The organism is Komagataeibacter sp. FXV3, assembly GCF_015155755.1.
Classification (GTDB): domain Bacteria; phylum Pseudomonadota; class Alphaproteobacteria; order Acetobacterales; family Acetobacteraceae; genus Komagataeibacter.
On sequence record NZ_VWPI01000026.1, the window covers coordinates 1 to 50,488 of the forward strand.

Consider the following 50,488-nt stretch of genomic DNA (forward strand, 5'->3'; position numbering starts at 1 on the left):
GTGGTGGGCGGGCTGGCCGGTGTGTCTTCGGTGCTGTCCGCAGGCACTGCCGTTGCGCCATATGTTGGCGCGGCGTCGAGAAAATCGGTGGTGGGAATGAAAAACAGCACGCCTGTCACCGCGCGGCTGACATCCAGCAGGCGATCGTAATTGCCCGGCGGGTTGCCAATGAACATGTTGTCCAGCATCTGTTCCACACGGGTGGGGGTTTTTGCGTATCCTATGAAATAGGTTCCGAATTCGCCCTTGCCCACTTCGCCAAAGGGCATGTTGTCGCGCACGATCTGCAGCTGTTCGCCATTTTCCTCGATATTGGTCAGGACATTATGGGCGTAGCTGGGCTTGGCGGCTTCGGGCAGTTCAATGTCCGACAGCTTCTTGCGGCCAATGATCTTTTCCTGCTGCTCGACGGGGATGGCGTCCCATTTTTTCAGGTCATGCAGATATTTCTGGATGATGACATAACTGCCGCCGGCAAAATCGGGATCCTCCTCACCAATGACCGTCGCATCGGTCGCGGCCTGGTTGACCGGGTTTTCCGTGCCATCGACAAAGCCCAGCAGGTCGCGGGCGTCGAAATACTTGAAGCCGTGGACCTCATCCACCACCTGCGCAACATTTTCCAGCCGGGCGGTGATGGCGGTCGCCAGTTCAAAACACAGATCCATACGCGTTGCACGGATATGGAACACCAGGTCACCGGGGGTGGCGGGGGCTTCATGCACGCCATGGATGGCGCGGAAAGGATGGAGTTCCCTGGGTTTCGGCCCCTTGAAAACACGGTCCCATGCGTCCGACCCGATACCCGTGACACAGGACAGCCGCCCGTCGGGAATGCGGAAACCCACCCCGCGCACCAGCGCCGACAGGTCGCCATACAGGTTACGCACCGTGGCGCCATCATCCCCGTCGCCGGGATCCAGCGTGAAGATCAGGAAAATCGCGGCGCTGGTCAATGTGGTGTCAACGGGCTGTGGTGTAACTGAAGGCACGCCTTACTCCCTGCATGGCGCCATGAACAACATGCGGCAGACCCGGCGCGGCTTAGGTCTGCGATTGGAAGCGGATGCTATACACTTCATGCATCATGCAAAAGGTCCGCCATGATGAATTCTTCCTATGTTCCATCGTGTCATGATCCGGATGCATCCCTGAACCCCGTTCCGGCGTTGGCATGTGGTTTCCCGCGTTCATGCGGGAATATCGCGGTCGGCAGTCCGAAAATCTGTCCTGCCGCGGCATGGAGGGAAGGGATGTTCATGCATGGTTGGCTGAAATATATTCCCCCGCCTCGGTCCAATTTCAGGGGGGAATGCATGTGGTGAAGAAGAAGACCATCTATCATTTGACCAAGAACCTGCGTGACAGGATTGATGCCTTCATCATGCGGTTTTCCCTGCTGCCCGATCAGGCCCTCTTTGATCCCCATGTCATGCAGTGGGTGCGCGACCTGGAACAGAACTGGGAAAGAATTCGTGACGAGGCGTTGCAGATGGCGGCAACCGACATTCCATCGCTGGGGGACATATCGCCCGATCATGGGCGTATTGCCGCCGACCGCCGCTGGCATTCCTTCTTTCTGGAAGGGTATGGTTACAAGCGTCAGGAAAACCGGGCGCGCGTCCCGACGACCGCGGCACTGATCGACCGGATCCCCAATTTATGCACCGCCAGCTTTTCCGTGCTGGAGGCAGGTTGCCACATTCCCCGCCACCGGGGCATGACCAAGGGCATGCTGACCTATCATCTGGCGCTGCATGTCCCGGCTGATCGCGAAAATTGCTGGATCCAGTTTGAAGAAGGCGACAGGCTGCATGTCTGTCCATGGACGGAAGGCAGATCGATACTGTTTGACGACACTTACAACCATGAAGTGTGGAACAACACGACCGACACCCGTTATGTCCTGCTGATTCAGGTCAGGCGGCCCTGCCGCTGGCCGGCGCGCCTGTTGATGGACGTTTTCTTTCGGGGTGTGCGATATTCACGATTTGTTCAGGATATTCGCAAAAATCTGGATCGACGGCAGACGTGACCCGCAATGCTTCCCGCCATCGTCGCGTAGTCCCTGCCTGCGGGGCGGAAACATGCCACATTCCGCGTGACCCTGTGCATGTACCGGTCACAGGGTAGTTGCGGGTGTCATGGGATCATGGTGTATGCGGCCTGCATGCGACATTGTGGGGCTGAACCCTGCCGCCCGCCGTGGTGGCATGGCCACCATGGGTTCCGTGATCCAGTAAACTGAATTGCCGTGGCCCATGACGGGGCGGGCCATATCATTCGTCCATGTCGGGACATCGCCGGGCATGCCGGGGGCGGCTGCGATCGGGAAGGATAACCCCGGAAGAATAAAAGGTTTCGGGTGCCACCCTTTTTCATAAAAGGCGGCATCCAGGCCATCTTCACCCCATGTCAGACAGTCCGTAAATGACAGGCACAGGGGTACCGGGCAGATTCTCAGTGAATGGCAACCTGTGCCGCATCGGATACGGGCAGCGGTATCGTAGGGATGGGGGGCTGTGCTGCAATTCGTGCCATGGGCTCACCCATCACAGGCAATAATCCGTCAAGTCGTGCCAGCAGGAAGTCGGCCCCCGCGCGCGACAGGTGCTGTGGGTCAACATAAAACGGGTTGTCCCCGTTGCGGAATTTGCATCCGGCAGGGGAACATAACCCGTCAGCCAGCGCGAAATAGCTGACGTCCTGCCTGTCTTCCACCGCATGGCGCACGACAGTCGCGACGGGTTGGGCAGGCACGTTGAGAAGGGTTGCTGGCGCGATTTCCCCGACTGCCCGGAATGACGGGTCCAGCATCTGCTCGGCATGCTGGCGCATGGGCATGAAGGCGGTCACCGCTTCCTTGGCGGGATCAAAGCGGAACTGGGGTACGTCCCCCAGCACGACGACATGCTTGTGCGCATTGACCAGTACCTGCGTTGTATTGCGTAACGCGATATCCAGCCGGACAAGGCTTGTGGCTACGCCATGGTCCACCATGTCCTGCGGGTCAGCATAGGCATCCCGCCCGGCATCCCCGGCAAAGGGTGCGGCCCAGTAACCTGCCAGCACCACGGTCTGGACATGCGGGTCATGCATCACGGCGGCAAAGGCCTGCGCATTATACTGCGCGCATTGCATGGCATGGCCGGGATGGGTGGGCATGAGTCGCGTGGTCCCCAGCAGGGGCGGGCATGAGGATTTCGTAAACTGCACGAAATCAAAACCGGCCCGGTCCGCCATATGCGACAGGGATGCGGCCAGTGCGGATGCATGACTGTCCCCCAGCAGGGCGATGCGCGGGCGTCCCGTATCATGCACGCAGCGTGACGACAGGTTCAGGCTGGTAACCCCGTAATTGGCCAGGCAGGGTTCGCCCCGCCCTTCCGCCAGAACCCGTTCGGCAAAGGTCAGGGCCGGGTCAAAACGCCGGGACAGGCCATTGGATACATAGACCACCGCCAGCATGCTGACAGCCAGCGCAAGGCTGCCCGCGTACCGTGTCACAACGACAGGGGCGCTGCCGCTTCCGCGCCGGAATGGCTGTTCGATATAGCGCCATGACAGCGCGGCTGGCGCCAGTGATACGATCCCGGCACCCGCAAGTAGCAGCGGCGATGGCGCGCGTGCCGAACACAGCCAGATGAACGCCATAAGCGGCCAGTGCCACAGATACCATGAATAGGATATGCGACCGATCCATATGAATGGCCGCGTGGACAGGATGGCGCGGTTGACAAAACTGCCATCCGAAAGCAGCAGTGCCAGCGTGCCGCCAACCGGCAGGAGGGCGGCCAGACCGGGAAAGGGGGTATGTTCATCAAAAATGAATATCGATAGCCCGACAAGAAAAAAACCCGTCCAACCAATGAAATGATTGACGGGACGGGGAAAGGTTAAAGCATAGTTCGATTTCGCTACGGCAAGGAACGTGCCTGCGCCCATTTCCCACGCTCGCGTGGGCAGCAGGTAGAATACGGCGGCGGGCCACCGACCCAGCCCGAACTGCGCCACGCACAGTGACCCAAGGCATAGCGCCCCGATCACGCACAGTACAATGACATGCCGCAAGCGGCCGATTGCAAGTAAAAGCAGGGGAAAAAACAGGTAGAACTGTTCCTCCACTCCCAGCGACCATGTCATGAGGAACGGGTTGAGATGGGCATCGGGGGAAAAATAACTGATCTGTTTCCAGAACAGTATATTGGACCACCCAAGTAATGCGCTTATCGCCCCCAGACTGGTCTGGCGTAATTCCGCCGGGCTGGAAAACAGCAGCCCCGCCAGCATGACTGCGGTGATGATGAGCATGAGGGCCGGCAGGATACGCCGGGCGCGCCGGGCGTAAAACCCGACAAAGCTGAAGGTTCCCAGCCGGATATCCCTGTAGACGATGCCACCGATCAGGAAGCCGGAAATAACAAAGAAAATATCCACGCCAACAAATCCCGACTGTACAGGATAGATGCTGGCATGAAACAGAACGACAGCCGTTACCGCGATTGCGCGCAGGCCATCAATATCGCGCCGGTAATTGGCGTGCAGATTCAGGCTCATTGGGGAGATCACCCTATAGGAAGCTGCGTGAAACAGATTGAGGGTGACCTTGCGATCCCACACAATTTGTCAACGTGAATAAAATGTAAAGAGTGGTGCCGGTTTCATTTGCTGTATCATTTCTTTACAAATAAAAGGGACTGTGCCTGATCTGCATCAAGATGCAGTGCAGCAGGCAGGCGTTGCGGCCATGCGCATGTGACCCACCGCACAGAATTATGAAAGGCGGGAATTACCCGCTCCCCCTAATATGGCCCGGATATTTCAGGAAAAGAACCGGAGCCTACGACCCCATGCTGCTCAACACCATCGAACTTGGCCCCGACAACGGTGACCTGTCCCTGCCACCCGTCGTCTTCCTGCATGGACTGTTCGGGCGGGCGCGCAATTTCGGGTTTTTTCAGCGCCGTATCGCAGCAACCCGTCGCACGCTGGCGCTGGACCTGCGCAATCATGGCGCAAGCCCGCATGGTCCGATGGACTACCCGACCCTTGCCGCTGATGTATGCGAAACACTGGCCGCCCATGACGCATTGCCCGCCACCGTGGTGGGACATTCGATGGGGGGAAAGACCGCGATGATGCTGGCGCTCAGCTTTCCTGCCGAGGTCCATTCGCTGATGGTGGTGGACATAGCTCCCAGCGAGGGTGGTTTTTCACAGTCCCATGAACTGGCCCGCAGGCTGGCTGAACTTCCGCTGCCTGATTTTCTTGATCGTGCCGGGGCGGAAGCGTGGCTGGGTCAGGTGATTGCCGAAAAGCCCGTGCGTGATCTCATGCTGATGAATCTCGACCTGGGGGAAAAGCCACGCTGGACCATCGGTCTGAAGGACATTGCGGCGTCCATGCCGGCCATCATTGACTGGCCCGACGTGCTGCCCTGCACCCGTTATGACGGCCCAACCCTGTTTGTGGCCGGTGGACATTCACATTACATCCAGCCCGACAATTATCCCGTCATGCGCAGGCTGTTCCCGCATTACCGGCTGGAAACCATACCGGATGCCGGGCACTGGGTGCATGCGCAGGCACCGCAGGCGTTTCTGGCCGCGCTGGAACGTTTCCTGCAGATCTGAATGGCGCACTGTATTCAGTGATCGGTGTGGGGGCCACGGCTCCAGTGCTGGTTGGTGTTGCGGTACTCCATTGCCGTGCCTTCATCACGATAGGGATGGGGATGTTTGTGGCCATGGCAGCCTGCGGCGGGCAGGACGATAAGGACGGTTAAAATCCTGATGATGTGAAGCATCGCAACCTCCTGCGGATGCGGCCTGAACGTCCGTATGGTCGGGAAGTTTTGTCATACGGCCTGCCGGCCTGCATCATGTGGCGTGGGTAGGGTCGTCCCGGAAGCCTGCCTCCCGGCGCGGCTTCATGATCCATACGCTTTCCGTTGCTGGACAGACCCCCTTCAGGCCGCCCGGCACGGCCCTGTGCGCCACACAGTCAAGGATAAACGTATCACCGTAATAATGCCGCAGTGCATTTTCATCGACCGAAAATGGCGGCCCCGCCTTGCGTGACTGGTCATATTCCATACTGACCAGAAGTTCAGGCGCAGCATTGGTGATGCTGACAAGGTGCCGGGCATAGGCCACGCGGATGGGGGCGGGCAGGGCGATCAGCGCCGCACGGTCATAGACGGCGTCAACATGACCCAGTGCTGCCTGCGTCAGGTTGAAAATGTCGCCTGTCCAGACGCACAGGTGTCCTGCCTCGTACCGCACCAATGGGCCGACAGGTGAAATGCGTGGCGTAAGCCCCAGTTCGGAAAAAAGCCCCGTTACGGCAATCGGGCTCAGTTCAATGCCCGCAACCTGACAGCCGTGTTCAAGCAGCCAGTGAATATCACGGCTTTTGCCGCATAACGGTACAAAGACCCGTGCGCCGTCAGGCAGGCTCAGGGCCCCGAAATGATCGGTCAGCAGGGGATTGGGCCGTGGTTCGTGAAAGCCGATTTCATTACGCTGCCATTTGCCGTGCCAGAAGGTTTTATCCATCGCGTCGTGTGCCCTCAACCCGCTTCATATCCACAATACAGCGGCCACAATACTGCTATTCCCACCGGTGCGAAAGACAAAGGCCCCGTAACCCGTGCCGGGTTGCGCCAGTGGGGTAATTATGGTTTCCACACACCGTCAACCCTGCGTTCAGAACTGATGGATCGGTGCGGATACACAACAGGAATATATGGTATCAATTCTGTCTGGTATTTCTGGCTACGATCGGGACAGTTGGCGGGTGTCTGTATCTGTTCGTGGTACTGGTTGATCCGTGGGGCGGGCTGCCCCTGTCATTGCCGCTGCACCGGTTGCCGGTGACCAGCAACGCGCGCTTTACCATGCCCATGCTGGCACAAAGGCCAGGGTTTGATTCCGTCATGCTGGGCACATCAACGGGCCGTCTGATACGGCCTGCGGTCATGGATGGTCCATTCGGGGCGCATTTCCTGAATATGGCGATGAACAATGCCCAGCCCCATGAGCAGTACCGCCTGCTGCTTGAATTCATGCATTACCATCCCGCCCCGAAGGTCGTGATGGTCGATATAGACCGTTCATGGTGCCTGTATGGTCCCAAACAGGTGCCGCTGAACCCGGAGCCGTGGCCTGACTGGATCTATCAGCAATCCCCATGGATGGGTTACCTGCACATGGCCAACCTGTATGCACTGCAGGAAGCCGGTAATGAATTCATGCTGCAGGTCGGGCTGCGCCATGAACATTACGGGGAAGACGGCTACACCAGTTTCGTGGGGCCAGATGCCAGCTATACCCGTGCGCGCGTTGACAGGATGTTTGCCCAGTGGGGGCCGGACCATATGCCGCCGCCGCCCGATCCCGTGGCGCCCGCCCCGGCCATGCAGGTGTATCTGCCGCTGATCCTGCATGCCGTGCCGGATACGACATTACGTATCATCTGGTTTCCGCCGGTGCAGGCCATCCGGCATAACCCGCAGGGGTCGATGTATGACGCCATGTTCAGTGCCTGCCACCGCCATGTGGCGTCCGTGACCGCAGGCATGCCCAATACGCTGGTGATTGATTTTGATATTCCGGGCCCGATCATCAATGATCGTGACATGTTCTGGGACCCGATCCATTACCGGCTCATGACAGCGGACCGTATCATGAAAGATATCATTACGGCGTTTCATGACCGGGCGTACCAGTCTGCGGACTATACTGTCATATCGGGCCCATAGGGACCGGCCGGGCAGGACGCTGCGCGTCACGAATGCGTGACGTTATGCCATTTTCTGGCGGAAATGCACGGATGTCAAAAAAGTATCATTTTCCGGCAAAAGATGGGCTAGACGCGTCATGGCCTGATCTTTTCATATGACTTCGCCAAAAACAAAAAGAAGGGGCGCCCGAAGGGCGTCAGGCAATAAATGGCGGAAGCTCTGGTCCTGGAACGCCAAGGCGTTCTTTCCATCCGTGATATCGACCTGCCACAGGAACTGGGGCCTGATGACGTGCGCATCAGGATCCATACAGTCGGGATCTGTGGCAGCGATGTCCATTACTATACACACGGGCGCATCGGTCCCTTTGTCGTCAATGACCCGATGGTGCTGGGGCATGAAGCGGCCGGTACGGTTATTGAAACCGGGTCGCGCGTCAAAAATCTGAAAATCGGTGATCGTGTCTGCATGGAGCCGGGCATTCCCGATCCCATATCGCGGGCGTCGCGCATGGGGATCTACAATGTCGACCCCGCCGTGACGTTCTGGGCAACGCCCCCCGTCCATGGTTGCCTGACGCCCACGGTGGTCCATCCGGCATCCTTTACCTATCGCCTGCCCGATAACGTGTCCTTTGGTGAAGGGGCAATGGTCGAACCCTTCGCCATTGGTGTGCAGGCCGCGGTCAAGGCTGCGATCAAACCCGGTGATACCTGCCTGGTCACCGGGTGCGGGCCGATCGGGCTCATGACCGCACTGGCTGCGCTGGCGTCCGGGGCGGGGGTGGTGTTCATATCCGACCTGGCCGCGCCGAAACTGGAAATAGCCGGTCGTTATGACGGAATTGAACCGATCAATGTCCGTGATGAAAAGCCGCGTGATGTCATATCCCGCCATCTCGGCACTGACTGGGGCGCGGATGTGGTGTTTGAGGCCAGCGGCTTTGCCGGTGCGTATGACGATGTCCTGTCCTGTGTGCGCCCGGGCGGGACGGTGGTGTTCGTGGGAATGCCGGTGGAAAAGGTGCCCTTTGACATGGTCGCCGCGCAGGCGAAGGAAATCCGCATGGAAACGGTTTTTCGCTATGCCAATGTGTATGAACGCGCCATTGCCCTGATCGCGTCGGGCAAGGTGGACCTCAAACCGCTTATTTCAGAAACGTTTGCATTCACACAGGGCGTTGCGGCGTTTGAACGTGCGGCGTCGGCATGTCCTGCGGATGTAAAGCTGCAGATCACGATGCCGGGGGTGGCCCCCACCTGACCGCCTGCGTGGCGTTACGCCACTTACGGCAGGTGGCATGCAGGCTGCCTGCCCAATAAAAACAAAAGGCATGAAAAAATGAATGCCACGAACAATGCCGCAAATCATGGCGGCACATCCATCAATCCCCCCGCATCCCCGATCATATGGGGCATGCCGGTGGTGCTGTTCTGGGGTTATATAGCGGTTGCGCTGTATATGACCGGCGACGGGATCGAGGTTGCGTTCCTGTCCAAATACGTGACCGGCATAGGGTTTTCCGCCCGTCAGGCCGGCCTGCTGTTTACCGTGTACGGGGCGACGGCGGCGGTGGCAAGCTGGCTGTCCGGCGTGCTGGCGGAAGTGTACGGCCCCCGGCGGATCATGGCCATCGGGACGCTGTGGTGGGTCGTGTGCCATGTCGCGTTCCTGTCCGGTGGGGTCATGCGGCATGACTTTGTGCTCATGCTGGTGTTCTACGGATTGCGCGGGTTTGCCTATCCGCTGTTTTTCTATGCATTCTTCTTCTGGATCGTGCAGCGCACGCCCGATCACCGGCTGGCTTCGGCCATTGGGTGGGTGTGGTCCATGTTCACGATCGGTTACGGCATCATCGCATCCTTCCTGCCCAGTTTCACCATTCCCGCCATTGGTTTCCTGCCAACGTTGTGGATGTCTCTGGCATGGGTCGGGTGTGGTGGCCTGCTGGCGTTTTTCGCCATACGTGATGATGCGCCTGCCGCGATTGACCGTGATGCGGGGCGCAGCGTGCGCCACCAGTTGACCGAAATCAGCCGGGGCCTGACGCTGATCGTCCATAACCGCGATATCGCGCTGGCACTGGTCACGCGGATCATATGCAACCTGTCGCTGTTCGGTTTCCCGGTGGTGATGCCGCTGTTTTATACTTCGGCCGAAGGCGGGTTCACCATGCCGCAATGGCTGCGGATATACGGCATATTCTTTGTGGTGCAGCCCTTTACCAATGTCATGTGGGGGATTGTGGGTGACCGGATCGGCTGGCTGCGGCAGATGCGCTGGGCCGGTTTCGTGGGGTGTGGCATTGCCACGCTGGCGTTCTACTACCTGCCGCACGCAGCCCCGGGCAACATGGCGGTGGCGATTTTCGCGGCCCTGCTGTTTGCGCTGACGATCACGTCCTTCGTGCCCATGGGGGCGATCTTTCCCATGCTGGCACCCGAACACAAGGGGGCGGCGGTATCGGTGCAGAACCTTGGTGGCGGCCTGGCCAATTTTGCCGGGCCGGCGCTGGCGACGGTGCTGGTGTCGGGATATGGCACGCAGGGCGTGGTGATTGCGTTTGCAGCGCTGTATTTCCTTGGCGCGGGGCTGACAGGCTTCATCCGGCTGGTGCAGCCCCGTGGCGTCCATGCCATGGATGTCGCTTCCAGCGCCAAGGCGCAGGCGGTGCGTGAGGGGATGGATACCACGCTCCCATCGCATACGCTGGCGGAGTGATGCCGCCCCGTGTGGGGGAAAGCCGCGCGGTAAGCCCCCCGGTATTCGAGGTCATACAGCCCGGCCCGCGACAGAGCTTTGTCTGGCACTGCCATGACTACCCTGCCGCCTGTGCACGATGGAACTATCACCCCGAATATGAACTGCACCTGATTACGGCCGGGACGGGTCATTTCATGGTGGGGGATTTCCTAGGCACGTTCGCTCCCGGCCATCTGGTGCTGGTGGGGCCGGACCTGCCGCATGGGTGGTTCAGTGACCTGTCGGCGGGTGAGCGGATTGAAGGGCGCGATATCGTATTGCAGGCCCACGGTGACTGGCTGCAACGGCTGGTCAGCCTGTGCCCGGAACTGGAAACGGTGTCCGCCCTGCTCGCGGATGCGCGGTACGGGGTCGTATTTACCGGGCCAACGGTGCCTGTTCTGGGCGCGGGGCTGGCGGCAATGGGGGATATGAATGATGCGGCGCGCCTTGCGGCCCTGATCGGTCTGCTGTCGGGGCTGGCGGCCTGCCCGCGGCAGCGTCTGACGGGCATCGCCCCGTTTGGCGGGGAAGGGCAGGCGCGGGTCGCGGACCGGGATCTTGAACGCATGGACCGGGTGATCCGGCACCTGCTGTCAGGTGGCGCGCATGATATCCGCCAGGCGGACATGGCCCGTCAGGTCGGGTTGGGCGGGCCTGCGTTTTCACGCCTGTTCCGCCGGGCGACGGGTACGACCTTCGTGTCCTTCATGCGCAGGCTACGGGTCAGTCACGCCTGTCGCATGCTGGCGGAAACCGATGCGTCCATTGCCGAAATCAGCAGTGCCGCAGGCTTTGCCAACCTGTCCAATTTCAACCGGCAGTTTCTGGAAATATGCGGCACCACGCCGCGGCGCTACCGTCAGGATGTCCGCAGCCTGAGCCGCGTGGATGCCCCGTTGGCCCGCGCCGGTACAGGGGCAGCATGTCCCGGATTGACCGGCTGAAAAATTTCAGGCATCGGCTGTCGGGGCTTTCCCGTCGAGCACGGCTTGTGTCCGCTGTTTTGAAAAAGGGCATGATATTGCGGCATGATTTCTGACACGGGTGGCGCGCGGGCATATCAGGTCATCTCATCCAATGTTGGCCCTGCCTTTCTTTTGCATTCATAGTGCTGTCTCCTTCGGCTACGGGCAACGCAGATGAACATGTCTTTCTTTACTTCGGGGATGATGCTGGCCTTTGCGGCATATTCCTCCTTTTCGGTCAGTGACGCGTATTCAAAGCTGCTGGCCGGTCAGCTTGATCCGTTCGAGGTCGCGTTTTCAGGTGGTGTGTTCGGTTTCCTGATCATCCCGTTCATCCGCAGGCCCAATGAATCCCTGCGCGATATCTTTTCCCCCCAGCGTCCGGGCATGTGGGTGGTGCGCGCGATCGCCATTTTTGCCTCCACCGCCGCCAGTGTCGAAGCCTTCATGCTGCTGCCCATGCCCGAAGCGCTTTCGCTCATGTTCCTCATGCCGTTTTTCGTGACGGTCCTGTCGGTCACGCTGCTGCGTGAAAAGGTATCCGGCTGGGCGTGGCTTTCGGTCATCCTGGGGTTTGTGGGGGTGCTGATCGTGCTGCGGCCCGGCGTGCGGGCGCTGCATCTGGGGCATCTGTGCGCCGTGATCGCGGCGGTGGCCAATGCCGTTGGCGTCATTGCCTACCGCCTGGCGGGCAACGATACGCCACGGCTGTCGCTGTTTGGGTCCAGCCTGTTTGGCCCGCTGGTGGGTGATGGGCTGCTTATGCTGGGGCATGCGCACTGGCCGCATGGGCTGAAGACGTGGATGTTCCTGTTCGGTTACGGATTTCTGGCAGCGCTGGGCCAGTTGCTGATGATGATGGCGACAGCCCGCGCGCCCGCCAACCGGGTGGCCCTGCCGCAATACAGCCAGATGCTGTGGGCGGTGGCGTTCAGCTATTTCCTGTTTCACCAGCCGCTGGATAACTGGACGATTGTCGGTATTATCGTTGTCACCCTGTCGGGCATGCTGAACTGGATCCGTCAGCGTATCCATTTCGAACGTCTGGCATTGGAAGAACGGCTGGAGCGGCATCGGCACAGGCATGATCCCGCCCGGGCCACGACCATTCAGGTTCCCATGAAATAACCAGACCCGTCCGGGGCCGGGTGACGGGGCGGCCCGTCAGTAACGCCATTGCCGCGTCGTGGGGCCATGTGTTCCCATGACCGGGTCGGAAGCGGGGAAGGGCAGGGACGCCAGCCGGGTACGCTGTGGTCCGTTGGGGGCCTGGCGCACGATATCGAAATCCTGCCCCGGCGGATAGGCCCCCACCACCGCGAAATCAGGGCTGGAGTCCATGTTCATATGACCCGTGCCCGCAGGCAGCAGGGCGATGTCACCGGCCCGGATTTCCACTTCCCGCGCGCCCGCGCCACCCAGCATGAGCCGTGCATGACCGCCATAAAAGCCCAGCACCTCATGCCCCATGGTATGATAATGATGAAAGGAATAGACTCCGTTGCGCCATTGCGGCGGCCAGCCATTACGCTGGAACAGGCTTTCGAACATGGCCGCCGGGTCATTCCCGCTTATGGGCAGGGCATTGCGGTATACAATAACCGGCAGCTGCGGATTATTGGGCACCCAGTCATTGGCGCGCAGGATGAAACTTTCGATCCGGGCCGGTGTCGCGGCGGCGGCCCGGATACGGCCAGCACCAAGTGAAAGCCCCAGTCCCGTCAGGATGGAATTGAAGGAACGCCGTTCCATCATGTTACCCCCTTGTGTCAGCGGCCATTTGAAAACAATTTATCCATAAAAGACAATAAAGGTTTCCGGCTAATGTTCTTGTGTCAAAAAGGCGACGTTGTCGGAAACAGCCTGTCATCATAAGAGACTGTTTGAAAACAACCAATTGATAAAAAACAATAAAAGTTTTTGGATGCTGCCTTTTTTCAAAAAGGCGGCGTTCTTTTGAAGCTTTTTTCAAAAATCGTTGGAAAACGCCACCTTTTTGAAGAGAAGAAAGGTGGCACCCGGAAACTTTTATTGTTTTCAAACAGTCTTGAATGCAGAACGCACGAAATGCCCGGCCGGACGCATCGTGCCGCTTGGCATTATTGCGCCCATCACCCGACAGTATGCATATTACTGCCGCCAGACAGGGCAAGCCCGCACGGTTTACCGGTCAGATGATCGCCCTGATCCTGTCGCGATCTATCTTTATGCGTTGGGCGGACAGGCGCTGTATCAGGCCCATATCCTCAAGTTCCTTGAGTGTCCTGCTGGTGGTCTCGATGGCAAAGCCCAGGTAATCGGCAATATCCTTGCGGTCCATGGCCAGTGTCAGGATATTGGACTTGCGGTCAAAAAAATCCGTCTGCCTGCTGCATTCCAGCAGGAAACCGGCCAGCCTTTTGACCACAAGGGGATAGGTCGCCAGCAGCAGGTGACGTTCCGCCGTTTTCGCATAATCCAGCGCCTGTTGTAAAAACAGCGTCTGGATGCGGGGATAGATCTCTACCAGATCCTTCAGCGCGGGATAGGAAATCTGGAACAGGTATGTATCCACCAGGGTAATGGCGGATGTATGGTACATCCCGTTTTCCAGGCTGCCGAACATGTCATCAGCCCACAGAAAGGCGAAAATTTGGTTGCGCCCGTCCTTCAGGTGGTGTTCCAGGCGTACGGCACCCGAACGGATACGATAAACGTAATTCCCCGGATCCCCTTGGGTGTAGATACGGCGCTTGGCGGGCCGGTGTATTCTGGTCGAGATCGCATTCAGCGCCTCCCGTTCCGCACTGGTCAGTTTAAAGCTACTGAACATTATGATTATCTATTTCTCTATCGTAATAATTCATGGCGCAAATGCCATGAAACGCCGTATCGACCGAAATCCGTAACCGGCCCGTTTCCCGACCATGTGGAAGGGAAGGCGGGATCGGTCATTCTGAATTATATATACGATACCGTTCCGTCTCGCAACATGGCATGATCACGCATCATAAAAAACGGCCTGCGTGCACAGGGTTTCAGTCAGGGGAAAACCGCCCGGGTCAGGCGGTCTTTCATGCCCTGTGGCGGTGTCAGGGGGCCGTGCGCCTGATGCCTGATATGAAGATCTGCCATGCCCGTTCAAAAAAGAGGTGGCGTGTCTGGGGGTCAATCAGCCTGTTCTGGCCCAGCAGGGTATTTTGCAAGGGCCAGCCAAGGACAAGGCCCATCAGGACGCGCGTGGTTTCTTCATGATCGGTGGATTCAATGTCTCCGGCATCGGCGGCGGCTTTCAGCAGACGGCTGATTGTTGCGACAAAGGGTTCCACGCTGGTCGCCATCATGTCGTCAACCACGGACGGGATGCGGTGCCCGTCCGCAATGACGATCCGGTAGGCTTCCACCGTTTCGGGACGGAGCATGAAGTCCAGGAAGAACTGGGCGATTTCCTTCGTCGCGAGCAACGGATTTTTTGAAGAGGCCTCGACCGCGCGGGCTTCTTCCAGCAGGTGCCTGCCACGTGCGCCCACCACCGCCTTGAACAGCACCGCCTTGGAGGAATAACGCCGGTACAGGCTGGCCTTGCTGCATTCCGCGACACGGGCAATCTGTTCAAGGGATGTCGCGGCATAGCCCTGTTTTACGAACAGTGCGGTCGCGACCTCAAGAACATGCCGGTCCAGTTGCGCCGATCCTTCTGGTGTCGGGCGTCCCCCTGTATGAAGTGGTCTTGGTGGTACAGGCATGCTTCCGTCCTTAACTACGGTCGATCAGTCAGGATATGCCCGCGCCCCACGTCATTTACAGGTCCGGAGTACTGCATATCCGCATCGGGATGCCAGAACTGCCGTCTTCATTCAAATGGTCATTGCGAATGGGTGGTCTCCGGCAGATGGAAGGAAAGGCGGCCAATCTGACCTGATATCTGCGCGCCACGGGTCCTTGCCTTCAGGTTGATATCCACGCCATGGGCGTTTTCCATGACAATGCCTGCCGTGCCGTGATGGATTGTCGCATTTCCCCCCACGGTCCAGTAAGTGCCATTGAAATCACGCACCCGCGCAAGATTCCGCACGCAGCCCTGACCCGACAGGGCGATGCCCCCCAGGCTCAATGCCCCGCCGCCGCGCACGGTAAAGGGATAGGCGTGGATGCCGTCATATAGCGTGCCCTTTCCCCACAGGTAGCCGATACCTGCACCCACCTGGTGGGCGGATATGTCAATCCGCGCGTCCGTGTCCGCGCATCCCGTCTGCGCATGGGCCATGCCATGGCCGGCAAGAAAGCCCATGAGGACCAGAAGGCCCGGATGCCTGAAGCAGTTCATGATGTGTCCAACGTGAAAGGGGATATGACATATTCGCGTTCCTTAACGGAACGGACCCGTTTCGTTTAATTTAGAAAAAAAGACCCGTCAATTCCAAAAACGGCACCAGTCCGTAGATGGATCAAGACCCGTGCCCGACAGGCGGAACAGACATCCGTTATCCAGATATTGAACGAAGGGGGCAGGGCGTATCACCAGCACCATCATCTGTCATGACAGCAAACCACACTGGCGTTGCATGTTACGGCGGGCAGAAACGAAACCCGGTCGCAGCCAGCACCGCGACCGGGAAGATATGTCATGGTGAAAGGTCAGGATTCACGCTGACCATAAGACGTGCATGCGTGGATGCCTGCGTTGACACAGCTTTCCTGTCCGGTTGTGACAGCTTTTCGTACAACCGGATTACGCATGGATTATCCGTATCCTTCAGCGCGCGTCAGGCGGGGCGGAGGACAGATCCCGATGGGGGGCATTGCCATCATGTCCCGGCAGGGAAAAATTTCCATACGCGCGCCGCGCCATCGCAATCACCACGACAAAAACCATCATGCCCACGCTGGTTTCCAGTTCATGCCGTGTATGTTCGACCTGGGCCATGGCGACAAGCGCGCAGAGCAGGAGAAGGATGGTCAGGAGAGAAAGCAGGTTGAAGCCGCATGCCCGGATGCGACACAGCGCGATAAGGAAGTACAGGAAAATGACAAATGCACCCGTTGCATTCAGCAGAAAGGCGAAAACAACGTCGGGTGAAAAGATTGCCGTAATCGCAATAAGTAGCGCCGCAGACGCACTGAACATGACCGTAATCCATGGTGCCTGCGTAACGGGATGAAGGCGCATGAAACAGCCCGGTGCATCCCGGACGGCAGCCAGTTCAAACATGACCCGCGACGTTGCGTACAGACCGGAATTCACGGTTGAAAGCATTGCGCAGACAATAACGATTTCCATCGCCGTGCCAGCAAAGGGAACATGCATTGCCCTGAGTGTATAAAGAAACGGCGACTGTCCCGCGACAAGGGAATTCCATGGAACAAGACACAGGATAAGCGCGATGGAAGTAAGGTAGAAGGCAACAATGCGAAAGGCGACGGTTCGCGCTGTACTGGCGACGTTGCGCGCCGGGTCGTCGGACTCTCCGGCGGCGATTGTCACGACTTCCGTGCCGGCCATTGAAAAAATGACGGAAGGCACGGCCGCCAGGATCGCCATTGTGCCATGTGGCAACAGGCCCTGACTGGCGATATTGTTCCATACCGGTACGTGTCCCTGTACCAGTATTGTGACACCGATCATTATGAACACCAGAATGGCGATGATTTTCAGCATTGAAAACCAGTATTCACACTCGCCATAAACATGGACGGCCAGAAGATTGGCGCCCGTCATGAAACCAAGGATCAGGAATTCGATCAGTCCATAAGGAATATGCACGACTGGCGCCAGTAATGATGCCAGCGCCATGCTTTCCATGCCCAGCGTCGTAACCCAGACCAGCCAGTAAATCCATCCGGTCATGAAACCGATCGGCGCGCCAAGGGTGTGGCGGATATGATTGACGAACGATCCCCTGTCCGGCGCGTGCAGCGCGATGTCACGCAACATGCAGTTGATAAGGAACGTCAGCAGGCCCGCCATGCCATACGACAGCAGGCTGGCGGGACCGGCGATGGAGATGGGAGTCGAGGCCCCAATGAAAAAACCCGCACCGATTATGCCGCCAATCGAGATCATGGCAATGTGGCGGGATCTCAGACTTTTGGCGAGCGGTGTCGAATTCATGCATAACCCTATGAATTTATTTTTATGATTATTTCATAATAGTAACGTTATGATCAATCCTTTATTCATGTGTCCTGAATATAATTAATATATTTTTTACGGATTAATATGAATCCGCATATGCCGGATCATTTCCCGGCCCATCCTTTCGTTTTCGGACGCAACAGATACAGCGTGCATCAGGTCGCACCCAGACCTGCCTGCTGTCTGGCTGGCCTATGCATGGCGCATCCATGGGGCGAGACGGGAACCACACCGCGCATGCGGTATCTATTGACGGACGGTGGGCAGGCGGGACCGTCAGTATTGCTGCGGGGCGGTAATGTAACAGGGCAGGCCGCATGCGTCAGTGGCGCTGCCCTGATGGAAGCGTTCAGGTTTCATCCGGCATCCAGGGCGCGCATCCAACCCACAGGAAGCGGGTCACGCCGTCATAGGCATTTACAAAACGGTGGGGCCGCGTGCTGGAAAAGCGAAAACTGTCCCCCTCGCTCAGCAGGAATTCCTGATCGTCTATGGAAACGATAAGCCGACCCTGCTGCACCAGTCCCGTTTCCAGTCCGGTATAGGAATATGGTGTCGCACCCGTATGGCCACCGGGTTCCAGCGTCAGGATGAACATCTGCAACGGGCAGTCACCCAGTGGCGTCAGGCGCTGCTTGGTGACGCCATCCGCCAGTACTGTCAGGCCGCGGCGGGAATTCCTGACAATAAAGGAATCATGTTGCGTATTGCAGTGATCTTCCAGGAATTCGGTCGCCGGTGTATGCAGGGCGGTGGCGATTACCACAAGTTCAGCTATGGATGGCGATGACAGTTCACGCTCAATCTGGCTGAGATACCCTACCGACAGGTCAACACGGTCCGCCACGGCCTGTAATGATAGTCCCATCTGTTTGCGGCGTTCACGTATGCGGCTTCCGACAGTTGTCCGATCGTCCTGTAATATCACCGCCTTGTCCTTTCCCATCAAATGGCACCACCTATTTTCATATATATGAAAAACCTGTTGCAACCCAAACGTTGCGGATGTTATACGAAAATCATACAAAACGTTCTGGTTCCTATACAATCGTCAGAACCTTTTGAAAATAGGCTTTATCTACGATGAACTAAAGAGATGTAGAGTTTTTATGCTGGCCATTTCGGCTCCGTGCGTGGGATTGAGTAAAACAGCCATATCCTGCCGTCTGCGCTACCATGATATGATTTCATGTTCATGAACAGTCTTTTGATGGCCCCCGCGACGTGCCATCTGGCGGTCATATGCCTGGTCACGGGGATGAAATATGGTCGCATGACAATGGTACAAGTCATTCAGAAATAATGGAATAGATGTAAGGTAGATGGGTATGGACAAGAACCTGTTGCTTGCGTGCGCGACCATCGCGTCACTATCGACCGCCACCATTGGCCTGGTATCCGGCGCCCGCGCGGATGACCAGTTGCCTGAAACCGTTCCCAAGGCAACGGCCCTCGAAGCCGCCGACCTCCTGCCCATCACGCCATTCTATACAACGCCGGGCAAGGGAGAAGTTTATCCGGGTGCATTGATCCGTTTTGAAAAAGCGACGGATTATACGCTGCCGCCGCATGTTTCCGCGTACCGGATCCTGTATCATTCACTCAGCGCGACACGGCAGGACGTGGTCAGTTCCGCATTTGTCCTGATCCCTGATGGCCCTGTGCCTACCTCCGGCTGGCCTGTCGTGGCCTGGGCGCATGGCACCAGCGGCGTTGCACAGGCCTGTGCGCCCTCGCGCATGAAGGATCTGTATTATGGCAGCGAGGGCCTGTTCAAATTTCCACAGGCGGGGCTTGCAGTCGTCGCCACCGATTATCATGGACTGGGAACGGTTGGCCCGCACCAGTACATGAACAAGGTTGCGCAGGCTTATGACGTCATCTATTCAGTCATGGCGGCGAAAGCGGCACTGCCCCAACTGGGTGCGGACTGGGTTGTGGACGGCCATTCACAGGGTGGCATGGCCAGCTGGAGTGTCGCGGAAATGGAGCAGCAGATCAATGATCCGCATTTCCTGGGCACGGTATCCGTTTCGGGCACGATCAATATGCTCGACTTCATTCACCCCCGCCGTGAAGAAGGCGGTGCGCCATTCTATCTGCCCATGGTGGCAGTTGGCCTGACGGCCCGTTATCCCGATTACAAGCCCCAGTCCATGCTGACCCCCGTGGGGATGGAACATTATGATGTCGTCGCCAGCAAGGGGTGCTGGTTTGTCGATTACGCGTCCTATTTCGGCAAGAGCGGTGATCAGATTACCCGGGACGGGTGGGTCCGTAACCCTGATGTCCAGGCCATGCTGAAGGAAGACGAGATCGGCAAGCTGAAAGTAAAGGGGCCGTTATTTGTCATTACCGGGGGCGGGGACGTGTCCGTGCCGCCGGGTGGTGTAAGGGATGTGGCGCGTGCTGCCTGCCATAATGGTATCAGCCTGGCGTTCCGGCTGTATCCCGGCCTGGATCATGACCCGACCATGGCCAATTCAACAGATGATCAGATCACATGGATCAAGGATCGTTTCAATGGAAAACCGCTTTCGTCTGATTGCGGCAAGTTCTGAATAATCAAGGCCGTCATGGGATGACGGACCCCGGTCATGCACAGTCTGGACCGTGATCCCATGGCAATATGACAGGCTGCCCGTGGCTGGCGTGTTATCTATACTTGTTAATTACGATACATAAATAAAATACGCGTTGGGATGTAATTGATGAATATCAATCGCAATCGGGGGGCCGTATGCCTGGGTATATAAGAAAATTCACATTTTTTATTCTGTCATCGACCATCATATTTGACGGTTTTCCGGCAATGGCCGCCACCGCGCGGGATGTTGCGCATAAACCCGCCAGCAAGACGGATACGGCCCATAAAACGGCTGAAACGGGCATTACCGCGCGCGGGGCGGGGGAAACGCTGCACGTTACCGGGGCGCGGTCTTATGGTGGCGGGCTGATCCGTAATGAAACGGCGGCCAAGTCTGTCAGCACGGTATCGCGTGAATATATTGCCAAGCAGGCCCCGGCATCAAACGCGCTTGCGCTCGTCAGCATGTCACCGGGTGCCAATGTATCCATGGGCGATCCGTTTGGTGTCTCCAATGAATCGACCATCAATGTCCGCGGCCTGAACCAGCAGGAAATCGGTTTTACCTTCGAAGGGGCGCCGATGAATGATTCGGATGATTACACCCCGGAAACCGCCAACTGGGTCGATAGCGAGAACATGGACAATGTCCAGTTACAGCAGGGCGCGCCCAGTATTGATACCCCCACGACAGCATCCTCGGGCGGGACGCTGGCGGTGCGGATGCGTGATCCCAAGCATACCCGTGGTGGGGAAATCGATGTAAGCTATGGCACACATCAGATGAACCGCCAGTTCATCCGTTACGACAGCGGCGATATCGCCAATACGGGATTGCGTGCCTTTGCGTCCTTTTCCGACCTGACCAGTCGGGCCTGGCGCGGACCGGGCCGCAATGACCGCAAGCATGTGGACTACAAGCTGATCAAGGAGTGGGGGGATGGCAACTACATTTCCCTGTCGGGTTCCTACAACAACGAACATACGGCATGGTACAGCACGCCAACCCTGAGTGACTGGAACAAATACGGGCTGAAGAACAATCCGAATGACCTGCAGGGCACCTATAAGTTTGGCGAGGGAAATTATTACAAGGCATGGACGGTCAGCTGGTCCGATTATATCCTCAGCGCACCCTCGCATTTCAAGCTGGCGCGCAACCTGACGCTGGATGTCACGCCCTATTTCTATCATGGCAGTGGCGATTATCCGTTCGGGGTTACGACCATTGGGACGACGGGGCCGTATTTTAACGGGACGCAGCAGGTTGATTCGCCTCTGGCCGGAAACCACTATTCAGAGGACGGCCAGACCGCCGTTACCGAAAACTGGCTGGGTGTGGAAAGTTTTACCGGTTTCAATTCGGCCCTGCATTACAAGGTCGCCAATCATGATCTCGTATTCGGGTACTGGTACGGTTATACCGACATGCATGTCGAGGAACCCCTGTCCGGACTTGATGCGGCCGGTAATTCAACCGGATACCTGCACCTGACGGATGGCACGCCACTTAGTGAATGGGCCTATCATACCATTACGCAGATCAATGCATTGTATGTCGGTGACACCATGCATTTCCTTAACAAGAAACTGACGCTGAACCTGGGTTTCAAGGAAGTCATGGCCGCCCGTAATGGCACGCTGAACCAGCCGGGACCACAGTACAACGCCAATTATTACTCGGCCAAGCCGCTGCCGCGCATGTCCATAAGTTACCGGGTCAACCCGCATGTCATGGTTTTCGGTAACGTGACGACCAGCTACCGCCTGCCACTGGGAACCGCGTTCTATAATCAGTATGACAGCCCGTGGGATGGTGGCACGTACCAGACCGCCAATACCCATCTGCATGATGAATACAGCGTATCGGAAGAAGTCGGCGCGCGGTACCATGACAAATGGATTACGGCGTCACTGACCCTGTTCAATTACAATTTCTCGCATCACCAGATTAACGAATATATTGCCAACATTCCCTACTATCAGGATGCAGGCAGCATGACGACGCGGGGATTTGATGGTGAACTGGCCATTCATCCCTGGCATCATATCTCGCCCTATGGGTCGGTTGAATATCTTTATGCGCGGCAGGATACGGATATCACAATGCACGGCGTCACCTATCATAATGCAGGCAAGATGGCGACTTCCGCCCCACGCTGGATGGCGTCGGCGGGACTGCAGTATGATGATGGCCGTTTCTTTGGCAGTGTGTCCCTGAAATATGTGGACAAGGAATACGGCACGTTCATGAATGATGAACAGATTGCCGGTCACAAGCAGGTGGACATGATGATTGGTGCCCGTGTGCCGGATATCGGCTTTCTCAAGGCCCCGTCGCTGCGCCTGAACGTCATTAACCTTGCAGATCATCACTATCTGTCCGGGGTCTATAATACCGGGGCCGTGGCGGGACAGGCAACGTATTACACGGCGCCGAATTTCGCGTGCCTGGGCACATTCAGCACCGGGTTCTGACGGGGGTTGGCGTTTCCATGATGATCAACCGTGGAACGCGGTCCTGACCAGCAGCAAGCTGATGCCCATAAGCCCGCACAGGGACAGCAGGACGGTCAGGACCAGCGGCCGTCCCGCCCGCACGACCGAACGTATATCCACACCCAGCCCCAGCGCCGCCATGGCCAGAACGGTCAACGCCGTTGCCGCCGTGCTGAATATTCCCACGGCTGGGGCGGGGATCAGGTGCAGCGACCGGACGGCCATCATGACCATGAACCCGGTAATGTACCATGGCACCAGACGCGTCAGGGCATGCAGCCTGTTTCCATGGTGACGCGAGCCGGTTCCGGACCGGGCGGATAGCGCGGACAGGGTGACGCAGACCGGTCCCAGCATCAGCACCCGCACCAGTTTGACCAGCATGCCCATATGAATGGCGCCAGCACCGAATGGGGCGGTCGCGGCGACAACCTGCGGCACGGCATAGACGGTCAGTCCCGCAAGAACGCCCTGCGCCATGTGGTCCGTAACCACAAACGGCGCCAGCAGCGGGATGCCGATGACAACCACCAGACCACCCGCCGCCGTGAAGGCAATGGTGGTGGCCACATCCTCCTCCCCGGCGCGGATAACGGGCGCGGCCGCCATGATGGCGGAATTGCCGCAGATGGAATTGCCACACGCGACCAGCAGGGTCTGACGGCGGTCCAACCCCACCATGCGTCCGATACAGCATGTAAAGACCAGGCTGAAGGCCACAACACCGGCAACAGCGGCCAGAACCCACGGTCCCACGGAAAAGACCACGTCAACGCTGAAAGACGCCCCCAGCAGGACAATGGCGATGTTCAGCAGCGTGCGCGAACAGTACCGGATACCCGGCGTCCATACCGGACCCGGCACATATAGGGCGCGGAAGGCGACACCGGCCAGCAGGGCCAGATTCAGTGTTTCCAGCCATGCCCTGCCCAACACCATTTCTTCAGCGCGTTCAAGCAGGCAGGCCAGACCCGTTATGGCAAGGCACAGCCCGATGCCCGGTAACGGCTGCGCCCCGATGGGCAGGGACCGCTGTGACGGACGCAGGGCGGCATGAAGCATTGTTGTCACGGCATTCTTCCTTTCGCCGCGCAGGCTAGGGGAAGATGGTTACATCATTCCAATTCATAGTTTTTGTAATTCCAATCGGAAATTATGATGGGTTGTGGTATGGAACCGGCATGACCCTGGAGCAGCTTCGCCTTTTTATCGCCGTTGCGGAACGTGAGCATGTTACGGCCGCCAGCCGCGCCCTGAACGTGACCCAGTCCGCGGTATCGGCCGCCATCGCCAACCTGGAGGAACGGCACGGGGTCAAGCTGTTTCACCGCGTGGGGCGGGGCATCCGGCTGACCGATGCAGGGCGGCTGTTCCTGCCCGAAGCCCGGGCCGTTTTGGCCCGCGCCAGTCATGCGGAAGCTGTACTGGCGGAATTCGGCGGTTTGCGGCGCGGCACGCTGCGTGTCGTCGCCAGCCAGACCATTGCGGCGTACTGGCTGCCCGTTACCCTTGTTGCATTCCGGCGCAGATATCCGCAGATCGCAATCGAACTGGCGATTACCAATACTGAAGAGGCCGCAACACGCGTCAGGGACGGGGAAGTGGATCTGGGCATTGTCGAGGCGATTGTCGATGATCCCGCCCTGGCGCAATGGCCGGTCGGGACCGATCACCTGACCATCATACAGGCCAGTCCCTGCCTGCCGGATGTGGCGGATGCGCGGTGGCTGCGTGCTGCATGCTGGGTCATGCGCGAACCGGGGTCAGGCACCCGCGCCACGCTGGAACACAACCTGCGCCAGTTGGGGATCGAACCGGCGGAACTGAATGTCAGCCTTGTCCTGCCCTCCAACGAAGGCGTGCGGACCGCGATCGAAGCCGGGGCAGGCATTGGTGCGCTGTCATCACTGGTGGTTGCCCCCGCGCTGCAGGCGGGTACGTTGCATGCCGTGCCACAGGCGCTGGGCACGCGATCATTTTACGGTCTGCGGCACAAGGAACGCTATCGCAGCCCGGCAGTCGAAGCCCTGCTGGCCCTGATTGCCGATAGTTCACCATGAAGGCACGGACGGGATGCGGGCTGGCGCGACATGCCGACCTGCGGTTTCCGGGAATGGATGGGTCAGTAATCCCATCCGGACGCAACATAAGTTGATAATATAACAAATGCGCAACATTACCTGCAGATATAAAAAGGATCTTGTGGTCCGGGCCGGTGATTACACGGACAGCACGCAGGCCCGGATGGACTGACGGCGCGTGGATGGCGGACGTCATGGTGCATGTCCGGTCCGCTGTACCAACGGATCATGACATTTCCACTAACGACAGCAAGAATGCATGGATCGTAACAGGGGATGGCCCCGTGTGCAGGGCAGGGGGCTGGCAGGAAACGGGACGGTTTTACCGTACCGGGGAACGCAAGACGCCCGTGCGCTTTTACTGTAATGGCGATCAGGTCAATCGCCACATGTCGTGTCAAAAACAATAATAGGGACCGAATATGTACACGAATTTCGGATTATCTATTGATGGTGAATGGTATCGTGGCAGTGGGCGTACGTGTCAGCGACGCCTGCTTTCCCGGCAGGGTCCGGAAGAAGGAAGCGGGGGCATTGCAGGTTATCTGGATGTAAAAATGGCATGGATGGTTTGCTGACATGATCCCCAATCGACTCAAGCAACTCTGGGCCGAGGGGAAACCCACGCTCAATGGCTGGTGTTCCATCGGTAATCCCTTCACGGCCGAAATCATGGCTGCGCAGGGTTATGATTCCGTCACCATTGATGTGCAGCATGGGGCGCTGGATTATTCCAGTGCGCTGCCCATGATGCAGGCCATGCGTGCATCCGGCGTGGTGCCCATGGTCCGCGTGCCGTGGATGGAACCGGGCGTCATCATGAAAATGCTGGACGCGGGGGCCTATGGCGTGATCTGCCCCATGGTGAACACGGCAGCACAGGCGGCCGAATTCGTAAGCTACATGCGCTATCCCCCCCATGGGCAGCGCAGCTTTGGCCCCACACGGGTTTCGTTCGCGGCGGGTAGCAATTATGCCGGGGGGGCGAATGACGAAATCCTCGCCTTCGCCATGATCGAGACACGGCAGGGCATGGACAATCTGGCAGAAATCGCCGCAACGCCGGGACTTGATGGTATTTATGTCGGCCCTGCGGATCTTACGCTCAGCCTGGCGGACGGGCGCCTGCCAGCGGGGTTTGACCGTGAGGAACCGGAGATGATCGAAAACCTGCATAAAATCCTTGCTGCCTGTCGTAACAGCGGCATTCGTGCGGCCCTGCATTGCGGTACGGCGGAATATGCCGCCCGCGCCATAGGCTGGGGGTTCAACATGACCACCGTATCGGGTGATTCCCGTCTGCTGGCCGCCGCGGCCGGCGCCAGTGTCGCGCAGTTTCGCAAGCTGGTCAGTCGTGACAGCGTAACGGTGATGCAGGGCGGGGCGTACTGATCGCCCGTGGTAACTGTTGCGGGGTGCCTGTATCCTGTGGGCCTGCGCCAACCTGATGGCACCCCGCACCTGATGACATGATGATAACGGATATCTTTGTACGGATCGTATGCGTCCGGTGCCGTGATTTCAGGCTGCTGGAAAGTGGGGCATGGCGAATAAAAAACCTGTTTCAGTATTGTGAATACGGAGCAGGGAAACACGTCATAAATGTCTGCCTGAAAGGTCAGGTCAGGAAACATCCGTGGATCATAAGAAGTTTCTGGTGAAGGTTTTTTTTAAAAAGCTTTGAAATATTCATCATTTTTGAAAAAGACAGCGCCCGGAACTTTCATGAACGCGTTACTTTCAGGCAGCGTTCAGGTATGAAATGCATCCACCCTTTCAGGCGACTGAAAGGGTGGATGTGGTTGTCAGTGCCAGACCACCTGCTGGGCATCGATGGCCTTGCGGGCCCGTCCGACATCGCTGGTCAGAACCGCGGGGGCTGCGTTGCCCATGCTGTTGCGGATATAGGTCAGGATGTTGGCGATCTGGTCATCATGCAGTTTCCAGCCAAAGGACGGCATGGCGGCCCCGGTCGGGTTTGCAGTCGTCACCGGACCATCGGTACCCCGCAGCACGATGTTGATCAGGCTGTCGGGGTTGGGCGCGTTGACTGCCGGGTTGCTTTGCAGCGTGGGGATCATGTTGGCAATGCCCGCGCCATTACTGACATGACAGGCGCTGCACTGCACGGCGAATTCCCGTGCGCCCGCCATCATCTGCCGGTTACTGGCGCGCAGGGGCGCAGGCACGGTCACCGTGCGCTGCGGCAGGGATTTGAAATAGGCGGCAATGGCCTGCAGGTCCGCTTCCGTCAGGTGCTGTGTGGAATTTTCGATCGTTTCCGTCATCGGTCCGGACGACGCCGTATGGCGGTTGGTGCCGGCGCGGAGATAGGTCACGATATCATCGGCACTCCATCCCCCCAGTCCCGTATGGGTATTGTTGCTCAGGTCCGGGGCATACCATCCCTGCAGCGACGTGCCCTGATAGGTGGCCCGTGTATCGCCGCCAAAGGCGTTCTTGGTGGTATGGCAGGTGCCGCAATGCTCCAGCCCCTCGACCAGATAGGCCCCACGATTGACCTGCGCACTTCTGGACGTATCCGGGGTAAATGCGGACCGGTCGAAAAACAGCATGTTCCACCCGATCAGGAGTGTGCGGATATTGTACGGAAACCGCAGCCTGTTCGTGACAACCCTGTTGCTGACTGCCGGGATTGTGCGGATATAGGCCCACAGATCCGCAATGTCCGCATCCGTAATCTTGACGTAGGCGGTATAGGGCATGGCGGGATAGAGGTACCGGTCCGGGCTTCTGCCATGCCGCACCGCGCGTTCAAACTGTTGCTGCGTCCATGACCCGATCCCGGTTTCCCGGTCCGATGTAATGTTGCTGGCAGTAATGATGCCAAAGGGGGTTTTCAGGTCCAGTCCACCCGCGAACGGTTTGCCGCCAGGTGCGGTATGACAGGCCAGACAGTCGCCCGCGATCGCCACGTAACGGCCGCGTTCGACCTGGGCATCCGTGCCGCCGTCCTGTGCTTTCGCGCCATGGGCCAGGAAGGTGACGGCAGACAGGAGCAGTCCACCACGCATGCAGGTGCGCAGTGCAGTGCGAAGCAGGTTTCTTGCCATGATCATAGCCTTACCAGCGGGCCGGGATTCTTGAGGTACAGGTCCCTGATCGCTTTCGCGGTCCACAGGGTCGTGGCCCCCACGACGACGGTCGGGTTGTAGCCGGCATTATTGGGAAAGGAGGATGCACCGATCACAAACAGGTTGTGGACATCCCAGTTCTGCTGAAAGCGGTTCTGCACACTGGTGCGCGGGTCCTCGCCCATGACGACGCCGCCCTGCACATGCGATGAATCCCACGGCGTATAACCGGAATAGGGACGGTCAGCAAAGGAATCCCCCCCGACCTGCGTTGCCCCCATCTCACGCGCGATTTCAACGCATTTGTCACGGATGAACCGCCCCGAACGCCGGTCGTTTTCGTTATAGTCAAACGTAATGCGCAACAGCGGCTGGCCGAAACGGTCCTTGTAGGTCGGGTCAAGGTCAAGGAACTGCTCGCGATGGGCGAAGCTTGTGCCTTGTCCCTGAATCTGCGCATAATTCTGGTAGCCCTTGCGGAAGGCCTGTTTCCAGCCCTTGCCCCATTGCGGGCTGCCCTGTGGCAGCAGCCCCGCCATGCCGATCGGCAGCCCCTGGTTGCTGAGCGACTGGATACCTGCCCCACCGATAAAGCCCAGACCGGTATGGTCGAAATTGTCACCGTTGAAATCGTCGATCTGGGTGGCAAGGGCGCCGGTGTTCATGAACGGGTTGAGATACTCGTTTTCAAAGAACATGAAACCCCATGACAGGGTCTGGAACGTAAACGCCCGCCCGACAACACCCTGTCCCGATGCGACATCATACGGCGTGCTGATGCCTGAGAGCAGCAGCAGGCGTGTATTATCCAGCGTAAACGTCGCGGTAATGACGATATCGGCGGGCTGTTCGCCAATATTGCCGTCGGAATCAACAAACGTCACCCCGGTCGCCGTCTTCCTGTCGGGTGTGGTGTTGATGCGGATGACCTCGCATTCCGTGACAACCGTGAAATTCGGACGCTGCATCAGTACCGGCAGGATGCAGATATTGGGACTGGACTTGGACCAGTTGCCGCAACCGTATAACTGGCAGTATCCGCAATAGGTGCATGGCGCCAGGTTCAGGCCCAGTGCATTTTTATAGGGTGCGCCAATCATGGCCGATGGCACGGGGAAGGGATGATATCCCAGCCGTGTCGCCGCTTCCGCAAACAGCACGTTGGCGCGTGAGCGTTCCAGCGCGGGGGTGGGGTAGGGACTGGTACGCGATCCCTCGAACGGGTTGCCGCCGGGCTGGCGTTGCCCATTGATGACGCCCGCAGTGCCCGATGTGCCCGCGATCTTCTCAAACCGGTCATAGAAGGGTTCAAGGTCGTTATAGGTCACGCCCCAGTCCTGCAGGATAAGGCCATCCACCAGCTGTCCCGCGCCATAGCGCTGCATGACATGGCTGTAGGGCTGGTGATCGAACGGCAGCCACCGCCAGCTTGCGCCCGCCCAGTGCGTGCCAGCCCCCCCTACATTGTTGCCCAGCGTCAGGTTGTGATATTTGCGCATGGGCAGCGCGGTCTGGCCGACCTTGTTGCGCACGGTATAGGTTTCGGTTACCGGGGCCTGCAGGATGTCCTTGCGCACGGACCCGCTGAGTTCATCCGGGTCGCGTGTGGTGGGAAAGCTGGTCGAGGTATCGCGCCATGCCCCACGTTCGATCGCGACCACCTTCAGACCCGCGCGGGTCAGTTCTTCCGCCATTGTGGAGCCGGACCAACCCAGCCCGACAATGACCACATCGGCCTTTGGCCTTTTGTAATTCATTCAGGTGCACCTTGGTTTTTATTATAATTGTGCGGTCCATTGCCATGCCGGGCATGGCGCAGTCAGGCGCGGCCCAGCAGGCTTACGGGGTGGACATCAATCTTCTTGCCCCGTTTTGATACGATCCAGTCGCGATAGTCATAAATCGCGCCGGGAAACCCGACCAGTTTCCAGCCCACCATGTCGCGGTTGCCGCCATACATGGGATCAGCCAGGTAGCCTTCACGCACATTCTGCAACAGCAGTACGAAGAACTGCTCCGATTTCAGGGTCTCGAAGGCAATTGCGCCATTTTCGATACCGTGAAGAAACGTGATTTTCTGTTCTTCCGACAGTTCCATAAACGACCTGTTGAACTTCGCATGTGCGGCCTGTTCCAGTTCAACCAGTCCCTTGCGGTAGATTTCCGCAGGCGTCATGATGCTTTGCGGTCCCTGCTGCGGCAGGCCCTCGACAACGGGGCCAAGTTTGTAATCCTTGGCCGCCGTGCCATAGGGACCTGCCAGCTGGTGGTCAAGGAAGGTCACGCAGCCAGCCTCGGTTGCCCCCATTCCCAGTTCATCAGCGGGGATCAGGACATCGAATATGGCGCCCACCAGCTTTGCCTCATCCGGTGTCAGGTACACCAGCCGGCTGGCGTCAACCACTGACAGCGGTGGGGGCGGCGTGGCCCGCCACGCACCCGTGCCGCCAACATAGGTCTTGGAATAGGCCGGTTTGTAAATGGAGGCCAGCGTGGAGGTCGCCATCAGCACCAGGCCGCCTTTTATTACGTCACGCCGCTTCATTATTGTTTTCTCCTGACAGGCATTGCCGCCATGGGCATGGGATGCGCGTGCAACGGGCCATTTCCCTGCGGTGCCGTGTTTCAGGTGCGCAGGCCAAGGCACACCAGAAAAGACCCGTCCGCACGGAACCTGTTCATTGGCGTTACTTTTCCCCTGGTGGCATAGCCATAGGTAAACGTATCTGGTTGTTAATAATTACATGGAAGGCAGATCACAAACTGCTCACCACGCCACCAAGCTTTTGCCCATCCAGCGTGTCGGGCAGTGCGAAGCCAAGACTGATGAAGGGCAGCTTCAGGGCATTGACGCCAGCATTGTTCGTGGGCAGCCGTTCCGTCTGGGCAACAGGCACCAGCATGTGCCGGTCGGCCGTGATGAACAGGGCGTCACCGTCAACCAGCCGTGGATCTTCAAATAACGTAAGCTGTTTCTTTTCCGGTGTCAGGACGACAATCCGTCCATGTTCGGCATCGGCATAGTACAGGTTGCCCAGCGTGTCGATTGCGGTGCCCATGATTGTTGGCAGGTTGATGACTTTTTCGATCCGCGCCGCCCGCTGGCCGTCGGTCAGGCTGGCATCCAGCAGGATATCGGTCGGGATCCTGCGCAGCGGGCCGGACGGGGTGGAAAAATAGAACCATTTCCGGTCCGCCGTGATTTCCAGCATGTCCGAATGGACCAGCGGTCGCTTGCCGTTACTGTCGCGCAGGATATGCCCGTCACGCCCCCGCAGCGGCTTGTCCGGTGTCGCACGCAGCAGCGGGTGTTCCGATAGCCTGCGCACGGTTTCCCCGCTGCGCATGTTATGAATGATGATCCCGCCCAGACCTGAATCGGTCACGAACATAAGGTCGCCCGCAATGCGCAGGTCATTCATGGCCGAACCCGGCGGCAGGATGTCATTGCCCCAGCGCAGGACCTGCAGCACCCTGCCATCATGGGGATCAAGCTGTACCAGCTTCTGCCCGCCCGGCACGGACGTGCCCTTTGTCGGGTCGATGCCCTGATCGACAACCCACAGCGTGTCGTCGCTGAAGATATGCAGGCCATTGACCATGACGAAGGCACTGGCCGCATCGGCGCCCGGTCTCCATGCATTCCAGCTTCCACCCGGAAACGGCTGGGGCGTGCCGTCGGACGCCACGCGAAACACACTGGGCGTATCCGCCATCAGGTCCCATCGTGGTGCGCCAAGAAACAGTGTCCCGTCACGCGTTGCAGCCACCGCATTGCACAGATAGCGCGGGGAGGAGGCGATAACGGTCGCATGAATGGACGCCGCCACAGCCTGTGGCATGCGGGCGGTTTCAAATCCTGCCAGCGCCAGTCCACCGGCCAGACCACACAGGGCGGCACGCCGGGACAGACCGTGGCCCATTGCATCGGTAACGTGTGTCATGAAGATTTTCTCTTGCTTATTGTTTGTTATTACTTGTGTCTGTATTTATTGGATTTGTCGCTACACAATAAAGTGCAGGAAAGCGATGCAACCGGTTCACACCGGCAGGGAAAGCCGTCTGATCTTCCCGACCACGAACAGGTACAGCAAGATCGCCACAACGCAGTGGCCAGCCACAAACAGCAGCGCGCCGTTATAGGACTTTGTTATTGCAACGATATAGCCGATCACAATGGGGGTCACGATACCGGCGATATTGCCGATCCCGTTGAAAATGCCCGCAGCCAGGCCCGGCGTTTCCTTGGGTGCTATGTCGGATATGACCGCCCAGCCAATGGCGGCAAGCCCCTTGCCAAAGAATGCAAAGGACATGATCAGGACAATTACCCACGCGGACTGGACAAAATTGCACAGGCAGATCGTGGACGCGATCGCCATGCCCGCGACATAGGGCGTCTTGCGCGCGACGTTTTCCGATTGTCCCGTTCGCAGCAGCATGTCGGACAGCGCGCCCCCCGAAATCGCACCGGCCAGCCCGCACAGCGCGGGCACGCTGGCCGCCAGCCCGGTCTGCGTCATGGACAGCCCGCGCGACTGATGCAGGTAAAGCGGGAACCACGTCAGGAAGAAATACAGGATGGCGGTAATGCAGTACTGCCCCCCGTACACGCCCACCAGCGTCCGGTCTGTCAGCATGAAACGCACCTGCCGCCATGTCAGCTTCCTGCGCACCTGCATGGCGCGGTCATCAATATCCACCAGCGCGCCACCCGCACGGATGAATGCCAGTTCAGCGGCATTGACGCCAGGGTGGCTGGCGGGCGGCCGCATGCGCATGAGCCAGATGGTGGCCAGCACCACCCCCGCGACACCCATGACGGCAAAGATGTATTCCCAGCCGAACTGCTGTGTAATCCACCCCATGAGCGGCGCAAAGAACGCGACGGCAACATACTGCGCCGAATTGAAAATGGATGTCGCAAGGCCGCGTTCCGCTGTCGGGAACCAGCTGGACACGATACGGCTGTTGGCGGGAAAGGTTGGTGCTTCCACCAGTCCCAGCCCGGCCCACAGCACGAACAGCACGGGAAAGGCGATGGTGTGCGGGACATGGCCCACGCCTGCGACCAGCAGCGTACACACCGACCACGCCAGCAGGCTTGCGCCATAGACGCGGATGGAACCAAAGCGGTCCAGCAGCCAGCCACCGGGCACCTGGTTCATGACATAGGCCCAGCCGAAGGCGGAAAAGATGTAGCCCATGGCCACCGGCGTCAGCCCCAGGTCATGCGATATGGACGACCCGGCAATGCCGAGTGTCGCGCGATCGCCGTAGTTGATCGCCGTGATGATGAACAGGAACGCAAGGACACTGTAACGGATGGCGGTGCGGGGGGCTGCACGGGACGCGCCTGCGGCGATCGGTGCGTGTGTGGCGGTGGGGCCTGCGGTTGGCCCTCTTGTCATGGTCACCCTGTTTTCTCCCTCGATACGCGGACCGGTGCGGCGGGGGCGGGATTGCGCCCGGCCACCCTGCGGCCGCATCGGGTCCAGTGCGCAAGGGAACGCGTGAAGAAGGCGGGAAGTCCAAAACAAACTGCGCATGGATTGATGCGCTGGCGGCATCACCCCGTCAGGGCAGGGATGGCGTCTGCGCTTCGCTGATCCGCGATACGATATCCATGACATTGCCCAGCAGCGGACTGACGTCCTGCGCGCGGTGGACCATGAACAGTTCGGCCATGATGTTTTCGCCAAACCCCAGCGGACGGTAGATGACATTTTCGATACCAAGCCGCGACGCCGATTCCGGGATCAGGGCAATGCCCATCCCGGTCCTGACCATGGACAGCAGGGCATGGATCTGGGTCAGGTGATGGATCAGGTGGGGCCGGATATGCGCGCTGACCAGCAGGCGCTGCACAAGATCATGGAAATAGCCGCTGCCCAGGATCGAATACATGATCAGGTCCTGCCCCTCCATGTCCTCTGGCGTCAGCGCGGATCGCGTGGCCAGCGGGTGATCGTGGGGCAGGGCGGCCACCATGGGTTCGGCCCGGACCCTGCATGCGCGGGTTTCCCTTGCCTCGAACGGCGGGCGGACGAAGGCAAGGTCGATCCGGTGGGAGGCAAGGGCCGCGACCTGATCGCGCGTGACCATTTCCTCCAGTGTCAGCTCAATATCGGGATAGGCCGCCCGCAGCCCATGGATCAGCCGGGGCAGGAAGTCATAGCTGCTGGATGGCGTAAACCCGATCGCGACCTGTCCCAGCGCGCCGCGCCGCGCCCGGCGGGCCAGCAGGACCGCATCCTGCGCGCTGCGCAGCAGGCGGCGGGCTTCGGGCAGGAAGATCGCGCCAGCCGGCGTCAGCCGGACGCTGCGGCTGTTGCGTTCCAGCAATTCAACACCAAGTGCGTGTTCCAGAAGCTGGACCTGTCGGCTCAGCGGTGGCTGGGTCATGTTCAGCCGTGCCGCCGCGCGGCCGAAATGCAGTTCCTCCGCTACCGTGACAAAACACCGGACCTGCGTGAGCTGAAGCATCAATATCAATCCTGTCTCAATCCATGCTGTATCTAATCTGGACACGCCAGAACTGTCTTGCCCTAACTGCAGTAACAAACACCCTTGTTATCAGGCCATTGTGACTGACCGGGGGCGTGCAGGGAGAACAAAGGCATGACGCAAGAAGCCGGAAAACGGCCAGATGGCGGGAAGACTGCAGCGCAGGCAGAACGCAGGCTGCGCAGCGAGCGCTGGTTTGGCCCCGCCGACCTGCGCAGCTTCGGCCATCGTTCCCGTGCGATGCAGATGGGTTATGATCCGCAGGACTGGGAGGGAAAGCCCGTCATCGCCATCCTGAATACATGGTCCGACATCAATCCATGCCACATGCATTTCCGCCAGCGCGTGGAGGATGTAAAGCGGGGCGTGCTGGAAGCCGGTGGATTTCCCATGGAGTTGCCCGCCATTTCACTGTCCGAAAACTTCATGAAGCCCACCACCATGCTGTACCGCAACATGCTGGCGATGGAGGCGGAAGAACTGCTGCGGGCCTATCCCGCTGATGGCGCGGTGCTGATGGGCGGATGTGACAAGACCACGCCCGGCCTGCTGCTGGGGGCAACCAGCATGGATATCCCCGCGATCTATGTGCCCGCAGGCCCGATGCTGCGCGGGAACTGGCAGGGAAAGACGCTGGGTTCGGGGTCGGATTCATGGAAATACTGGGATGAACTGCGCGCGGGCAAGATTACCCCCGCAGACTGGCAGGGGGTCGAGGCCGGCATTGCCCGCAGCGCGGGCACCTGCATGACCATGGGCACGGCCAGTACCATGACCGCCATTGCCGAGGCGATCGGCCTGTCCCTGCCGGGGGCCAGTTCCATCCCGGCGGTGGATTCCAACCATATCCGCATGGCCAAGAGTTCCGGGCGGCGGATTGTCGATATGGTGTGGGAAGACCTGAAACCGTCGAAAATCCAGACCCATGCCGCCTTTCGCAACGCCATTGCGGTGGCGATGGCCATGGGGTGCTCGACCAACGCCATCATACACGTGATCGCCATGGCGCGGCGCGCGGGTGTTGACATCGGGCTGGACGATTTCGACCGTGCCAGCCGTGAGGTCCCGGTGATCGCCAATGTCCGGCCAACGGGCACGACCTACCTTATGGAGGATTTCTACTACGCTGGCGGGATTGCCGCGCTGATGAACCGGATTTCCAGTTTCCTTGACCTGGACTGCCTGACGGTGACCGGCCGCAGCGTGGGGGAGAATATCCGCGATGCAAAGGTCTGGAATGATGATGTCATAAGGCCGCTGGACAAACCGATGTTCACGGGGGAGGCGGGTGGTGCGCTGACGGTCCTGCGTGGCAACCTTGCCCCCGATGGCTGCGTGATGAAGCCCGCGTGCTGTGACCCCAAATTCCATAAGCACCGGGGACCGGCGCTGGTGTTTGACGATTACCCCACCATGAAGAAAGCGCTGGATGACGAAACGCTGGACGTGACCCCCGATCATGTCCTTGTGCTGCGCAATGCAGGCCCGCTGGGTGGTCCGGGCATGCCGGAATGGGGAATGCTGCCCATGCCCAAACGCCTGGTGAAGGAAGGCTATCGCGATATGCTGCGCCTGTCCGACGCCCGGATGAGTGGCACCAGCTACGGCGCATGCATCCTGCATGTCGCGCCCGAAAGCTATGTCGGTGGACCGCTGGCGCTACTGAAAACGGGGGATATCATCGCGGTGGACGTAGCGGCGCGTTCAGTCAACATGGAGGTATCGGATACGGAACTGGCACGCCGCCGTGCGGCATGGACGCCGCCTGCGCCGCGTTACGGACGTGGATATGGCTGGATGGCCGCACATCACATGCGGCAGGCGAATGAAGGGTGTGACTTCGACTTCCTCCAGACCGATTTCGGCCCCCCGGTGCCAGAGCCGGTTATTTATTGATTGTCCCTGCGAACCCGATCCGCCGTTTCGATCGTTCAGCATGCATGACACCGGAAGGAAGCGATAAATACACATGACAGGCCGGGCGGGCACATGATCCCGCCCATGGCCCTAAAAGAGCTGCAATACGGTTCGACACCCGTCAAAGAAGAAAAACAAGATGTACATGAAGTCGAATACGCTCCCACCATCCTTCGCGGCAATGCGTCCGCGGCATGTGCCTTACTGGCTGTTGTGGCTGGCCCTGGCTGGCACGACCGCGGCCATGGTCTATTCGTCCTTTGTCGTGCCGGTCATACCGGACCTGGCCTGCCTGTCCACCATCGGGCTTGACGGTCTTGCGCTGGCTGTCACGGTTGCGGTGATGCCGCGGAATTTTGTCGTCGGTTTCCTTACATCACTCCTTCCATTCGTCATCAGCTGGAGGGTGGCGGCCATTCATGGGTCGGTGCCGGGCATGGCGTGCTCCACCGCCACGTTCATCATCTATCTTTTACTGTATGCGGACTGCATGATCCATGACTGGAGGGCATGCAGCATTGGCGGGTGGAATAATCACCTGCAATGGCAGGTAGCAATACTGCGTATATATTTTGGTTTCGACATGGTTGGGCATTTTTCCGAAAAACTTTTCGCGGGCATACAGGCATTCCACCACATGGAACAGGTTTTTGTCGGATTCGGGTTCCCGCCCGATGGGCAGGCGGTCATTATTGGTGGATTGTGTGAACTGTCAGTCGCGATTGGCGTGGGAATGGGTTTCATGACCCGTCTGGCCGGGATGGGCGGGGCGCTGTATTACCTGATCGCCAACCATTATGGCCGGCATTTCGGTGACGGGTTTACATGGAACAATCCCCCCGTAGGCGGCTGGGAATACCCGATGCTGATGATCGTGGCCTTTGCCAGTTTTTCGGTTGCGGGGGCGGGAAAGTTCTCGATTGATGGCTGGCTGATCGCCCGTGGGCTGATGCCTGGGTTCCTGCTGCAGTTATGTGTATCCGGCCGCCCCGATCATGTGCGTCGTGATATTTGAATTGGACGGTAGCGCGTTTTAATACTTGTTTCGTCCACTTTTTTTCTATGGTCTCCTGGCACCCTTTCATGGCGCCAGCTTGGATTATCTATCACATGCGCGCGAGTTATTAATTGTTATTTGTCTGCGCGCAAAAAACTGTAATAGAATGTTCTGTGCGATATGACATCGGTTCTATCGTATAATCTGAACTGAACGACGTCTTTATTTTCCCGATATGGATCGGTCTGGCCGAACATGAAGCGTCGTCAGGGGTTCAATAATAACATTGAGAATAAGGTAACCCTTGAAATGAAGCATCTGCTTAAAGTCCTTGCGGTGCTGACGTCGTGCGCGACCCCCGCACTTGCGCAGCCGTCATCTTCCTCCACCGCGCCGCAGTTCAACATCACGACCGACGCGGCAATGGACATGGCCCATTATGCGGTTGGCCTGGCGGAAAACCGGCATCTCAAGCTTTGCATAGCGGTCGAGGACACGGATGGAAACCTGGTGGCCTTCATCCGCATGCAGGGTGCCTATGCCGGATGTGTGGAGGCCTCGATCGCGAAGGCAAAATCGGCGGCGCGGTTTGCCCGCAATACGATCGAGTTCTTTGACGCCGTGCGCACGCAGAACCTGCCCATCGGTTTTGTCCCCGGTATCCTGCCATCCGCAGGTGGTGCGGTTTTCAAGCAGGGTGATGTGGTCGTCGGCAGTATCGGCACTAGCGGCGACACCAATGAAAATGAACAGGCGCTGGTTGTCGATACGGCCAAGCATTTTCACTGAAACGGTCTTCAGCGTAAAAAAAACAGTATCCAGACAATCTTGCATCAGGATCTCCCATGAAAATCAGACATATCGGGCCGCTGGCCATTCTGGCGTGCTTTCCTGCCTTTGGCGTGGCACACGCGGATGACGCCAAGTTGCTGACCCGCCCGCAACTCAGTAACGCCGGTGCGAAAAGCCTGCTGAATGCGGCCGAGGAGGAGGCGCGGCAGAAGGGCATGCAGGTCAGCATCGCAGTGGTGGATGCATCGGGCAGGCTGCTGGCCTTCACCCGCATGGATGATTCACAGACCGGAACGGACGAGACAGCCATCAAGAAAGCCCGCACAGCCGCGCTGTATCATTCACCAGGCAAGGTACTGGCCCAGCGTATCAGCCAGAACCAGGCGTTTCTGGCGACATTGCCCGGTATTACGGCCGTGCCCGGATCGTGTCCGGTCATGAGTGGCAAATACCTGATCGGGGCGGTTGGGGTCAGTGGCGCGACGGATGATCTGGATAATGCAGTCGCCACCGATACGGCAAACGGGTTCCATTCGTAGGGGATGGTCCGAGCCGGACAGTCCCGGCAATTCCAGACAGTAAAAAATACAGGCCATTCTCCGTTACAGGAATATGGCCTGTATTTTCTTGCATACTGTCCGAAAATTCGGTTTTGCGGCATCATGAAGACGTTTTTTGGTGAAGATTTTTTTAAGAAACATTCAAAGAATGCCGCCTTTTTGAAAAAAGGCGGCACCCAAAAACTTTCATTTTTATTATCAAGATCTGTTTTGAAATTTCCCTAGAAGGTAAAGCCTGTTTTCATACCAATAACCGTGACCGTGCTGCGCTGGGTATAACCGCCGGGATTAACCCAGAACTGGACGTTTGGTTCGATATAGGCCCAAGGGGTAAACTGGATGGTGTAATCTGTTTCAACGGCAAATTCCGAATTCCGTCGTGGCCCCTTTTTACCTGCCTGATACCATTCCAATGTCGCAAGGCGCGAATTGACATGATTGGTGCCAACCGCAAGTGTCACGGCGTCATGCCTGCGCCATGGTAGTCCGAAATAGCGCAGGCTGCCCGTTACCTGTGATGAGATGGGGCTTGTTTCCCTGTCAACCATGGTCAGCGTGACATAGGCGGTCAGACCCTGCACGACCACCGCATCCTGTCCGGGCTTTTCGGTAAAGGTACCCGTCAACTGCTGCTGGAACCACAGATACCCGCCATGGGAACTGCCCCGTTCCAGCATTGGCAACCCGCCGGTAACAGCAGGTTGCCCATTGGTCGCCAGTAAAACATCCGGTGCGCTGGCCGTATTGATCCACCCGCCAATGCGGTACACCCCCGGATAATGGTGCGATCCCACATGAAGGCGCAGCCCGGTTTCGAAAGGCAGCAGCGCGCCGGTTGCCCCATGGACGTAACCAAGGAAAAACTTGTTATCCAGGTTGCGCATGTTCTGTTCATAAGCGCCCCCCTGCAGGTACCACAGGGGACTGTTGTATTTAAGGTAACCACCCCAGGTGCTGACAGGCCAGTTCAGCCAGCGATTACCATCCATGTTGCCCGTTGTCGCGCCGCAGAAATAATTGATCATTGTCAGGCAGGGCACATTGTCAAAATCAGCACCGGTTGGCAGGCGGCCGATCTTGAAACTGAAGTGGTTGCCCAGTTTCTGGTTATACCACAATCCGGTCAGTCGAGTGGTCTGTCCACGTCCCCATACTTCCTGTGGCTGTTGCAGGGTATACAGGCCCGCCCGTGTAATCAGGTTGCTGCCCCAGCGGCTGGTAAAGGTGAAATTGAAGGTCGCCCCTTTCCATTTCACCAGTTTTTCCGCATCGATATCCATAATCGCCGCGATCTGGTTGGTTTCGGCCGCAGTGCGCCGGTCGCCGCCTGTCGCATTTCCGGCGGTTTCGTTTGTCCATGCCGCCGCCAGGTCTATCCCTATGTCACGCAGATAGGTTCTGTACCCACCCCAATCTCCTGTCATGGTTGAAGCCGGGTGCTGGGCGCTGTTACGCAGCGCATAACTGGCATCATTGCCCTGGCTTCCGTTTACAACGCTATTGGCGGGCGCGTCATGCGCGCCGATCACCACATACATGGAAAAACCGAAATACAATATCGCGAATTTTCCACGTCGATGCGTAAAATATTTCATTGTACGGCCACTGGTATATTATTGGTTTTATTTGTGTGGCGTTTAAACGTTTTTATGAGGGCGCGGTTTTTTTATTTCGTATATTAATTTATCGTGCGCTATGTGGCATAACTTTCCACTTGTATTTTCTTGGGAACATTATTTGCACAATTGCGTTCCTGTGATCAGGTCAGGCGGTTTTGGGGAAAAGTTTTCCTGCCATGAATCCATCCAGGCAACGGGGCACGGATCATGCAAGGTTTTTGGTGAAGCTTTTTTCAAAAAGCTTCATGACCTGTCGTTTCCTTGAAAAAACAGGGCACACAAGAATTCCATTATTTTTACTAAAAATTATTGCAAATTTTTTCAATGCATACCAGTCATTTAACTCGTTATTTTATAAGAACGATATAAGGCCGGATGCCCGGCATGTGTAAACATGCAACCCATGGCACCGCGCCAGATGCAGAAAAAATCGCGATGGTCCAGCCATTGGAATATGCAGGTCCAAACAACACGAATGACAGACTGTTTGAAAACAGAATTATTGATGGAAAAGATAGAAGTTTCTGGGTGACCCTTTTCCAGGAAGGCAGCATGTAACGAAGCTTTCTGAAAAAAACTTCACCACAAACGTCTTTATGATGCGCACGATATCGCAGCGACCTCCAATGACTGTTTCCGGCATGCGCAATGGGTCAGTGACGGGGCGGGAGGTAGTCCGCCATCCATCGGCATTCATCCGACAGGTCCATGGCTGCGTCTTCATCCAGTACGAATGTGCAATCAGGATGGAAATGAAGTGCCGAGGCACTGGTCATGGCCGAAATCGCCCCTTCAATAACGCGGGTGACGATCGCCGCCTTGCCGGGGCCTGTCGCCAGCAGGACCGCGCGCCGGGTTTCCAGAATGGTCCCGACACCAACAGTCAGCGCATGCTGCGGCACATCATCCGGGCAGTCGCCAAACATTTCGGCATTCTGGACACGCGTGGCGGGGGCAAGCCTGACACGGCGCGTGCGCGATGCGAAGGAGGAAAGGGGTTCGTTAAAACCGATATGGCCGGTGTGACCTATCCCCAGCAGTTGCAGGTCAATACCACCTGCGGCACGGATGGCGGTTTCGTATCGTGCGCATGCCGCCGTAACATCATCGGTATCACCGGGGGGCAGATGCGTCCGCGTGGGCGGAATATCCAGATGACGGAACAGGTGATGCTGCATATAGGCACGGTATGACTGCGCGGTCCGGGCAACCGGCCCGCAATATTCATCCAGGTTGAACGTCGTGCAGCCTGCAAGATTGACCGGCCTGTCGTGAATGCGGCGGACAAGGTGGCCATAGACCCGTTCCATCGTGCGCCCGGTTGCAAGGCCCAGTACGGCTGCCGGGTTGCGCGCGCAGCACATGTACAGCATGTCCGCCACATGGGCGCAGGCCGTGTCCTGATCCGGTACGATGACAAGTTTCATGAAGACCTCCCGCCGGTTGCATGGATCCATGATGGCACAGGCATAAGGCCCGCACAGGTCAGGCGGCCACCGGACAGGCCATCCGGCCCGCCCGTTATGGTGGACGCTGATAACGGCAGGCCGCGTACGCTGCGTGCGGCCAGAAAACCGAAACATTGCGCCTCCAGCGCATCCCCGTTCCAGCCAAGGTGGTCCACGCCCACCACCGGGGCGCCCAGCGCCGTCTGCAATCCCTGCATCAGGACAGGGTTATGCCGCCCTCCGCCACAGACATACCAGCGTGCGGGCCGGACGGGCAGGGGCATGCGCCGTACGGCTTCGATGGTAAAGGCGGCCAGTGTCGCCGCCCCATCGGCCGGGGTGCAGGCGGCCACCCGGTCAAGGGCCGTGGCAAAACTCTGCCGATCCAGCGATTTGGGGGCAAGGCGGGCAAAATAGGGATCAGCCAGCAACTGTTCCACAATGGCCCGGTTGACCGTGCCCGCACGCGCCAGTGCGCCATCAACGTCGCAGGCCGTGCCGGTATGGCGCATCGCCCAGTCATCCAGCAGGGCATTGCCCGGGCCGGTGTCACAGGCATGGATCGTATTATCGGCATCAATCAACGTGACATTCGCAACGCCACCGATATTCAGAACGGCAACCGGCCCCGGCACATCATGCAGCAGGGCTGCGTGGAACCACGGCACCAGTGGCGCGCCTTCGCCGCCTGCCGCCACGTCGGCGCTGCGGAAATCATGGATGACAGCCAGTCCGGTCGCGCGTGACAGAAGTTCCGCATCACCAATCTGCCATGTCTGGTGGCGTTGTGGTGCATGCAGGATGGTCTGGCCATGGAACCCGATCAGGTCGATATCCGGCACCCGGGCCTGCAACTGTCGCACTGCGTCAATGTGATGGCGGGTTATCGCGTGTTCGACCGCTTTCAGTTCGGGATCATCAGGGGACAGGGTGGGCGCATGGTCCAGAAGCCTGCGCGCGCGCTGGCGCAGGGCCGCCGTGTAAGGCAGGCTGATATCCGGCCCGAACCCCGCGATCCGTTCACCATCGGTATGGATGATGGCTGCGTCCACACCATCAAGTGACGTGCCACTCATAAGGCCGATGACCGTAAGCATAGGCTTCATGCCTGTTCCTCCCGCATGCAGCATTTTACCACGACATCATAAAGAACAGGGCGACGGGACAAAAACGTGACGTCCGGCACCTGTCCATTATGCCGCGTGTATCCGGGTGGTCCGGGGCTGCCTGTCAAAAAGGCGGCATCCGGAAACGTTTATTTTTCGGACAATGTTTTACGGGGCGGCAGGGGGGCTGTCGTCCTGCCCGAGAACTGAACGCAGGTTGCCGCCATGCGCCGCAAGCTGTGCCTCGACCTGATCGGCGGGAATGCCCGAACAGATCATGACGGCCCGTTTGACATTGAACCCCGTTGCCTCCAGCGCCTGCTGCGCCTCCTGTTCGGTACTGCCGGTCAGGTTGCGGACCATGCGGCATGCCCTGTCCCGCAGCTTGGCATTGACGACCCGCATGTCCACCATCTGCCCGCGATAGGCATGGCCCATACGGATCATGAGCGTTGTGGAAATCAGGTTCAGGGTGGCTTTCTGTGCCGTGCCGGCCTTCAGTCGCGTGGAACCGGAAATGACTTCCGGCCCCGTTACCACCGCAATGCCCTGTTCCGCCACGTCCAGCAACCTGCCGCCGCGATTGCACGCAATGCCTATGGTCAGGCTGCCTGCCGCGCGCGCAGCCGCAATCGCGGCACAGGTATAGGGCGTGGACCCACTGGCCGCGATGCCCAGCACCACGTCATCGGGACCGGGATTGTGGGCCAGTATGTCCGCGCGCGCCACGTCCTCGCGGTCCTCGGCCCCTTCCGCCGCCTGATACACGGCGTCCTGCCCGCCTGCCAGCAGCAGCACAAGCCGCCCCGGTTCCCAGCCGAAGGTGGGCAGCAGTTCCACCCCATCCTGCATGCCGATCCGCCCGGACGTGCCCGCGCCGACATAGAACAGCCGTCCCCCCGCCAGAAGCCGGGGCAGGGCGCTGCCCACCGCGCGTTCCAGTTCCGCTGTCGCGGCGCGGACGGCGGCGATGGCGCTCATCTGTGATTCCACCAGTGCATCCAGCACGGAGGCGACAGGCCAGACATCCACATCCGCGTAGCGGGGGTCCTGTCCTTCTGTCGCGATGATAGGGGTGGGCGTGCTGCTGTTCGGGGTCATGTAACCTGACTTATCTGCAAATGAGGGAAAAAGCTTCACCAGAAACTTTCATATGACTGAAGGATGTGACCCGATCCGGCTTTTCAGGCAGCCCCTCAGCCCCGTGGCGGGATCAGCGCAAGGGCCGCCGCCGTTGCCACGTCATGACGCAGGTGCACGACATTGCCATGGCCATCGGGATGGAGGCGGCTGGTCAGGATCAGGACATAACTGTCGCTGCCGGGATCCAGCCACAGCGACGTGCCGGTAAAGCCGGTATGGCCAAAGGAACCCACGGGAAACCTGTCCCCCCGGACAGAGGAATAATGCGTGGCGATATCCCACCCCAGCCCGCGCAGGTCGGTCCTGCCCTGTGGCTGTTGTGCGGTGGTCATCAACATGAGTGTGTCCGCTCGCAGCGGATAGGCGGATGGTCGGCTCGCGCGCCGGTCCAGCAGGGCCTGCGCGTACAGGCACATGTCATCAGCCGTGGAAAACAGGCCCGCATGTCCTGCAACCCCACCCATGCGCCGCGCCGAGGGGTCATTGACCTGCCCCCGCAGCATCTGGCCCCGTTCATCGGTCTGGGTGGGGGCGATGCGCGCGGACCACGTATCGGGTGGCAGGAATCGTGACTGTCGCATGCCCAGCGGTGTCAGGATAAAGCGCGTGGCATAGGTATCCAGCGTCATGCCGGACAGTTTTTCGACCAGGAAGCCCAGTGTGATGAAATTGATGTCGCTGTAAACGAACCCGCTGCCCGGTGGCTGTTCGGGTGCGGTTTCCATGGTCAGGCGGAAGGCGGCATCACGTCCCTGCCACGGGTGGGTCAGGTCCAGGTCGGGCGGCAGGCCGGAATAATGGGTCAGCAGGTGCCGGATGGTAATGGTGGCCTTTCCCGCGGCGGCAAACTGCGGCAGGTAGCGTGAAACCGGGTCATCCAGCCCGAACCGCCCCTGTTCCCACAACTGCATGACACAGGGCGCGGTAATAACCGGCTTGGTCAAGGATGCCATGTCGAACACCGTGTCCCATGTCATGGCTTCGGGCGCGGGTGTTACGGCACGCCTGCCATACACGGCCCGGTGCACGACCTGCTGGTCGTGGCCTATGGCGCAGACCACGCCGGGCGCTTCGCCCCGTTTCACGGCCTGTTGCAGCCTGCGATCCACATCGCGCATGTCCGGGGCAGGTGACTGGCCCGCCTGCGCGTGGGGCGCGCAGGCTGCAAGGGTTGCGGCACCCGTCAGCATCAGGACATGGCGGCGCTTCAGCCCGGGGGCGGCTGGAAAAACATGCATGGTGCAAAAGGCCCGTTAAAAGACGGCATGCCGGATGCCTGATACGGGGACGATATCATTATCCCGCCCGCAATGACAACGATCCGGCCGCCGCGCCAACCGGGGACGGGGCAAAAGCCATGACATGACGGTGCCGCAGCATGCCTGACCGGTTTTCATGCACGATGGGAATGCGCAGGCTGTCCCGGTTCTCCGGGTCGTCCGGGGCTTTCATATGGCCTCGGTCTGGTCATATGGTCTTTACTTCGTTACGTGATGGAATCCGTATGTCCGCGATCGATCTTTCGGTTATCTGCATCTATTGCCTGAGCCTGCCCTTCATCGCGTTCGCCCTGTCGGGGCGGCAGGATTCCGTTTCCACCTATGTTGGTGGCCGGCATGACCTGCCGTGGTGGGCCATCTGCCTGTCCCTTGTCGCGACGGAAACCTCCACCCTGACCATCATCAGCATACCCGGCATCGCCTATGGCGGGGGCATGGTGTTCGTGGGGCTGGGGGTAGGGTATGTCATCGGGCGTGCGCTGGTGGCGTGGCTGTTCCTGCCCCATTATTTTTCCGGGCACGTGGGCAGCGTGTACCAGTATCTGGGCCAGCGTTTCGGGCAGGCGATGGAGCGTACCGTATCCGTCACGTTCCTGATTACGCGCGTGCTGGCCGAAGGGATTAGGCTGTTCGCGGGCATGCTGCCGGTTGCCGCCATCGTGTCCGCCATGGAACTGCCGTTGCCGCAATGGCTGGTCATGGTGGTGATTGTCGGGCTGACGCTAGGTTACACGGTGCTGGGCGGCCTGCGGGCCGTGGTCTGGTCCGATGCGATACAGCTGGTTGTATATGTCGTGGGGGCGGCGGCCTGTGTCGCGTTGCTGTACCATCATGCAACCGGCATGCAGATCCATATGCTGCGCCATTCCAACCGGTTTCACCTGTTTCATAAATCCCGCCTGTATTTCCTTGATCCCTATACGCCGTGTGCCGCCATGATCGGCGGGGCGATCATGGCCATGGCGTCACATGGGACGGACCAGCTTCTGGTGCAGCGTGTCCTTGCGGCGCGAAGCCTGGCGGATGCCCGAAAGGCGCTGGTGGGCAGCGGTGTCATGGTGGGCTGCCTGTTCGCGCTGCTGTCGCTGGTGGGCATGCTGCTATGGGCACGCAATGACGAAAGGTCGCTGGCCGCCATGGGGCTGCCGACGTCGGATGCATTGTTCCCGGATTTTATTGTGCATGGCCTGCCCCACGGGCTGGCGGGACTGCTGGTTGCGGGTCTGCTGAGTGCGACGATGGGCTCGCTTTCCGCCACCCTCAACGCCATGACCAGTGCGACCTTGCTGGATTTTGCCGCCCCCTGCCGGGCCATGGCGCGATGGGTGCGTCTGTCGCCGCTGGGCTTCGCGCGGCTTGTGACTGCGCTGTGGGCTGTCGCGCTGGTGGTGGTGGCGCTGGGGTTTGCCCATAGCCATGGTCCGGCTGTGGTGTTCGGCCTGTCGGTGGCGTCATGCGCGTATGGTCCCATGCTGGGGGTATTCGTGTTTGCCCTGTTCAGCAGGCGGGCGGACAGGCGTGACGTGCTGCCTGCGTTCATCGCGACGCTGGCCGTGGTGTGTGGCGCGATGCTGTTCTGGCGGCCCTATGGGCATGCCATCGCCTTTACGTGGCTGGTGCCGTTGGGTGTCGCCATCATGATTGCCTGCGTGGGGCTTGCGCGCGGCATCCGGCAGGGACGGGCGTGACCTGACCCGTCCCTGCGGCGCCCGGCGCGATCAGATCAGCCCGTAGCGTTCAAGCAGGGTGTCCACTTCCGTCCCGCCCGTCAGGTGATGGATCAGGGTCGCGGCCGGTATTTTCTTTCCGTCGCGCATTTCCGCCGCTGCCTGCACCAGCATGCGCACGTCATACACACTGCCAAAGACTTCCGGCACGGCACGGTCGATATCCAGCAGCGTGTAGACTGCCTCCATCGCGGTACGGACGGAATATTCGGTCGTGAACACCGTATCGCGCGGGGTTTCGGCAAACTGGCCAAGGAAGGCGAGGTTGACGCTGCCATCGGGCACCACCTTCGGCCTGTCACCCACGGCGCGTGGCATGAACTGCGCGGTGATGAAGGGCATCATGCATGGGTGGGTGATGGCGCCCGTGGCCGCCATGTCGTCAATCTCCGTCTCGGGCACACCCATGTGGTACAGCCATTCGCGGGTGATTTCCTCGCCCGTGCAGTCCTGCATGGGTTTCTTCACGTAATTGCCCGGCACGTCGCTGAAGAGGCCATACAGCCAGGCCACCATCTGGCCCTTCGGCTGGCCCTTGAAATGGGGCTGGCGGCTGACGACCCAGCTCATGAGCCATGCGGAGTCCGCGATCGTGATCGGTCCCCCCGTCACGGTCCGGCCCGAAAAGGGATCGCGTCCCGTCACCCTGTGCACCAGGGCCGGGATGCGGGCATCCAGCGTTGTGACGGTGGCGGATTCCCAGCGTGATTTGGTGGTGTCGCCACAGAATACGTCCGGCTGGCCAAACGCCGGGTCCTGTGCCGCGATATTGCGCCACAACTGCCAGACATTGCCCTGCGCGATTGTGGCGTCAATCGGTGCGGGCGTATGGTGGTCGCCCCAGCGGGAGTTTTCGACCATGGAGCCATTGGTGACGAACACCAGATCCCGCGCGCCGACTGCGGTGCCGCCCGCCGTGCCGTTTTCAAGCCAGTCGATATGGGTCGCCACCTTCTTCACGCCCGCTGTATCGACGCGCACATTGGTCACCTGCACGCCGTGGCGGAATACCACGCCCTGATCCGCCAGCCACGTGGCCAGCGGCAGGCTGAGGGATTCCTGCTGGTTGAAGCGGGTGAACTTCAGCGTATGCAGGTCCTTCAGCCCAAGGATCTGGTGCACGAAACGGGCAAGGTAGCGCTTCATCTCGATCGCGCTGTGCCATGTCTCGAACGCGAACATGGACCGCCAGAACAGCCAGAAATTCGACTTCATGAAATCGGCGGACAGGACATCGCTGATCGTCCTGCCGTCCAGCTTTTCCTCATCCGTCAGGATCAGGGAAATGATTTCCCGTCGTGCCTTCCCGTTCAGTTTCAGGCTGTTACGGTCGGGCAGGGGCTGCCCGCACCCGCACATGGCCCGCACCGGGCTGGAGGATGGATCAACGCGGTTGAGGCGATAGAACTCATCCAGCACCGAGGCGCCGGGCACCTCCAGTGACGGAATGGAACGGTACAGATCCCACAGGCACTGGAACTGTTCCTCCATTTCCCGGCCGCCACGGATCAGCCAGCCGGTTTCGGCGTTGCCCGCGCCATCCAGCGCCCCGCCATCGGCGTCCGATGCTTCCAGGATGGTAATTCGTGATGGCGTCATCCCCGCATCGCGGATCAGGAAGGCGGCTGCCGCCATGCCGCCAAGGCCACCCCCCACGATCCATGCCGATCGGGTGTCGATACCGGCCGGTTTTTCGGGGCGGACGAAAGCTTCGAAGTTACTGTGGGCATAGCGCATGGAATTTCTGCCTCTTCTGGGGCCGGCCGTGGCCCGGGCGGTTGGTCGGATTTAAAACCCTGCCGTTTATAGCAGGATTTTATGAAAATAACGTCGTTGATGTGTATCAATCACCCGGTGGGTGGCAGGGATGCGGGAATGGCCCGTGCGCAGGCCGTCATGGCCGCCGCCGTGATGCAGGGCGTGTGCTGCTGACACAATATGTTAAAAATGGTATTGTCATGGCATGGATCATGAACACGCCGCCATCCGTACCATGCAATGGGACCACCGCAGTCTTGGCCGCGCGCAGCGTCACGCGCGCGGCGTGGCCTTGCGCCGCAAGACGATGCGCGCCCACCATGCGCAATGGCATGCGCCAAAGGGGCGGCCTGACCCGGTTGAGCTGCTGGTCCGGCAGGGGGAAAGCCGGATACGCGACCTGCTGCCGGTGCGCTATGGGCGGATGATGGCCTCGCCTTTCGCGTTCCTACGCGGGGCGGCGGCTGTCATGGCGTCCGATCTTGCGCATACGCCCGCCGCAGGTCCGCGCGTGCAGGCCTGCGGGGATTGCCATCTGGCCAATTTCGGCAGCTATGCCTCGCCCGAGGGTACACCGGTTTTCGACATCAACGACTTTGACGAAACGCTGCCCGCCCCGTTTGAATGGGATATCAAGCGCCTTGGCACGTCGCTGGTGCTGGCCGGGCGCGAGGGTGGCCTGTCGGAAAAGAAGGCGCGTAATCTGGCGGTATCCATGGCACGGACCTATGCCGTGGAAATGAAGCGGCTGTCCCTGCTGTCCCCGCTGGAGATCTGGGGCAACCCCATTGACCTGTCCGCCGCCATTGCCGCGTTTTCGGACCGCCACGCGCGGGCGCGGGCTGAAGTCCTGTTGCGGGAGCGCATGGACAGCGCGCGCTGTCATTATGGCCTGATAGATGCGGGCGGCGGCCTGCCATCGCTGTGCGAACATCCGCCGCTGGTCATGCGCCTGCCCGCGCATGAGGACACGATCCGCCATGCCTTTGCCCGCTACGTCGCGACACAGCCAGCCGAACTGGCGGTCCTGCTGGACCGCTACGTCCTGCGTGACGTGGTTTTCAAGGTGGTTGGCATTGGCAGTGTCGGCACCTTCTGCGCCATCGGCCTGTTCGCCACGGCGGATGGGGAGACGCTGCTGCTGCAGATCAAGGAAGCCCAGCAGTCGGTGCTGGCGCCCTTTGCCGGGGCATCGCTGTTTCATAACCAGGGCCAGCGCGTGGTGGTCGGCCAACGTATCATGCAGGCGGAAACAGACATATTCCTGGGTTGCACGCATACCCGGTCCCAGCCTGATGCGGACCCTGTGACACCAGACCTGTCCGGGGCGGGGCGGCAGTTTTACGTCCGCCGCCTGAAAGATGCCCGGCTGGCCGCCATCGGGGCGGCTGTAACGCCCGAAGGACTGGCCGATTACGCACAATTATACGGCAGGACGCTGGCCCGCGCGCATGCACGTTCGGGGGATGGCGCCTTCATCAGTGGCTATCTGGGCAAGGGGAGGGTGTTTTCCGATGCCATAGGCTGTTTTTCCGCCCGTTACGCGGACCAGACGAAAACCGACTGGGTACGGTTTACGAAGGCCATCAAGGCGGGGAAAATTCCGGTTTCCCATGATGGCAGCCCCTGATAATCATTCCTGAAACGGTAAAATACTATTTTAAAACAGTTTTCTAGGGTCTGTTGGGAATTAACGCGAATTGATGATTGCAGCGGTGAGATAAATCATCGCTGCGAATGATCTGTCGGTCTTGTCGCTTCGCATGGCGATGCGCTTGAACTCCTTGAGCTTGCAGAAGAAGT

The 50,488-nt window shown here is 59.1% G+C and carries 43 protein-coding genes and 1 pseudogene; 18 read left to right on the top strand and 26 right to left on the bottom strand.

The features are described from left to right. Positions 1-992: Dyp-type peroxidase (locus tag F1542_RS02600; protein WP_193731666.1), on the bottom strand; the 992-nt coding region annotated here is incomplete at its 3' end. 320 nt (positions 993-1,312) lie between these two features. Here F1542_RS02600 and F1542_RS02605 point away from each other — a divergent pair. Next, a complete protein-coding gene (locus F1542_RS02605) occupies positions 1,313-2,035 on the top strand; it encodes an aspartyl/asparaginyl beta-hydroxylase domain-containing protein (RefSeq protein ID WP_193731701.1) in 723 nt (240 codons plus the stop codon). Between the two features lie 87 nt (positions 2,036-2,122). Here F1542_RS02605 and F1542_RS02610 read toward each other — a convergent pair whose 3' ends face one another. Together F1542_RS02610 and F1542_RS02615 are read right to left on the bottom strand one after the other, a co-directional pair. Then, the gene (locus F1542_RS02610) at positions 2,123-2,278 is read right to left on the bottom strand and encodes a hypothetical protein (RefSeq protein WP_193731667.1); all 156 of its coding nucleotides are present in this window, start codon (positions 2,276-2,278) and stop codon (positions 2,123-2,125) included. Positions 2,279-2,460: 182 nt separating this feature from the next. After that, positions 2,461-4,557, bottom strand: a complete 2,097-nt coding sequence (locus F1542_RS02615; protein WP_193731668.1) for an acyltransferase family protein — start codon at positions 4,555-4,557, stop codon at positions 2,461-2,463. A 293-nt stretch (positions 4,558-4,850) separates the two neighbouring features. Between F1542_RS02615 and F1542_RS02620 the strand changes: the two genes are divergently transcribed. Further along, positions 4,851-5,633: an alpha/beta fold hydrolase gene (locus tag F1542_RS02620; RefSeq protein ID WP_193731669.1), complete on the top strand. Its 783-nt coding sequence runs from the start codon at positions 4,851-4,853 to the stop codon at positions 5,631-5,633. A 14-nt stretch (positions 5,634-5,647) separates the two neighbouring features. Here F1542_RS02620 and F1542_RS02625 read toward each other — a convergent pair whose 3' ends face one another. Both F1542_RS02625 and tmpT read right to left on the bottom strand, forming a co-directional pair. Beyond that, entirely contained in the window at positions 5,648-5,806 is a 159-nt protein-coding gene (locus tag F1542_RS02625; RefSeq protein WP_193731670.1) for a hypothetical protein, read from the bottom strand. Between the two features lie 73 nt (positions 5,807-5,879). After that, complete coding sequence (gene tmpT / locus F1542_RS02630; protein ID WP_193731671.1) at positions 5,880-6,557, bottom strand: thiopurine S-methyltransferase; 678 nt, start codon at positions 6,555-6,557, stop codon at positions 5,880-5,882. A gap of 257 nt (positions 6,558-6,814) precedes the next feature. On the opposite strand from tmpT, the gene F1542_RS17035 reads away from it, so the two are divergent. From F1542_RS17035 to F1542_RS02655, 5 genes are all read left to right on the top strand, one after another. Beyond that, positions 6,815-7,762, top strand: a complete 948-nt coding sequence (locus tag F1542_RS17035; protein ID WP_346011746.1) for a hypothetical protein — start codon at positions 6,815-6,817, stop codon at positions 7,760-7,762. 189 nt (positions 7,763-7,951) lie between these two features. Further along, positions 7,952-9,007, top strand: coding sequence for an NAD(P)-dependent alcohol dehydrogenase (locus F1542_RS02640; RefSeq protein ID WP_193731672.1), 1,056 nt, complete (start codon positions 7,952-7,954; stop codon positions 9,005-9,007). A gap of 78 nt (positions 9,008-9,085) precedes the next feature. Beyond that, positions 9,086-10,465 (top strand): MFS transporter, encoded by a 1,380-nt coding sequence (locus tag F1542_RS02645; RefSeq protein WP_193731673.1) that lies wholly within the window; start codon positions 9,086-9,088, stop codon positions 10,463-10,465. Then, positions 10,465-11,433: an AraC family transcriptional regulator gene (locus tag F1542_RS02650; protein WP_227672412.1), complete on the top strand. Its 969-nt coding sequence runs from the start codon at positions 10,465-10,467 to the stop codon at positions 11,431-11,433. Before F1542_RS02645 ends, F1542_RS02650 begins: the two co-directional genes overlap by 1 nt. Before the next feature lie 195 nt (positions 11,434-11,628). Next, positions 11,629-12,582, top strand: coding sequence for a DMT family transporter (locus F1542_RS02655; RefSeq protein WP_193731675.1), 954 nt, complete (start codon positions 11,629-11,631; stop codon positions 12,580-12,582). A gap of 36 nt (positions 12,583-12,618) precedes the next feature. Here F1542_RS02655 and F1542_RS02660 read toward each other — a convergent pair whose 3' ends face one another. The 6 genes from F1542_RS02660 to F1542_RS02685 form a co-directional block, all read right to left on the bottom strand. After that, on the bottom strand, positions 12,619-13,206 hold the full coding sequence (locus F1542_RS02660; RefSeq protein ID WP_193731703.1) for a cupin: 588 nt from the start codon (positions 13,204-13,206) through the stop codon (positions 12,619-12,621). A 418-nt stretch (positions 13,207-13,624) separates the two neighbouring features. Further along, entirely contained in the window at positions 13,625-14,266 is a 642-nt protein-coding gene (locus F1542_RS02665; RefSeq protein ID WP_193731676.1) for a Crp/Fnr family transcriptional regulator, read from the bottom strand. A 259-nt stretch (positions 14,267-14,525) separates the two neighbouring features. Then, entirely contained in the window at positions 14,526-15,179 is a 654-nt protein-coding gene (locus F1542_RS02670) for a TetR/AcrR family transcriptional regulator (RefSeq protein ID WP_227672413.1), read from the bottom strand. A gap of 119 nt (positions 15,180-15,298) precedes the next feature. Beyond that, a complete protein-coding gene (locus F1542_RS02675; protein WP_193731677.1) occupies positions 15,299-15,760 on the bottom strand; it encodes a hypothetical protein in 462 nt (153 codons plus the stop codon). 429 nt (positions 15,761-16,189) lie between these two features. Continuing rightward, entirely contained in the window at positions 16,190-17,545 is a 1,356-nt protein-coding gene (locus tag F1542_RS02680) for an amino acid permease (protein ID WP_193731678.1), read from the bottom strand. Positions 17,546-17,918: 373 nt separating this feature from the next. Continuing rightward, positions 17,919-18,515, bottom strand: a complete 597-nt coding sequence (locus F1542_RS02685; RefSeq protein ID WP_227672414.1) for a helix-turn-helix domain-containing protein — start codon at positions 18,513-18,515, stop codon at positions 17,919-17,921. Positions 18,516-18,891: 376 nt separating this feature from the next. On the opposite strand from F1542_RS02685, the gene F1542_RS02690 reads away from it, so the two are divergent. Both F1542_RS02690 and F1542_RS02695 read left to right on the top strand, forming a co-directional pair. After that, on the top strand, positions 18,892-20,130 hold the full coding sequence (locus F1542_RS02690; RefSeq protein WP_227672415.1) for a lipase family protein: 1,239 nt from the start codon (positions 18,892-18,894) through the stop codon (positions 20,128-20,130). 251 nt (positions 20,131-20,381) lie between these two features. After that, on the top strand, positions 20,382-22,634 hold the full coding sequence (locus tag F1542_RS02695) for a TonB-dependent receptor (protein ID WP_193731681.1): 2,253 nt from the start codon (positions 20,382-20,384) through the stop codon (positions 22,632-22,634). A gap of 24 nt (positions 22,635-22,658) precedes the next feature. Here F1542_RS02695 and F1542_RS02700 read toward each other — a convergent pair whose 3' ends face one another. Then, on the bottom strand, positions 22,659-23,717 hold the full coding sequence (locus F1542_RS02700; RefSeq protein WP_193731705.1) for a YeiH family protein: 1,059 nt from the start codon (positions 23,715-23,717) through the stop codon (positions 22,659-22,661). 119 nt (positions 23,718-23,836) lie between these two features. Here F1542_RS02700 and F1542_RS02705 point away from each other — a divergent pair, with 119 nt between their 5' ends. Together F1542_RS02705 and F1542_RS02710 are read left to right on the top strand one after the other, a co-directional pair. Further along, positions 23,837-24,715 carry a LysR family transcriptional regulator gene (locus F1542_RS02705; RefSeq protein WP_193731682.1) on the top strand — a complete coding sequence of 293 codons (879 nt, stop codon included), beginning with the start codon at positions 23,837-23,839 and terminating at the stop codon, positions 24,713-24,715. A gap of 600 nt (positions 24,716-25,315) precedes the next feature. After that, positions 25,316-26,128 carry an HpcH/HpaI aldolase/citrate lyase family protein gene (locus F1542_RS02710; RefSeq protein WP_193731683.1) on the top strand — a complete coding sequence of 271 codons (813 nt, stop codon included), beginning with the start codon at positions 25,316-25,318 and terminating at the stop codon, positions 26,126-26,128. Positions 26,129-26,541: 413 nt separating this feature from the next. On the opposite strand, the gene F1542_RS02715 is transcribed toward F1542_RS02710, so the two are convergent. The 6 genes from F1542_RS02715 to F1542_RS02740 all read right to left on the bottom strand — a co-directional run bounded on the left by F1542_RS02715 (position 26,542) and on the right by F1542_RS02740 (position 34,317). Then, positions 26,542-27,810, bottom strand: coding sequence for a cytochrome c (locus tag F1542_RS02715; protein WP_227672416.1), 1,269 nt, complete (start codon positions 27,808-27,810; stop codon positions 26,542-26,544). A 2-nt stretch (positions 27,811-27,812) separates the two neighbouring features. Beyond that, on the bottom strand, positions 27,813-29,588 hold the full coding sequence (locus F1542_RS02720) for a GMC family oxidoreductase (RefSeq protein WP_193731685.1): 1,776 nt from the start codon (positions 29,586-29,588) through the stop codon (positions 27,813-27,815). Between the two features lie 62 nt (positions 29,589-29,650). Next, a complete protein-coding gene (locus F1542_RS02725; RefSeq protein ID WP_193731686.1) occupies positions 29,651-30,376 on the bottom strand; it encodes a gluconate 2-dehydrogenase subunit 3 family protein in 726 nt (241 codons plus the stop codon). A 211-nt stretch (positions 30,377-30,587) separates the two neighbouring features. Next, on the bottom strand, positions 30,588-31,775 hold the full coding sequence (locus tag F1542_RS02730) for an SMP-30/gluconolactonase/LRE family protein (protein WP_227672417.1): 1,188 nt from the start codon (positions 31,773-31,775) through the stop codon (positions 30,588-30,590). Between the two features lie 96 nt (positions 31,776-31,871). Then, on the bottom strand, positions 31,872-33,242 hold the full coding sequence (locus tag F1542_RS02735) for an MFS transporter (RefSeq protein WP_227672422.1): 1,371 nt from the start codon (positions 33,240-33,242) through the stop codon (positions 31,872-31,874). 166 nt (positions 33,243-33,408) lie between these two features. Then, entirely contained in the window at positions 33,409-34,317 is a 909-nt protein-coding gene (locus tag F1542_RS02740; protein WP_193731687.1) for a LysR family transcriptional regulator, read from the bottom strand. 135 nt (positions 34,318-34,452) lie between these two features. On the opposite strand from F1542_RS02740, the gene araD reads away from it, so the two are divergent. From araD to F1542_RS02760, 4 genes are all read left to right on the top strand, one after another. Continuing rightward, positions 34,453-36,234 (top strand): L-arabinonate dehydratase, encoded by a 1,782-nt coding sequence (gene araD, locus F1542_RS02745; protein WP_193731688.1) that lies wholly within the window; start codon positions 34,453-34,455, stop codon positions 36,232-36,234. Between the two features lie 166 nt (positions 36,235-36,400). After that, on the top strand, positions 36,401-37,270 hold the full coding sequence (locus F1542_RS02750; protein WP_227672418.1) for a DoxX family protein: 870 nt from the start codon (positions 36,401-36,403) through the stop codon (positions 37,268-37,270). 291 nt (positions 37,271-37,561) lie between these two features. After that, positions 37,562-38,041, top strand: a complete 480-nt coding sequence (locus F1542_RS02755) for a heme-binding protein (protein WP_227672419.1) — start codon at positions 37,562-37,564, stop codon at positions 38,039-38,041. Positions 38,042-38,097: 56 nt separating this feature from the next. Continuing rightward, positions 38,098-38,583 carry a heme-binding protein gene (locus F1542_RS02760; protein ID WP_193731690.1) on the top strand — a complete coding sequence of 162 codons (486 nt, stop codon included), beginning with the start codon at positions 38,098-38,100 and terminating at the stop codon, positions 38,581-38,583. Positions 38,584-38,825: 242 nt separating this feature from the next. On the opposite strand, the gene F1542_RS02765 is transcribed toward F1542_RS02760, so the two are convergent. Then, the gene (locus tag F1542_RS02765; RefSeq protein ID WP_193731691.1) at positions 38,826-40,199 is read right to left on the bottom strand and encodes a carbohydrate porin; all 1,374 of its coding nucleotides are present in this window, start codon (positions 40,197-40,199) and stop codon (positions 38,826-38,828) included. Positions 40,200-40,607: 408 nt separating this feature from the next. On the opposite strand from F1542_RS02765, the gene F1542_RS02770 reads away from it, so the two are divergent. After that, entirely contained in the window at positions 40,608-40,781 is a 174-nt protein-coding gene (locus tag F1542_RS02770) for a hypothetical protein (RefSeq protein WP_193731692.1), read from the top strand. Positions 40,782-40,876: 95 nt separating this feature from the next. Here F1542_RS02770 and F1542_RS02775 read toward each other — a convergent pair whose 3' ends face one another. The 5 genes from F1542_RS02775 to F1542_RS02795 all read right to left on the bottom strand — a co-directional run bounded on the left by F1542_RS02775 (position 40,877) and on the right by F1542_RS02795 (position 45,372). Next, a complete protein-coding gene (locus F1542_RS02775) occupies positions 40,877-41,650 on the bottom strand; it encodes a glucosamine-6-phosphate deaminase (RefSeq protein ID WP_193731693.1) in 774 nt (257 codons plus the stop codon). After that, positions 41,647-42,777, bottom strand: a complete 1,131-nt coding sequence (locus tag F1542_RS02780; RefSeq protein ID WP_193731694.1) for an anhydro-N-acetylmuramic acid kinase — start codon at positions 42,775-42,777, stop codon at positions 41,647-41,649. Before F1542_RS02780 ends, F1542_RS02775 begins: the two co-directional genes overlap by 4 nt. 168 nt (positions 42,778-42,945) lie before the next feature. Further along, a complete protein-coding gene (locus tag F1542_RS02785) occupies positions 42,946-43,878 on the bottom strand; it encodes an N-acetylmuramic acid 6-phosphate etherase (RefSeq protein ID WP_193731695.1) in 933 nt (310 codons plus the stop codon). Positions 43,879-43,973: 95 nt separating this feature from the next. Then, complete coding sequence (locus tag F1542_RS02790; protein WP_193731696.1) at positions 43,974-45,158, bottom strand: serine hydrolase; 1,185 nt, start codon at positions 45,156-45,158, stop codon at positions 43,974-43,976. A gap of 58 nt (positions 45,159-45,216) precedes the next feature. After that, positions 45,217-45,372 carry a hypothetical protein gene (locus tag F1542_RS02795; RefSeq protein ID WP_193731697.1) on the bottom strand — a complete coding sequence of 52 codons (156 nt, stop codon included), beginning with the start codon at positions 45,370-45,372 and terminating at the stop codon, positions 45,217-45,219. A 52-nt stretch (positions 45,373-45,424) separates the two neighbouring features. Between F1542_RS02795 and F1542_RS02800 the strand changes: the two genes are divergently transcribed. Continuing rightward, positions 45,425-46,888 carry a sodium:solute symporter gene (locus F1542_RS02800; RefSeq protein ID WP_193731698.1) on the top strand — a complete coding sequence of 488 codons (1,464 nt, stop codon included), beginning with the start codon at positions 45,425-45,427 and terminating at the stop codon, positions 46,886-46,888. Between the two features lie 30 nt (positions 46,889-46,918). Here F1542_RS02800 and F1542_RS02805 read toward each other — a convergent pair whose 3' ends face one another. Next, entirely contained in the window at positions 46,919-48,664 is a 1,746-nt protein-coding gene (locus F1542_RS02805) for an oleate hydratase (RefSeq protein ID WP_193731699.1), read from the bottom strand. Between the two features lie 226 nt (positions 48,665-48,890). Here F1542_RS02805 and F1542_RS02810 point away from each other — a divergent pair, with 226 nt between their 5' ends. Further along, positions 48,891-50,315 carry a DUF2252 domain-containing protein gene (locus F1542_RS02810; RefSeq protein WP_193731700.1) on the top strand — a complete coding sequence of 475 codons (1,425 nt, stop codon included), beginning with the start codon at positions 48,891-48,893 and terminating at the stop codon, positions 50,313-50,315. Between the two features lie 60 nt (positions 50,316-50,375). Here F1542_RS02810 and F1542_RS17040 read toward each other — a convergent pair. Next, positions 50,376-50,488: pseudogene (locus tag F1542_RS17040) on the bottom strand (IS5/IS1182 family transposase); the annotation flags it as partial.

What these genes read in the sequence shown, in the direction of transcription:
- F1542_RS02805 (WP_193731699.1), bottom strand. Translation starts at nt 48,664, where the DNA reads ATGCGCTATGCCCACAGTAACTTCGAAGCTTTCGTCCGCCCCGAAAAA.
- F1542_RS02695 (WP_193731681.1), top strand. Translation starts at nt 20,382, where the DNA reads ATGGCCGCCACCGCGCGGGATGTTGCGCATAAACCCGCCAGCAAGACG.
- F1542_RS02675 (WP_193731677.1), bottom strand. Translation starts at nt 15,760, where the DNA reads ATGAACTGCTTCAGGCATCCGGGCCTTCTGGTCCTCATGGGCTTTCTT.
- F1542_RS02730 (WP_227672417.1), bottom strand. Translation starts at nt 31,775, where the DNA reads ATGACACACGTTACCGATGCAATGGGCCACGGTCTGTCCCGGCGTGCC.
- F1542_RS02795 (WP_193731697.1), bottom strand. Translation starts at nt 45,372, where the DNA reads ATGAAAGCCCCGGACGACCCGGAGAACCGGGACAGCCTGCGCATTCCC.
- F1542_RS02655 (WP_193731675.1), top strand. Translation starts at nt 11,629, where the DNA reads ATGAACATGTCTTTCTTTACTTCGGGGATGATGCTGGCCTTTGCGGCA.
- F1542_RS02720 (WP_193731685.1), bottom strand. Translation starts at nt 29,588, where the DNA reads ATGAATTACAAAAGGCCAAAGGCCGATGTGGTCATTGTCGGGCTGGGT.
- F1542_RS02690 (WP_227672415.1), top strand. Translation starts at nt 18,892, where the DNA reads ATGGGTATGGACAAGAACCTGTTGCTTGCGTGCGCGACCATCGCGTCA.
- F1542_RS02710 (WP_193731683.1), top strand. Translation starts at nt 25,316, where the DNA reads ATGATCCCCAATCGACTCAAGCAACTCTGGGCCGAGGGGAAACCCACG.
- F1542_RS02650 (WP_227672412.1), top strand. Translation starts at nt 10,465, where the DNA reads ATGCCGCCCCGTGTGGGGGAAAGCCGCGCGGTAAGCCCCCCGGTATTC.
- F1542_RS02700 (WP_193731705.1), bottom strand. Translation starts at nt 23,717, where the DNA reads ATGCTTCATGCCGCCCTGCGTCCGTCACAGCGGTCCCTGCCCATCGGG.
- F1542_RS02715 (WP_227672416.1), bottom strand. Translation starts at nt 27,810, where the DNA reads ATGGCAAGAAACCTGCTTCGCACTGCACTGCGCACCTGCATGCGTGGT.
- tmpT (WP_193731671.1), bottom strand. Translation starts at nt 6,557, where the DNA reads ATGGATAAAACCTTCTGGCACGGCAAATGGCAGCGTAATGAAATCGGC.
- F1542_RS02735 (WP_227672422.1), bottom strand. Translation starts at nt 33,242, where the DNA reads ATGACAAGAGGGCCAACCGCAGGCCCCACCGCCACACACGCACCGATC.
- F1542_RS02705 (WP_193731682.1), top strand. Translation starts at nt 23,837, where the DNA reads ATGACCCTGGAGCAGCTTCGCCTTTTTATCGCCGTTGCGGAACGTGAG.
- F1542_RS02740 (WP_193731687.1), bottom strand. Translation starts at nt 34,317, where the DNA reads ATGCTTCAGCTCACGCAGGTCCGGTGTTTTGTCACGGTAGCGGAGGAA.
- F1542_RS02645 (WP_193731673.1), top strand. Translation starts at nt 9,086, where the DNA reads ATGAATGCCACGAACAATGCCGCAAATCATGGCGGCACATCCATCAAT.
- F1542_RS02640 (WP_193731672.1), top strand. Translation starts at nt 7,952, where the DNA reads ATGGCGGAAGCTCTGGTCCTGGAACGCCAAGGCGTTCTTTCCATCCGT.
- F1542_RS02780 (WP_193731694.1), bottom strand. Translation starts at nt 42,777, where the DNA reads ATGAAGCCTATGCTTACGGTCATCGGCCTTATGAGTGGCACGTCACTT.
- F1542_RS02790 (WP_193731696.1), bottom strand. Translation starts at nt 45,158, where the DNA reads ATGCATGTTTTTCCAGCCGCCCCCGGGCTGAAGCGCCGCCATGTCCTG.
- F1542_RS02660 (WP_193731703.1), bottom strand. Translation starts at nt 13,206, where the DNA reads ATGGAACGGCGTTCCTTCAATTCCATCCTGACGGGACTGGGGCTTTCA.
- araD (WP_193731688.1), top strand. Translation starts at nt 34,453, where the DNA reads ATGACGCAAGAAGCCGGAAAACGGCCAGATGGCGGGAAGACTGCAGCG.
- F1542_RS02685 (WP_227672414.1), bottom strand. Translation starts at nt 18,515, where the DNA reads ATGGGAAAGGACAAGGCGGTGATATTACAGGACGATCGGACAACTGTC.
- F1542_RS02810 (WP_193731700.1), top strand. Translation starts at nt 48,891, where the DNA reads ATGGATCATGAACACGCCGCCATCCGTACCATGCAATGGGACCACCGC.
- F1542_RS02785 (WP_193731695.1), bottom strand. Translation starts at nt 43,878, where the DNA reads ATGACCCCGAACAGCAGCACGCCCACCCCTATCATCGCGACAGAAGGA.
- F1542_RS02765 (WP_193731691.1), bottom strand. Translation starts at nt 40,199, where the DNA reads ATGAAATATTTTACGCATCGACGTGGAAAATTCGCGATATTGTATTTC.
- F1542_RS02620 (WP_193731669.1), top strand. Translation starts at nt 4,851, where the DNA reads ATGCTGCTCAACACCATCGAACTTGGCCCCGACAACGGTGACCTGTCC.
- F1542_RS02755 (WP_227672419.1), top strand. Translation starts at nt 37,562, where the DNA reads ATGAAGCATCTGCTTAAAGTCCTTGCGGTGCTGACGTCGTGCGCGACC.
- F1542_RS02750 (WP_227672418.1), top strand. Translation starts at nt 36,401, where the DNA reads ATGAAGTCGAATACGCTCCCACCATCCTTCGCGGCAATGCGTCCGCGG.
- F1542_RS02760 (WP_193731690.1), top strand. Translation starts at nt 38,098, where the DNA reads ATGAAAATCAGACATATCGGGCCGCTGGCCATTCTGGCGTGCTTTCCT.
- F1542_RS02605 (WP_193731701.1), top strand. Translation starts at nt 1,313, where the DNA reads ATGCATGTGGTGAAGAAGAAGACCATCTATCATTTGACCAAGAACCTG.
- F1542_RS02725 (WP_193731686.1), bottom strand. Translation starts at nt 30,376, where the DNA reads ATGAAGCGGCGTGACGTAATAAAAGGCGGCCTGGTGCTGATGGCGACC.
- F1542_RS02670 (WP_227672413.1), bottom strand. Translation starts at nt 15,179, where the DNA reads ATGCCTGTACCACCAAGACCACTTCATACAGGGGGACGCCCGACACCA.
- F1542_RS02775 (WP_193731693.1), bottom strand. Translation starts at nt 41,650, where the DNA reads ATGAAACTTGTCATCGTACCGGATCAGGACACGGCCTGCGCCCATGTG.
- F1542_RS02615 (WP_193731668.1), bottom strand. Translation starts at nt 4,557, where the DNA reads ATGAGCCTGAATCTGCACGCCAATTACCGGCGCGATATTGATGGCCTG.
- F1542_RS02680 (WP_193731678.1), bottom strand. Translation starts at nt 17,545, where the DNA reads ATGAATTCGACACCGCTCGCCAAAAGTCTGAGATCCCGCCACATTGCC.
- F1542_RS02610 (WP_193731667.1), bottom strand. Translation starts at nt 2,278, where the DNA reads ATGGCCCGCCCCGTCATGGGCCACGGCAATTCAGTTTACTGGATCACG.
- F1542_RS02625 (WP_193731670.1), bottom strand. Translation starts at nt 5,806, where the DNA reads ATGCTTCACATCATCAGGATTTTAACCGTCCTTATCGTCCTGCCCGCC.
- F1542_RS02665 (WP_193731676.1), bottom strand. Translation starts at nt 14,266, where the DNA reads ATGTTCAGTAGCTTTAAACTGACCAGTGCGGAACGGGAGGCGCTGAAT.
- F1542_RS02800 (WP_193731698.1), top strand. Translation starts at nt 45,425, where the DNA reads ATGTCCGCGATCGATCTTTCGGTTATCTGCATCTATTGCCTGAGCCTG.
- F1542_RS02770 (WP_193731692.1), top strand. Translation starts at nt 40,608, where the DNA reads ATGTGTAAACATGCAACCCATGGCACCGCGCCAGATGCAGAAAAAATC.